The following is a 53,006-nucleotide window of genomic DNA, read 5'->3' as shown; positions in this document are numbered from 1 at the left end:
CGCGCTGAAAGCCCGACTTTAGAAACTGCCTTTGAGGGGGTATTCGATGATCAGGTAGAGGCGGTCGATGTCATCGCCGCCCTGGGCCTGGTTGGCACGGTGGCTAACGTGGGAGAACGACAGGCTCAGGTCCTTGGCGGCACCGGACTGCACCACGTATTTCAGGTCTATGTCGCGCTCCCAGTGCTTGCCGCCGTTGCCGTACTGGTTCACATAACCCCCGTTTGCCGGGGCATGGCTGCCATCGATGTCGCGGCCACTGACGTAACGGCCCATCAGGCTCAGGCCGGGCACGCCCAGGGTAGCGAAGTCTAGGTCGTAGCGCAGTTGCCACGAGCGCTCGCCAGGGCCGTTGAAGTCGGCGTACTTGATCGAATTGGCCAGGTAGATGGAGTCGCCACCGACGAAGTCGAACGGAGTGTCGCCCTCGACCTTCTGATAGGCCAGGCTCAGCGCCTGGGCACCGAAACGGTACTTGGCCAGCAGGCTGTAGGCGAGCGTGTCGATTGCACCGGCGCTGGCGCTACCGGTGTCACGGGTGTGGTATAGGTTGCCGTCCAGGCGCCAGTTGCCTTCGGCCAGGTTCAGGTTGAGGTAGGCCTGGCGCCAAGTGTCCTGAAGTTGCCCCGCATACAGCGCGCCGCCGAACGGGCCAGCAGGTGCGAACGTGGCGCCTGCCAGGCTGATGGCGCGGTTGTGGGTGGTGGCGCCGTAGCCGCTGAAATCGTCGTGGGTCGAACTGTTGTCCTGGTTGTTGAAGGCGGTGAAACGCCCGGCCTGCAGCCGCCAGTCGGGCAAATCGGTGTTCTCGACCAACCAGCCGGTGGCGTATTCGGGGTGCAAGCGTTTGTCGCCGGTGTCGAATACCGGGGTTTCCACCATCATTTCCCCGTAGCGCAGCTGGGTGTTGCCCAGGCGCAGCTTTAGCGCGGCGCCGGCGCTGGAGTAGTCGGATTCGGCGCGCCCATCGCTGTCGCGCGGCAGCAGGCCGGTGCCGGCATGGCCGCGACCGCCGTCTAGCTTGAAACCGAGAAAGCCATTGGCGTCGATGCCGACGCCAAGCGTGCCTTCGGTGAAGCCGGAGCGGACCTCGCCGATGAAGCCCTGGGCCCATTCCTGGCGGTAGTTCTGGCCACTGCCGGAAGGTGAGCGAAAGCCGCTGTGCAGGACGTAATTGCGGCTGAGCAGCGACCAGCCGGGTTCAGCGGCCTGGCTGAGTGCCGGGCACAGGGCGAGGGTGGCGAGCAGGGCGCGGCCTGGCCCGTGAGTGGCGCGGATCATGGGGGCTCCGGAGTGGATGATCCGGGAGTGTGGGTGAAGGATAGGCCTGGGGTCTTGTAAGCGTGTGCTGGGGGATTTGGTTTACCTGTACCGGCCTCTTCGCGGGCACGCCCGCTCCCACAGGGTCTGAGCCCTGTGCGGTACCTGTGGGAGCGGGCATGCCCGCGAAGAAGCCAGCTCAGTACTCAAGCCATGTCGCTGATCGCAAACTCCTCAGCCAGATGATCGATCAACGCCCGCACCGAAGGCAGCAATCCGCGCCGCGATGGGAAGATCGCATGCACGATGCCACAGCGCGGGTGCCAGTCCGGGATCAGTTCCACCAACCGCCCCGCCGCCAGGTCCTCGCGCACAGCCACCCGCGGCAAGTGCGCAATGCCGACCCCGGCCACCACGAAATGACGCAGGGCAAACAGGTCGTCGGTCACCATGCGTGGTTTGTGCGGGATGACGATGCTGCGGCTGCTGTCTTCACCCCGAAACAGCTCCCACTGATACTCGCGCTGGGCGCTGCCCCAGTGCAGGCTGGGCAGCGTGCTGAGCAACTGTGGGTCGAAACCTTTGGGCAGCTGCTCCAGGTATTGAGGTTGGCCGACCAGGCACTGGGTGCTGTTGCTTAGCACCTTCATCACCATGTCGGTGTTTTCCAACGGCGGAAAGCGCACCCGCAAAGCGATGTCGAAGCCCTCATGCAGCAGGTCGACGCGGCGGTTGGTACTTTCGATGAACAGCTCCACCTGCGGGTACTTGAGCATGTAGCGGGTCAGCATCGGCCCGACCCAGGAGTTGAGCAGGGTGGTCGGGCAACTGATGCGCACCAGCCCGCGCGGTTCGCTGCGGTTGCGCTCGATGATCTCCGCCGCACCCTCGGCCTCCACGCGCATGGCCAGGCAGCGGTTGTAGTAGGCCTGGCCGATCTCGGTGAGCGAGCAATGGCGGCTGGTGCGGTGCAGCAGGCGCACGCCCAGGCGCTCCTCCAGGTCGGCAATGCGCCGGCTGAGCTTCGACTTGGGCATGTCCAGCGCCCGGCCTGCCGGGGCGAAACCACCGTGCTCGACTACCTGGGTGAAGTAGTAGAGGGAGTTGAGGTCTTCCAATGATCGGTCTCCGGGTTTTGGCTTGCAGGCAGCCCCTACACAGCCATCGTTCACGAAACGGAACGCTAAAGCCAGATTCTGCTGACTACCGCCACAAAGGTGATGATTTTAATCTGTGCCCATCAACTCGAAACACCCCGAACAGCTGAAAAATTCATAAACCTTTGGAGCACCGACCATGAGCAAATTCACCTACAACCGCCTGAACAAAGAGGACGCCGCTGTACTGCTGGTAGACCACCAGGCTGGCCTGCTGTCGCTGGTGCGTGACATCGAACCGGACAAGTTCAAGAACAACGTGCTGGCGCTGGCCGACCTGGCGAAGTTCTTCAACCTGCCTACCATCCTCACCACCAGCTTCGAGCAAGGCCCCAACGGCCCGCTGGTACCGGAGCTGAAGGAGCTGTTCCCGGACGCGCCGTACATCGCTCGCCCCGGCCAGATCAACGCCTGGGACAACGAAGACTTCGTCAAGGCGGTGAAGGCGACTGGCAAGAAGCAGCTGATCATTGCGGGTGTGGTGACCGAGGTGTGCGTGGCGTTCCCGGCACTGTCGGCGCTGGAAGAGGCGTTTGAAGTGTTCGTGGTGACTGATGCTTCCGGCACCTTCAACGAAATGACCCGCGATGCGGCGCATGACCGCATGAGCCAGGCTGGTGCGCAGATGATGACCTGGTTTGGCGTGGCCTGTGAGCTGCACCGTGACTGGCGCAATGATGTGGAAGGGCTGGCGGCGCTGTGCTCCAACCACATTCCGGATTATCGGAATCTGATGACCAGCTATAACGCGTTGACTGCGGGTAAGTAACAGCCAGTAACTTGGTGGGAGGGCTCCACTGAGCGCCATCGTTGACTTGATATAGAAGTGTTTGTTAGCGTTTCAGTTGAGCGCGAAACCAGCTGCCATTCAGCGGCAACAGTTGGCGTAGGAACCCCGCCGATGGCTGAATCATCAGCGTCGGGTGAGACCTCCACACCCTGGCTTGAGGGTGTGCATATGAATATCAAGCACGCTTGCAGGGCCACTGGCGACAGTGGCCCTTTTCTTTGCCTGACAGGAATGTGTACCGCTTGTACAGCAGCTTGCCGTGGCGATGTTTGTTCAGCGCTTTCGCATCGCATTGCATGAAATTCCACAGCATTTTGCCTTTGTTGAGGACTACGACCACCAGCATCTGCCGCTTGGTTTCATACACGCCTATGAAGGCCAGTCTGTTTGTGTCATTGGTATATGCCACCTGCCACACTTCAAATGGTCCGATCAGGGTATCGAGGGCGACTTTGACATAGCGCTCCCGGGCATCCTGTCGCTTCTCGACGATGTGATGGATGCAGCTACGCTGAATCAGGATGTCACCCATCGGGCTCCTGATGACTACCCGGCTGCGATAGGTGCCGCTGACGCGGTGACGGCGAAGTGAGCCTAGAGAGAAGGGTTGCGGCGAACAATCAGACGCGGGGTGACGCGCCGTGTAGGGTGTTTCCTTTATTGAGGCTGAGCAGGCCAGGCACCTTGGCCTGCTCATGGCGGCTGTGATGCCCTTCAACTTGCGGGCTGCGACTCGATACCTCCCAGCAATGCTTTCAACTAACCCTCCTGCCATTTCAACTGCGTTCAGGTTGCCCCAGAACAGGCTCTTGCCGGTTTCGCCCAGGTGTTCCAGGGCTTTGTAGCCACAGCCGTAAGCGCCCGCAGGTACCGGCCCTTTCGCGGGCTCGCCCGCTCCCACAGGTGTCGCGCAAGCTTCAAACCCAGTGCAGAACCTGTGGGAGCGGGCATGCCCGCGAAGAGGCCGGCACAGGCAATATCAATTCACGGGCTGTGACTCAATCCCCTCAAGCCATGCGCTCAAAGGCCGTCAGTCCGCATCCGAATCAAACAACCGCTCCAACTCAACCCGCGCCTCCTTGGCCGTTTGCATCACCTTGGCCCGGTCATCGCGGACCTGCCCCTGGGCCACCAGCACTTCTTCGTCATGCTGGGTGAACCGTGCAATCCGGTCCGCCGCCTGCTCATCGCTCAAACCCAGCCCCACCAGCGCGCGGCGGGTCATTTCCAGGCTGGAATAGAACGTCTCGCGGATTGGCTCGGCACCGACATCCGCCAACTTGTGCACATGCTGGCGGTTGCGCGCACGGGCCAGCACTTTCAGGTGCGGGTACAGGCGCTTCACCCGCTCAGCTGTGTGAATGGCAGCTTCAGGGTCATCAATGGTGATGATGAAGTACTCCGCTTCACCCACCTTGGCGGCATGCAGCACTTCCGGGCGCAGCGGGTCGCCGTAGAACACCGGCACCTGCTCGAACATACGGGTCATCTCGATGGCATCGACCGAGGTTTCCAGGGCAATGAACGGGATCTTCTGCGCGCGCAGGATGCGTGCAACGATCTGCCCCATACGCCCCATGCCGACGATTACCGCCCGAGGCGTATCCGCCTGTATCTGCTTGTATTGCTCAGGCACTTCACGCGCAGGTTGCGGCCGCTTGAGGGCGCGGGCGCAGGCAATCATCAGCAGCGGGGTAATGGCCATCGACAGGGTGATGGTCATCAGCAGCAGGTCGTAGGTCTGGGTGTCGAACAGGCCCTGGTCCTTGCCCAGCTTGAACACCACGAAAGCGAACTCGCCGCCGGCCGCCAGCACCATGCCCAGGCGTAGCGCGTTGGCGCCGCTCAGGCCACCGGCCAGGCGGCCAACGCCAACCAGCAGCACCAGCTTAACTGCCACCAGCAGCAGGGTCAGGCCTAGCACCACCAGCGGCATTTCCAGCAGCAGCCGCAGGTTGGCACCCATGCCGACACTGATGAAGAACAACCCCAGCAGCAGGCCCTTGAAGGGTTCGATCTGAGATTCCAGCTCGTGGCGGTACTCCGAGTCCGCCAGCAGCAAGCCGGCGAGGAAGGCACCCAGCGCCATGGAAATGCCGGCTTCCTCCATCAACCATGCGGTACCGATCACTACCAGCAGCGCAGTGGCGGTAGACACCTCTGGCAGGCCGGTGCGGGCCACCGTGCGGAACACCGGGCGCAGCAGGTAGCGGCCGCCGACGATCACCACGGCGATGCTGGCGAAAACCTGCAAGCCGTGTTGCAGGCTGTCGCCGTGGCTGGTGTCCGGCCCGCTGGCGGCCAGCAGCGGCACCAGGGCGATCAGCGGTATGGCGGCGATGTCCTGGAACAGCAGGATGGCGAAGGCCAGGCGGCCGTGCGGGGCATTGAGTTGCTTGCTTTCGGCCAGGCTTTGCAGGCCGAGGGCGGTGGATGACAGCGCCAGGCCAAGGCCGAGCACGATGGCCGCAGGTAGCGCCTGACCGAAACCGAACAGGGCAATGGCGCCGATCAGCACGCCGGTCAGCACCACTTGGGCGGTACCGACGCCGAACACGGCCTTGCGCATCAGCCACAGGCGTTTGGGTGACAATTCCAGGCCGATGATGAACAACAGCAGCACCACGCCCAGCTCGGAAATGTGCGCCACGCTTTCGGTATCGCGGATCAAACCCAATGCCTGCGGGCCAATGACCACACCGGCCAGCAGGTAGCCAAGCACGGCACCCAGTTGCAGGCGCTTGGCCAAGGGCACGGCAAGGACGGCAGCGAGCAGAAAGATCACCGCGGTTTGTAGAAGGCTGCCTTCATGTGGCATGGGCTCGTACTCCATGAGCTGCCGGGGCAGCGTTCGAACAGGTTGGCGGACAATTCTGAGGGCCGGGGTGGCGTTAGACAATCTGCCATCGGGGAGAAAGATTGTCCTGAAAAATGAGACAACCTGTGCAGCCCCTGTGGGCGCGGGTTTCCCCGCGAAGCGGCCCGCTCAGGAAACACACTGACTCAGGCCCCACCAAACTGTGCCCGATACTGCGCCGGCGTCATGCCAATCCGTTCGCAGAACACCTTGCGCATGTGCCGGTCACTGCCAAACCCGCACTGCGCCGCCACCACCTTCAGTGGCAGGTCGCCGCATTCGAGCAACTGGCGGGCGCGGTCGATGCGCGCATTCTGCAGGTATTGCAGTGGCGTAATCCCCACCTCGCGCTGAAACGTGCGGGCAAAGTTGCGCCCGCTCATGGCCACCAGGTCGGCCATTTTCTGCACGGTGAAGGCCTGCTCGATATGATCGACGATGTATGCCTGCACCCTCGCCACTGGCGAGTCGTCGCGTGGCACTGCCGCCAGCAGCGGCCCATACGGCGTTTGCCCTCCCTGCCGGTGGCGCGCCACCAGCAGCACCTTGGCCACTTCCAGGGCCAGTGCCTTGCCGTGGTCTTCGGCGATAACCGCCAGTGCCAGGTCAATGCCCGCCGTGATGCCGCCAGACGTGATCAGGCAGCGGTCGATGACATAGATCTGCTCGGTTTCCACCTTGGCCGCGGGAAACGCCTGCGCCAGGCGCTCTACGTAGTTCCAGTGGGTGGTGCAACGGTAGCCGTCCAGCAGCCCGGCCCGGCCCAGCAAGAATACCCCGGTACAAATCGCCCCGAACCGCTTCGCACTGCGCACGGCCTGGGGTAGCCAACGCTCGAGCACTGGCAGCGCGATGTCGTAGGCGCCAGGGCCACCGGGCACCAGTAGCAGATCCACGGCGGCAGGCAGGTCTTCCAGGCGTAGGTCGGCCACCACCTTCAGCCCGCACGAGCCACGCACCGCCGCCTGCCCCTCGGCCAGGGTGAGCAACTGGTAGCGCCGCTCGGCCGGCAGGAAACGGTTGGCGATGGCGAATGCATCCATAGGCCCCGTCACGTCCAGCAACAGCACATCGTTGAACAGCACCATGGCGACGGTGCGGTGGGCGGTTTTTTGCTGCATTGCTTTTCTACCTTGAACCTGGTGCCGCTGACGGCCTGTAACTGAATATGAAACGCATCTTATGGTAGCGGCAAACCCGCCAGGGCCAGCACCGCACAATTAAGAACAATTCAGCTTTGGCTCAGGACTTTGTCATGTGCCGGGGGTGAGACTTTCCCTACTGAACAGGAGAGTCGCCATGCACGACGGGACGCCTCAAATGCCGCTGCAACCCCCTGGGGCCCTGACGCCTGCGCGCTTGCGCCGGGCCAAGGAACTGATGCTGCGCAGCTCGCTGTCGATCATCGAGATCGCCGGCCTGTGCAACCTCACACGCAGCCATTTCTCCCGAGCTTTCAAGGTCAATACCGGGCTTTCGCCCCAGGCCTGGCGCCTGCTGGCACGCATGGAAAAGGCCAAGCGCCTGCTTGCCACCGAGGCGCCCATTACCCACGTGAGCCTGGAATGCGGGTTCTGCGACCAAGCCCACTTCACCCGTGCCTTCAGCCGCCTGGTCGGCCAGCCGCCGAACGCGTGGCGCCAGGCCCAGGCCTGTTCTTAAGCCGGAGCTATTCACCGGTATAGCCCCCTGCGGGTAGTACCGCGCCGCTTTTCCAACCGAGGAGTCACCCCCCATGAGCCAACCCGATTACAAGCGCCTGAACAAAGACGACGCCGTGGTACTGCTGGTGGACCACCAGACCGGCCTGATCTCGCTGGTGCAGGACTTCGCCCCCAACGAGTTCAAGAACAACGTGCTGGCCCTGGGTGACCTGGCCAAGTTCTTCGGCCTGCCCACCATCCTCACCACCAGTTTCGAGCAAGGCCCGAACGGCCCGCTGGTGCCGGAGCTCAAGGCGATGTTCCCGGACGCGCCCTACATTGCCCGCCCAGGCCAGATCAATGCCTGGGACAACGAGGATTTCGTCAAGGCGATCAAGGCGACCGGGCGCAAGCAATTGATCATTGCCGGCGTGGTCACCGATGTGTGCGTGGCCTTCCCGACCCTGTCGGCGCTGGCGGAAGGTTTCGAGGTGTTCGTGGTCACCGATGCCTCGGGCACTTTCAACCCCACCGTGCAGCAGGCAGCATGGGTGCGCATGACCCAGGCGGGCGCGCAGATGATGAACTGGTTCTCGGTGGCCTGTGAGCTGCACCGCGACTGGCGCAACGACATCGAAGGGCTGGGCAATTTGTTGTCGCAGCGCATACCCAACTATCGCAACCTGATGAACAGCTATGCGGCGCTGACGTCGCGCTGATTCAGCCTTGAACCGGCCTTGCAGCGGGTACACCCGTTCCTGCAGCGTGGTATGCGCAGGCGCGGGGTGCACCGTGAACAGGCCGGCATAGGCTAGAGGTCACTGGCCGGCAGGGTGAAGCGAATCCGGCAGCCTCCAAGCTCCGACACCAGCGCCTGCAACTGGCCGCCGTGGGCCTGTACCACCGAATTGCAGATTGCCAGGCCCATGCCCATACCGCTGCCCTTGGTGGTGTAGAACGCATCGAACACGCGCTCGCGTTCTTCAACCGCAATGCCCGGCCCGTTGTCCTCCACACAGATCTCTACCTGCCCCGCAACTACCGCCGAGGCAATGCGCAGCACGCCATCGGCGCGGTACCCCGCCAGCGCCTCCAGGCCATTGGTGATCAGGTTGAACATCAGCTGTTGCAACTGCACCGGGTCGGCCATCACGCTGCCCCCCGCGTGCAAGTGGGTTTGCACCTGCACTGCACCCTTGGCGGCATCGGTCGAGGTCAGGCGCACCACCTCGCGGATCACCGCGTCCGGCTTCACCGCCTGGCGCTGCAGCGGTGCCTGTTTGGCCAGCGAGCGCAACGCCCGCAGGATGTTGGCAGCACGCTCGCTGTCATTGCGGATGTCTTCCAGCCCGGCCATCGCTTCTTCGAGGTCGGGCTTTGCGCGCTTCAGCCAGCGCAGGCTGGCGGCGGCATTGGCAGCGATACCCAGCAACGGCTGGCTGATTTCGTGGGCAATCGAGGCCGACAGTTCGTTCATGACTTGCAGGTGGGCAGTGCGCGCAAGCTCTGCGCGAGAATGACGCCGTTCCGCCTCTATCTGCGCCCGGCTCTGGTTGTCTTCGGCCAGGCGCGTGTAGAACTTGGCCGTCTGCAGTGACACCGCGGCCTGCGCCGCCAGGATCTCCAGCATGGCCAGGCGCTGGCTGCCGAACAGGCCGGGTACCAGGCGGTTTTCCAGGTACACCAGGCCGATCAGCACCCCCTGGATCACCAGGGGCAGGCACAGTACCGAGCGGGCGCCACGTGCCTGCAGGTCCTGGCGAAAGGCTTCTGGACAATCGCTTTGCGCATCGCTCAGCACCAGCGGCTTGCGCGTACGCATGGTGGTGTTGATGACCGACAACGGCGCCTGGGTCATGAATTTCTGGCAATTGTCCATGTTCACGTGCAGCCCGGCATCGTCGATGTAGGCGAGGGCGGCCATCTGGAATTCGGCACCGCTGACGATCAGCAGTGCACCGTGGTCGGCGCCGGAATGCTCGGTCAGGTGGCCCATCAGGGTTTCGATCAGGCCCTCCAGCAGCACCTCCTCGGACAGCGCTCGCGCCGCTTCGATACCGGCCTCAAGGTCCAGCCTGGCCTGCTGCGTGGCACGCTGGGTTTCCTGGATCGGCTGGGTGCGCAGGAACGGATGCAGGGTCTCGAGTTGGTGCACCTTGCCGGTTGCGCCCCAGATGTGGAAACAATCGCGAGCGACGCGCAGGTGCAGGTTGGCGCCGGAAATCAGGCCGCTGGGGATGCACACTTCCGCCAGTTGCTCATGGGCCAGCGCCTGTTCGTGGACGAAGCCGGCAGCGGTGGCGGCGATCTGGGCCTGGTCGAAGAAACGAATGGCGGCCAGCCCGTCGCCCTCCAGCTTGGCGATCACCCCTTCGATCAGCAGCAATTTATTGCGGAACGTGGCCGGGTTGAAGCCTGCCCAGTGAGCGAAGCGCTCACGCAATGCCTGTAGTGCGTGCAGCTTGTCGGCAAGGCTGCCGGGGGCCTCCGGGCTGCCCAGGAGCAAGCCACGGAACAGGTGGTAGTCGGCCAGGTTGATGTGGGCCGGCGCGGCCCAGGCGTAGTCGCCGGCCCGCGCCAGGCTGGCCATGGCCTGCGTATGGTTGCCCAGGTAGAAGGCGCTCATGCCGGCGAACAGGTACTCGAAGAACCGTGTGATGGGCGAGTTCGAGGGTGCGGTTGCGGTCGTGCCGGTGGTGCCGCTGAGGGCGGCGACGAACGCTTGCTGGGCCAGCAGGGTCTGCGCCACCTCCAGGTAGCCATGCCGGCGCGCAGTGGCCAGGCCCTGGGCGACTTCCTCGGCCACTTCCGGCAGGTAGCGGCCCATGATCAGCGAGTCGGAAACCAAGTGGTTGCAGGCATGGCAGCTCATGGCCAGGTCGCCGCTCAGGTGCGCCGAATCGACGGCCTCCACGGCGGTGCGGCGGGCCAGCTCCATGGGCGACGTCCAGGCACTGAGCTGGTCCAGAGCGAGCAGCGCGCTGCTCAGGTCGGCCTCCAGGCCGTGGCGCTCGATCAGCTTGAGCGCTGCCAGGCAGCAGCTATGGCCATCGTGATAGGCACCAAAACGCTCGGCGCACATCACCCCGTACCAGGCCAGGCCGTAGGTGCTCCCTGGCGCCACGCCATGCAGCAACGCCAGCTCCATGAGCTTGGCCAGGTGCAGGAAACACAGGTCGTCCGGCACCAGGAACGATGACGACAGGGTCGCCAGCAAACCCACTGCCAGTGCGACCTCTTGCGAGTCGGTGCGTGGCAGCGACTCCAGGCAGTGAAGGCCTTTCTGCTCGATCAGGCTTTGCACACGGGCATGGCTGGCTTGCACCTGGTGTGGGTCAAGGCCTGGCGCGAGTTCGATACCCAGCATCCGCAGGCCGCCAAGCGCGCTGGCGATGGCAGCCTGGCAGTTACCCTGCAAGGTCTCCAGGCGTGCCTGCAACTGGCACACCCTGGCCCGCTCCAGCGTCGAGCCGGCACGCTGGCGGCATTCAGCCAGGCGGGCCTGGGCGGCGACCGTGCGCGACAGTTGCAAGTCGCACTCCGTTGCCATGCTGGCAATCGCAAAGCCAAGCGTGGCGCGGCCTTCCAGCGTACTGCCGGCTTCGAGCAGCTGTTGTGCCGTGTGCAGGTAGCCGGCGGCCTGCTCATAGGCGCGGCTGTCACGCGCCCGCTGTGCCGCCTCGTACGTAAGTTGCAGGAACGTTGCACAGTCATTTGCGGCAAACCCGCACGGGCTGGCGCGTTGCAGCTGATGGGCAATCTCGAACAGCAGCGCCTGCAAGCGGTCTGGCCAAGCCCCGAGCATGGCCACGGCAATGCGCGCATGCAGCGCTTCGCGCTCGTGCCCTGGCGTCAGTTGATACGCCGCTTCCTGCACGCGGTCATGCACGAAGCCCAGGCCGCTCTGGCTCGACAGCAGGAAGCCCGCGGCAATCAGGACCTGCACCGCAGTGCCTGGCGCCCGCCCCAGCACCCGCTGCAATACGCCATTGTCGCAGCGGCTGCCTGCGGCGCTGGCGATGCGCAGTACGTCGCGCTGTGGCGCGGGCAGGCGCGCCAGGCGGTGGATCATCAGCTCGGCGACATTGTCGGCGTAACGGTGCCGGGCCACGGCCTGTGGGCACCACGACCAACGCATGGCCTGGGTATCGAAGAAGAACAACTGGTCTTCGACCATGGCGCGCAGGATCTGGTGGATGAAGAACGGGTTGCCTGCGGTCTTCTCATGTACCTGTGCAGCCAGTGCCAAGGCGGCTTCGGCATCCACGTGGTAGCGCTCGGCGATCAACTCTGCCACCGCGCCAACGGCCAGCGGTCGCAGGTTCAGGGTGGTACTGCGCAGTGAGTGGGGGACACTGACCGGGCCTTGGGTAGTGCCGGTGTCGCTGCGTTGGGCAAAGATCAGCAGCAGGTTGCCGGGCGCGTTTGCCAGCAGTTGCGCCAGGAGCTGGCGCGAGGCCTCATCGACCCACTGGATGTCGTCGATGAACAGCACCAGTGGCAGGCCGGGGCGGCTGAATACTGCAAGGAATTCGACCACGGCCCGCAGCTCCTTCTGCAGCGCCATGGGGGTAAGTTTGCCTGGCAGTGGCGGCAACGCGCCGAGCACTAGCTGCAGGTCTGGCGCCAGCTTGCCCAGCAGCCGGCCGTGGCCTTGGATGCGGCGCAGAATGTCGTGGCGCAGGGCGTCGAGTTCGTGGCTGTCCTTGGCCAGCAACTGGGTGGTCAGGGCGCCGAGGATTTCCACCCAGGGCGCGTAGGGCGCAGCCTGCGACACGCTGTTGCACTTGCCGACCGCCCAGTACCCTTGAGCATTGGCCTTGAGTGCAGCGGCCACCAGGCTCGACTTGCCCATGCCTGCGGCGCCTTGAATATGCAGCACTTGCGGCGTGCTGTCGCGGCGCAACCCCTTGAGCAGCAGCGCAATGGCCTGCTGTTCGGCATCGCGGCCATACAGGCGGCTGCCATGGGCGGCGACCGGGTCGGCGCAACCTGGTTCAAAGGCCGCCATGTGTTTGCTGGCAGCCCATTGCCGCTGGCAGTAGCCCAGGTCCACGGCCAGGGCGTGTGCGCTCTGGTAGCGTGCGTCCGGTTCCTTGGCCAGGGCCTTGGCCAGCACGCTGCTCAGCGGCTGCGGCACGCGGTTGTCGACTTCGCAGGCGGTCTTGGGTTGTACCCCGGCATGCAGCTGACGCCAGTGCTGGGTATCGCGCCCGGTCAGCGGCAATTCACCGAGCAGTAGCTGGTACAGGATCGCCCCCAGGGCATAGATGTCACTGCGCAGGTCGTTGTTGCTGCCGTGCGGGCAGACTTGCTCGGGCGCCAGGTAGGTCCAGTTGCCGAGCGGCATGCCTTGCTCGCCGAGCGGATGCGCAGGTGTTGCACGGAACCCGCCCAGCCGCACCTGCAAGTTGTCCTGCACATGCACATGGGCTGGCTGCAGGGCGCCGTGCAGTACATTGCTTTGGTGGGCCTGGGCCAAGGCAGTGGCGGCGTTCAGCGCAATCTCCAGGAACGGCTCCAGCGCCAGCCGGCCTTCGCTGAGCAGGTCGGCGATGGAGTGACCGGCCGGGTACACCAGCAGTGGGCCTTCGGGGGAACGCACGAACGCGCACGGCACCACTGCCCACTGTGGGTCCAGTTTCAGCCGGTAGTCGCGCTCCAGGCGCTGACAGGCGGCGGGCGCTTCGAGCGGTGCGCGCATGGCGAGCCAGGCTTGCCCGCTGGTGGGGTCGCACAGGCGGAAGCAACTAAGCTCGCCATCCTGGCCCAACGCTGTGATGTCGCAGTTGTTGAGCCAGCTTCCGTCGACTGTCTGGTCGTAATCGATGGGCCTGTGAGCAAGGCGTTCATCGCGCATGAAACACCCCCCTGCTGGCGACATCCCGAGACGTGAGTATACGCAGCCAGCCCAAGGGGAATGCGGGTTGCAGCCCGCTTGGCAGGAACGGGCACGCTGTTGTCCGTTATCGTCCCCTGGCCTTTTCCGGGCGCTTGTATAGTGCCTTGAACACCCTATCCCTCGGGATAATTGTTCCACTGCATCCGCTGGCCTAGGCTGTTCGTGGCTGCGCGAATGCCCGTGCCCGTGCGAGGAAGCCATGATCCGAATAGGCAATGCCCTGGTGTCCCTGGAGCGCCGCGAAGTGTTGCGCGACGGTAAGCCCATGCTGCTGGGCGGGCGCGCGTTCGAGGTGCTGGCCACACTGATCAGGGCCAAAGGCCGGGTGGTCGACAAGGAAGACTTGTTCAGCCAGGTGTGGGCCGGCACGGTGGTCGAGGACAACAATCTGCAGGTCCAGGTGTCGTTGCTGCGCAAGGCATTTGGCGACCGTGGGCTGATTCAGACCGTACCTCGGCGTGGCTACCGGTTGGCGGCCGAGATCAGCTTCGCGGCCCCTGCCCGGGCATTGGAGCTTTTGCCGTTGTGCGAAGGCGCCGACACCCTGGAGCCATCCGGCGAAAGTACGGATGTGCCAGTGCTGGTGGTTGATGACGACCCATCGGTACGTACGGCGCTCGGCCGGCTGCTGCGCTCGCAGGGAATACCCCATCATCTGTTCGCCAGTGCCGAGGCGCTGTTCGAAGCCCGGCTGGAAACCCCCTACGCCTGCCTGTTGCTCGACATGCACCTGCCCGATACCACCGGGTTGCAAGTGCAGGAAACGCTGCGCCAGCTGGCGCTGCCCTGGCCGATCGTGTTCATGACCGGCTTTGGCACCATTGCGATGACCGTGCAGGCGATGCGCGCAGGTGCTGTGGAGTTCCTTACCAAGCCCTTTGACGAGGAGCAGTTGCTGGCCCTGTTGGGTACGCTGCGGGTGCGGGCCGTGGCCGAAGGGCGCAAGTGGCGCCATGCCCGGCTCGTGGTGGAAAAGTACCAGCGCCTGACCCCGCGTGAGCGCCAGGTGTTCTCGCTGGTGGTCGACGGCCTGTCGCACAAGCAGATCGCCAGGCAGATCGGCACCAGTGAGGTGACCACCAAGGTGCACAAGAAGAGCATCATGAACAAGATGCAGTCCCGCTCATTGGTGGAGTTGGTCGCCATGCACAACGTGCTCGGCATACAGCAGGAGGGCATGGGCGGCGCATGAGCAGATGGGTATGCATCGTCGATGACGACGCTTCGGTGCGCAAGAGCCTGGCCAACCTGCTGCGTTCAGCCGGGTTCGAGACCCTGACCTTCGCCGACGGTGCCACGTTCCTGGCGTCTGAACCGGCAGGCCAGGCCGGTTGCGTGCTGCTCGATCTGAAGATGCCCGGCATGAGCGGGCTGCACGTGCAGCGGGAGCTGGCGCTGAGGCAATGGGCGGTAGGGGTGATCTGCATGTCGGCGCATTGGGATGATGCCGCTATGCAGGCGGCGAGGCGGCTGGGGGCGCTGGAGTGCCTGGGCAAGCCGTTTTCTGAAGAGGTATTGCTGGCGGTGGTTGAACAGGCGTTGGCTGGCCGCCAGTAAATCAGTGGCGGTGCTGGCCCTTGGCTGCACGGCCACTGGCAACCTAACTGCTCCCCGGCCGATACTGCAGGGCCTCGGCCAGATGCGCCCGGCCAATGGCCTCGCACCCCTCCAAATCCGCCAGCGTACGCGCCACCTTCAACAACCGATGTGCCGCGCGCAGCGACAGCGTCAGCCGCTCGCAGGCATTTTCCAGCCAGACCTGGTCGGCGGCGTTCAGGGCACAATGCCGGCGTAAACCCTCGAGATCGAGGAAAGCATTCGCGCAGGCCTGACGCCCGTATTGCAGCGCCCGGGCCTGTGCCACTTTCACAGCCACAGCGGCACTGGTTTCACCGCTAGGCTGGTTGTTCAGCGTGGTGCTTTCGCGGGCCACGGTCAGGTGCAGGTCGATGCGGTCCAGCAGTGGCCCGGACAGTTTGTTGCGATAGCGGGCGATCTGCTCGGTGCTGCAGCGGCAACGGCCGGTCGGGTCGCCGAGGTAGCCGCAAGGGCAGGGGTTCATGGCCGCCACCAACTGAAAGCGCGCGGGAAAGCGTACCTTGTCGCGGGCCCGGGCAATCACGATTTCACCGGACTCCAGGGGCTCGCGTAGCACCTCCAGCACGCGGCGCTCGAATTCCGGCAGCTCGTCGAGGAACAGCACGCCGTGGTGAGCAAGGGTGATTTCGCCAGGTTGCGGCCGGCTGCTGCCCCCAACCAGTGCCGGGCCGGAGGCGGAGTGGTGGGGGTGGCGAAAGGGGCGCTGCGGCCAGCTGCTCAGCGGTGCATGGCCGCTGACGGACTGGATCGCCGCCACTTCCAGCGCCTCGTGCTCGTCCAGCGGCGGCAGCAGCCCGGGCAGCCGGCTGGCGAGCAAGGTCTTGCCGGTGCCGGGCGGGCCGGTGAACAGCAGGTTATGCGCCCCGGCTGCTGCCAGCAGCAAGGCGCGCTTGGCTGCCAGTTGCCCTTGCACCTCGCTCAGGTCCGGGTACGGCCGTTGCTGCAGGACCAAACCGTTGGCTGCATAGGGCGCCAGAGGTATCTGGCCGTTGAGGTGGGCAACCAGCTCCAGTAAATGGCCCACGGCGTACACCGCCAGGCCGCCGGCCAGGCTGGCCTCCTCGGCGTTTTCCCGTGGCACCACCAGCGCCCGGCCTGCTTCGCGGGCCGCCAGTGCCGCCGGCAATACCCCCTGCACCGGGCGCAACGTGCCCGACAGTGCCAGTTCGCCCAGGCATTCGAGCTCGGCAAGGGCCGCGGTTGGCAGTTGACCGTCGGCGGCGAGGATGCCCAAGGCAATCGCCAGGTCGTAGCGCCCGCCATCCTTGGGCAGGTCGGCGGGGGCAAGGTTCTGGGTGATGCGCCGTTGTGGGTAGTTCAGCCCGGAATTGACGATGGCGCTGCGCACCCGGTCTTTGCTTTCCTTGACGGTGGTTTCCGGTAGGCCAACCAGGGTGAGGTGCGGCAACCCATTGGTCAGGTGCGTTTCGACGCTGACCGCCGGTGCCTGTACGCCCACCTGGGCGCGGCTATGGACGAGGGCTAGGGACATGGACGCTCCGTTGTCGCTGCTAAAGGCCGCTTCCTGCGGTAGCGCACAGGATAGCCAGCGCTCCCAAGGCTGGCGCAAGAAGTGTGCGTCGTGGTTTTTCAGGGCAGGGATTTTTCGGGTATTTTCACGTCACTGAGCAAAAGATGGATCCAATATTTTTTGCGTAGGGGCTGGGTATGGCTTAGTGTTGTTGGGCAACCGCAGTTGCCATGGAATGGCACTGTCCCTTCTTCCAAATGGACTTGAGGAATTGCCCCGTGCAAACGCTCACTCACACTCACCAGGTAATTCGTGAACTGGTGCAGGCCCGCGCATTCGTTGAGCTCACCCGTTTTTTCGATCGCCTCGAGGCGCAGTGGTATCAGGCGCCGCCCGGTGAGTTTCCGGCCTACCTGGCGGCCCTGGAAGGCCACATGTTCGCCGACCTCGACAACCAGGGCGACAAAGCCCCGACCCAGGTGCTCAAGGCCTGGGTCGATGCCTGCCCCAAGGCTTACCACCCGCACGTGGTAATGGGCATGCACTGCTTCCACCGCGCTTGCCGGGTACAGGCTGATGGCCAACCCAACGCTGCGCGTGTGCTGGCCGTAGGGCAGATATGCGAAACCGCGACTGCGCACCTGCTGCAGGCCCTGGAGCATTCGGCGCAACCGCTGGCAGCGGCCATCGGCATGCTGCGCGTCAGTGCGCAGTTGCGCGAGCCAGGCTGGTTGGGCGAGTTGTTCAATGGGCGGCCTGCGCGCTATCGGCCCAGTGCCCATGCCGACGTGGAGGTGCAGGAAGCCGCCGCGCCGCTGTTGGTCAGGCATGGGGTGCAACCGCTGGCGGAACTGCCAAGCAGCTTGCCCGCGTGCCTGGCCAAGCGGACCTACCAGGACGTTCAGGACCCGCGTTACTACTGGCTCCGCCACGCACTGGCCCTGCGCCCCGGTTGCTTTGAAGCCATCCAGGCCCTGGCTATCTACCTGTTACCGCGGTCGGGCGCCGATGCCGATGCGCTTGAACTGTTGGCCAGCGGCCCGTTGTGCGCCGGTTGGGACGAGCGCCTGCGTAACGCCTTGCGCTGGATTGCCGTTGAAGAGCAGCTACTTCTGCCGGCTGCCGACCAGTTGCAGGCCGTGGCCGTTTGGCAGCAGTTGTTCGACGCCTGGGCACAGCGCCCGCTGAGGCCACGGGAGCGCGCAGTACTGCTGGCTTGGCGGGGGGCGTTGCGCTGTACTGCATTGCACGATCAGGCCGGCGCGATGGGCGACTTTGCCGCGAGCCTGGCGTGCAATGCCGATCATGGCGCCATCGGGGCCATGGGCGAGCCTTTCCGTTGCCTGGCCGAGCTGATACTGCGCGACGGCCTGGCGGATGAGCAGCAGTTGTTGCGCCGCGCCCTCGAGCGCCTGTGCGACGGGCGCTGCCATGCGGGCGCCTGTGCCTTGCGCGCCGCAGGGCACTGCTTTGGTCTGTGGGGGCTGCCACGCTCCGCCGAGCTGGCCCAGGCATGGTCGCAGCGGGCGGTGAAACGCCAGCTGGCAGGCCATGCGCCGGGGTTCACGGTGCTAGCGGCGGCGCGCCTGCTATTGGCTGCCAACCGCCATGAAGTGGCCGTCTACCTGTACGAGCGTTGTGCCGAACTGAACCTGCCGGGGGCAGCCCTCGGCTTGCATGATTTGTACTGTGGTAGCCAGGCTAATACGCCGCAAGAGTACATTGATCGCCAGGCCGCTGAACATTGGCTGCGGCGCGCAGTGAAAGCGGGCAGCCGCCGGGCCAAATACAAGCTGGCGTGCCTGCGCATGAAGGGTGATGAGGACCTCAGCGAGCGAAGCGCCATGCTGGCCGTGAGGCACCTGCTGGTCGACGCGCTGGGCGATGCCCAGACCAATGCCCGCGCGCGTTTGCATCTGGGTATCCTGTTGCGCCAGTTCGGCAACTCTCGGGAGCGGGCCGAGGCTGTGGCGTACCTGTTGAGTCTGGTCGAGCACCCCGACCTGGGAATTGCCGCACGGGCCAGTGCCGAGCTGGGGCTGGCCTGGATGCAGGGGCGCGGCACTCGCAAGCAAAGCCGCTTTGCCGCCATCGAGTGGGCTAACCGTGCGGCCAGCTTGCAGCCAACAGACCCCGCCATCGCGCGTATCCAGGCCGAGATTCTCAACTCGCACAACCGGGTGAAAACAGTGTTCACCCAATGTGGTGCAGCGCTGTTGCGCGGCACCCTGCATGCCAGTGAGCTACCGCCCAAGCCGGCCGAGCTGAACGCCCTGCGGGTTTCCGCCTGACGCGAGGCAGCGGCAGGGCTGGTTCAGTCCTGCTGGGCAGTAGGGGCCAGCCGCGCTTCCAGCTCTGCCACCTGTTGTTCCAGCGCCTCGAGGCGTGCACGGGTGCGCGCCAGCACGACCATCTGGCTGTCGAATTCGTCACGGCTGACCAGGTCCAGTTTGCTGAACGCCCCTTGCATCAGCACTTTGAACTGGCTTTCCAGTTCAGCGCGAGGCTGTGCGGTATCGCTGCTGAACAGGCGCGAGGCTTGGTCGCTCAGGGCATCGAGAAGGGCTTTGGGCGCGAGCATGGGGCTTTCCATCGAAACTGAGAAATGGTCAGCAGTGTAGCACGCACGCCCATGGGCCTTTCTTTCACAAGCGCCCGCCCGCTATTGCACATTTTTCGAGCAGTCGCTCCCGCCTGCGCGCACCGAAACTGTGCATGATCAGCATGCTGGCGACTGGCCAATCCTGACTAAATTGCATAACTCGCTGTTTTTAGTGGCTTTGGCGGAACTGGCAAGGTTTCTGCAAAGACCAGTGCGAGCCATGCACTGATGCAGTTCCTTGTGACCAGGCAGTGCGCACGCGGAGCCGGATGCCGACGACGCGTTACAAAGCCAACCGCTGCGCTTAGACTTGAGACGGGTTTGTTTTCCTGGGGCAAGTCCACCAAATCGGGAGAGAGTTTCATGAAGCTAGTCACAGCCATCATCAAGCCGTTCAAGCTGGACGACGTGCGCGAGTCACTGTCGGAAATCGGCGTGCAGGGTATCACCGTCACCGAAGTCAAAGGTTTCGGTCGCCAGAAGGGCCACACCGAGCTGTACCGCGGTGCTGAGTATGTGGTCGATTTCCTGCCCAAGGTGAAGATCGATGTTGCCATCGATGACAAGGACCTTGATCGGGTAATCGAAGCCATCACCAAGGCAGCCAACACCGGCAAGATCGGTGACGGCAAGATTTTCGTGGTGAATCTGGAGCAGGCGATCCGTATCCGTACCGGCGAAACCGATACCGACGCGATCTAAGCAACAACAAAGCCTCACCAAACCCAAAGCCCCAGGAGAAAACAACATGACTCTGCGTAAGATCGCAGGGCTAGGAGCCCTATTGTCCCTCGTAACCCCCGGGCTCGCCCTGGCAGAGGAAGCTGCCCCAGCGCTGAACACCGGCGACACCGCCTGGATGCTGACCGCGACGGCGCTGGTGCTGTTCATGACCATTCCGGGCCTGGCCCTGTTCTATGGCGGCATGGTGCGTTCCAAAAACGTGCTGTCGGTGATGATGCAGTGCTTTGCAATCACCGGCCTGATGAGCATTCTCTGGGTCGTCTACGGCTACAGCATGGCCTTCGATACCGCCGGTATGGAAAAAGGCGTACTCAATTTCAATTCGTTCGTTGGGGGGTTCTCCAAGGCCTTCCTCAGCGGTGTCACGCCCGAGAGCCTGACCTCGGCCACCGCGCTGTTCCCTGAAGCGGTGTTCATCACCTTCCAGATGACCTTCGCCATCATCACCCCGGCGCTGATCGTCGGTGCCTTCGCCGAACGCATGAAGTTCTCCGCGATGCTGGTGTTCATGGGGATCTGGTTCACCTTGGTATACGCGCCAATCGCGCACATGGTGTGGAGCGGTGACGGTGCACTGATGTGGGACTGGGGCGTACTGGACTTCGCTGGCGGCACCGTGGTGCACATCAACGCAGGTATCGCCGGCCTGGTCTGCTGCCTGGTACTGGGCAAGCGCAAAGGTTACCCGACCACCCCGATGGCACCCCACAATCTGGGCTACACCCTGATGGGCGCTGCCATGCTGTGGATCGGCTGGTTCGGCTTCAACGCAGGCTCTGCTGCAGCGGCCAACGGCACCGCCGGCATGGCCATGCTGGTGACCCAGATCGCCACCGCCGCTGCGGCACTGGGCTGGATGTTCGCCGAGTGGATCGGCCACGGCAAGCCGAGCGCCCTGGGCATCGCTTCGGGTGTGGTTGCCGGCCTGGTCGCCATCACTCCGGCCGCGGGTACCGTGGGCCCCATGGGTGCCCTGGTGATCGGCCTGGCTTCGGGTGTGATCTGCTACTTCTGCGCCACCACCCTCAAGCGCAAGCTGGGCTATGACGACTCGCTGGACGCCTTCGGTGTTCACGGTGTGGGCGGCATCATCGGCGCCATCCTCACCGGCGTGTTCGCAGCCCCGGCACTGGGCGGCTTCGGCACTGTCACCGATATCGGCATGCAGGTCTGGGTACAGGCCAAAGGCGTGATCTTTACCGTGGTCTACACCGCCATCGTCACCTACGTGATTCTCAAGGTGCTGGACCTGGTGATGGGCCTGCGGGTCAACGAAGAAGAAGAGTCGGTCGGTCTCGACCTGGCTCAGCACAACGAGCGCGGCTACAACCTGTGACTGCGACGCGGTAAAAACTTGCCCGGCTTGCCGGGCATTTTTTTGCCAGATTTTTAACATTTCCCGCTCGGCAAACGGTTTATTCGGCACGTTCGCGACGTAGGCAAAAAACTTACAAGTCGTGGGGCATTTATGGTGCTTTGCTTTTTCTACCGGCGCGCTAGAATGCGCGCCGAAGGGTGTTTGACGAGCAGTCCGCGCACTTCAACCAGCCTTTGCTAGGCTTGCCAATAGCGAGTGGCCAGCAGGGGCTAATGGATTTGTCAGGTTCTGCCAGGAGCAGGGCCTGCTGGGTACCGCCTCCCATCAGGAGCGCCGACCCCAAGGGCAGTGGCCTAACCCACGGCCAGTTGAATTTTCACTGGTAGCTGCCGGTCTACGGCTGCACTGGTCTATAACTAACCTGCTTTTCGCAAGTCATGAGGTAGAACATGAGCGACGACGATCTGGAAAATGATGACCTCGAAGTAGGTGACGAAGACGAGGGCGATGAAGGCCTCGAAGCGGCGGCTGATGACGGCGTCGAAGACGCTGGCGATGACGACAGCAGCCCGGCACCCGCTGCCAAGGGCAAATCCAAGGCGGCAGTCTCGGTAGACGAGATGCCGAGCATGGAAGCCAAGCAGAAAGAGCGTGATGCACTGGCCAAGGCGATGGAAGAATTTCTGTCGCGCGGTGGCAAGGTGCAGGAAGTCGAGGCCAATGTGGTCGCCGACCCGCCCAAGAAGCCGGACAACAAGTACGGCAGCCGCCCTATCTGAGTGGCTGATCGTAAAGAAGCCCGCCGTCGCTGCGGGCTTTTTTGTGCCTGTGGGTTTTGTGATGCCTGTGCCGGCCTCTTCGCGGGCAAGCCCGCTCCCACAGGTTCACCACAGGTCTTGGGACCTGCACGGTCCCTGTGGGAGCGGGCGTGCCCGCGAATGGGCCGCAAAGCGGCCCCTGTCAGCGCCAGCGCGCAAGCACGTCGGGCAGCTGCGACAGGCGCTGAATCTCGGCATCCGGGGCCTGCTCACCCGCCCAGGCCTTGCCCTGCGGGTTGAACCACACCGCACGCAACCCGGCGCGCTGGGCACCGGCAATGTCATCCGCCGGGTGATCACCAATGTGCACCGCCGCACCGGCGTCCACCTCACCACGCCGCAAGGCCTCCAAAAACGGCGCCGGGTCCGGCTTGCCAATGCCCAGGTCCTCGGCACACAGGGCAAAGCGGAAGTAATCCGCCAGCCCCAGCCGGCTGACGTCGGCATTGCCATTGGTGACAACGCCCAGGGTGTACTGATGCCGCAGGATCTCCAGCACTGGCTGCACCTCGGGGAAGATCTGCACCTGGTGGCGAGCATGCAGGAATACCTCGAAGCCTTCATTGGCCAGGTCCTGTGCGCGCTTCTCGCTGTAGCCGACTTCTTCCAGGGCATGGAACAGTACCCGCCGGCGCAGGGCACTGATGCGGTGTTTCAGGCCGGGCTCGGCCTGCACCAGGCGCTCGCGGATGGCGAACAGGTGTTCCACCGGCACCCCGCCCAGGATGGGGGCGTTGGCTTCAAGCCAGTCGCGCAGCACGACCTCCGCACTGGCAATCACTGGCGCGGTGTCCCACAGGGTGTCGTCGAGGTCGAAGGTGATCAGCTTGATGCTCATGAGTCTGTGCCTTTGCTGCGTTTGGCCCGGGGGTGGGCGCTGTCGTACACCGCCGCCAGGTGCTGGAAGTCCAGATGGGTGTAGATTTGCGTGGTGCTGATGTCGGCATGGCCGAGCATCTCTTGCACTGCGCGCAGGTCCTGGGACGATTCCAGCACATGGCTGGCGAAGGAATGGCGGAGCATGTGCGGGTGCAGGTGTTGGCCCAGTTCACGTTCACCCACGGCCTTGACCCGCTGCTGTACGGTACGGGGGCTGATGCGGTTGCCCTGGCGGGTGATGAACACGGCGCGGTCGCGCGGGTTGCCGATGCCGCGCAGGCGGTACCATTCCTTCAGCGCTTCGCGGGCCTTGCGGCCGACCGGTAGCACCCGCGCCTTGCCGCCTTTGCCCAGTACCTGCACCAGGCCGGCGGCAAGGTCCAGGTGATCCAGGTCCAGGTTGGTCAGCTCAGACAGGCGCAGGCCCGAGGAATAGAACAGCTCCAGCATGGCCTGGTCACGGCGGGCAATGAAGTCGTCGTCCACGCCGCCATCGAGTAGCTGCAAGGCACGGTCGGTGTCCAGCACCTTGGGCAGCTTGCGCTCGCCCTTGGGGGCGCTCAAACCGGCGGCAGGGTCGTGCTGGCACAGGCCTTCGCGGTTCAGGTAACGGTACAGGCCGCGTACAGCAGACAGCAGCCGCGCCAGGCTGCGCGAGGCCTGGCCATGGTGATGCAGGCGGGCGACCAACTGACGCAACTGCTGAATCTGCAGCGCTTGCCAGTCGGCAATACCGTGCTCCTTGCAATAGGCAATGACCTTGTCCAGATCGCGACGGTAGCCCAGCAAGGTATGCTCCGACACCTGGCGCTCACTGCGCAGGTGTGCGCAATAAGCCTCCAGCTGGCGTTCCATCAGCGTACCGAACGCAGGGTCTGGGTCACCCGTGGCACGACACGGCCGAGCACTTCGGCGATGTAGCCGAGGAACAGCGTGCCGACGCTGCTCTTGTAGTGTTGCGGGTCTCGGCTACCGATTGCCAGCACCCCATGCAACCCCTGGTACTCCAGCGCGGCCACGGCGCTGGAGCCGACCTCGCGGCGCTGTTCCTCGCCGAAGAGGAAGGCCAGTTCATGTTCGCGCAGGTTGCCGCTAACCGTCTTGCCACCGCCCAACAGGGCACCGATGGCCTGTTGGGCCTCGGCATTGCTGACCCAGCGCCCCACGGGGGCAACGTTGTCACCGAACAGGATCAGGCTGACAAATGGCACCTGAAACTCCTGGCGCAGGCTGTCTTCGACGGCCATGACCACTTCTTCCAGGCTACCGGCATCAAGCAGGTCGAGGATCAGCCGGCGCGTCTTGTCGAATAGCCGGTCGTTGTCGCGGGCCACGTCCATCAGTTGCGACAGGCGGTGGCGCATCTCGATGTTGCGGTCGCGCAGCAGCTTGAGCTGGCGCTCGACCAGCGACACGCTGTCGCCACGCTGGTGCGGAATGCGCTGTTCGATCAGCAACTCGTCGTGCTCGCTGAAGAAGGTAGGGTGGGCGCGCAGGTAGGCGACCACCGCCTCGGCATCGAGCTCGGCGGACTGCTGGGGTACAACCTTGGGCTGATCGGTCATGGCGGTTACTCGCTTAGAGACGAACCTGTCCTTCGTAGACGCGTACGGCCGGGCCGGTCATCACCACGGGCTTGCCGGGGCCAGCCCATTCGATGTGCAGGCGGCCACCTGGCAGGTCAAGGGATACCGGGGAGTCCATCCAGCCCTGGCTGATCGCCGCCACGGCGGCGGCGCAGGCGCCGGTGCCGCAGGCCTGGGTTTCGCCCGCACCGCGCTCCCACACGCGCAGGTTGGCCCGGTGGCGGTCGATGACCTGGAGGAAGCCGGCATTCACCCGCTGCGGGAAGCGTGGGTGGTTTTCGATCTTCGGGCCCAGCTCATGCACGGGGGCAGTACGCACGTCGTCGACACGCAGCACGGCATGCGGGTTACCCATGGACACGGCGGCAATCGAATGCAGTTGGCCGTCGACTTCCAGTGGGTAGTTCAACGCCTGCGCGTCGGCGACGAAGGGGATTTCGGCAGGGGTGAAGCGCGGCGGGCCCATGTCGACACTCACCTGGCCGTCGTTCTGCACGTCCAGCACGATGATGCCGCTCTTGGTTTCCACGCGGATGCGTTTTTTCGCGGTCAGGCGCTTGTCCAGCACGAAACGGGCGAAGCAGCGCGCACCGTTGCCGCACTGCTCCACTTCAGAGCCGTCGGCATTGAAGATACGGTAGCGGAAGTCCACTTCCGGGTTGTTCGGCGCCTCGACGATCAGCAACTGGTCGAAGCCGATGCCGGTGTGGCGGTCACCCCATTGCTTGGCGTGCTTGGGCTGGATGTGGGCGTGCTGGCTGACCAGGTCCAGGACCATGAAGTCGTTGCCCAGCCCATGCATCTTGGTAAAACGCAGTAGCATGGGCTTACTCCGGCAGCAGGCTTTCGCCAGCGTACAGTTCGGCGATGGTCTCGCGGCGGCGTACTTCGAACGCCTGGTCACCGTCGACCAGGATTTCGGCGCATCTTCCACGGGTGTTGTAGTTGGAGCTCATGACAAAACCATAGGCGCCCGCCGACTCGACAGCCAGCAAATCACCTTCGGCCAGGTCGAGGACACGGTCCTTGCCGAGGAAGTCGCCGGTCTCGCAGATCGGCCCGACCAGGTCATAGGCACGGCCTTCACCGCCACGCGGCTGGACCGCACTGACGCCCATCCAGGCCTGGTACAAGGCCGGGCGGATCAGGTCGTTCATCGCCGCATCGATGATGGCGAAGTCCTTGTGTTCGGTGTGCTTGAGGTATTCCACGCGGGTCAGCAACACGCCGGCATTGGCCACGATGTAGCGGCCAGGCTCGAACACCAGGGCCAGGTCGCGGTCGCCAACGCGCTCGCGGATGGCCTTGATGTAGTCGGCCACCAACGGCGGCTCTTCGTCACGGTAGCGCACCCCGACACCGCCGCCCAGGTCCAGGTGGCGCAGGTGAATGCCGCACTCGGCCAGGCGGTCGACCAGCACCAGTAAGCGGTCGAGCGCGTCGAGGAACGGGTCGATGGTGGTCAGCTGGGAGCCGATGTGGCAGTCGACACCGACCACTTCAAGGTTCGGCAACTGCGCCGCACGCACGTAGATGGCTTCGGCGTCGGCAATGGCGATGCCGAACTTGTTTTCTTTAAGGCCAGTGGAGATGTAAGGGTGGGTACCGGCGTCCACGTCCGGGTTGACCCGCAGCGATACCGGGGCAACCTTGCCCATTTCGGCGGCCACCACCTGCAGGCGCTCCAGCTCGTCAGTGGACTCCACGTTGAAGCAGTGCACACCCACTTGCAGGGCGCGGCGCATGTCTTCGCGGGTTTTTCCCACGCCGGAGAACACCACGCGGTCAGCGCGGCCACCGGCCGCCAGCACACGCTCCAGCTCGCCGCCGGAGACGATGTCGAAACCTGCACCCAGGCGTGCCAGCACGTTCAGCACGCCGAGGTTGGAGTTGGCCTTGACCGCAAAGCACACCAGGTGCTCGGCGCCTTGCAGGGCGTCGGTGTAGCTGCGGTACTGGGCTTCGATGTGAGCGCGCGAGTACACGTAGGTAGGCGTGCCATGGCGTTCGGCGATGGCCGACAGGGCTACACCCTCCGCGAACAGTTCTCCGTCGCGGTAGTTGAAAGCGTTCATCTGGTTTCCTTTACTGCGCAGGCGACTGCTCGGGCTCGGACTCGGGCGCTGGCGGCTGCTCCTGGACCGCGGTCGGCTTGGCTTTCGACGAGTGCTGGTGCGACTTGTGCGCTTTACCGTTATCGCCGTCGTCCGGCAGATACAGCGGGCCTTTCTGGCCGCAGGCCGAAACGAGGCAGGCAACAGCGACCAGCGCCGCGAAGGAGGAAATCAGGCGCTTCATGGGTGAAATCCTTAGAAAATGCAGTATTGCGCCCGAGTATACCGAGCGACCGGCGGCTTGCCTATGCGAGGGCCGGTCCGCCGGGCGGGCAGCAGACGCGGCGAGCCTCAAGCTTCAAGCGGCAAGAAAAAGCGATCGGGTGTAGGCTGGGCTTTTTCTTGCGGCTTGTAGCTAGCCGCTTGCGGCTGGCGCGTTGCGCCCGTATCTTCCCCGGCTTGCCTGTAATGCCGCCAATTTCGAGGTTCCTGCAATGAGTTTGAGTGAAGCGCGTTTCCACGATCTGGTCGACGCGACCCAACAGGCCCTGGAAGACCTGTTCGACGAGAGCGGCCTGGACCTGGACATGGAGAATTCCGCTGGCGTGCTCACCGTCAAGTTCGAAGGCGGCGCCCAGCTGATCTTCAGCCGTCAGGAGCCGCTGCGCCAATTGTGGCTGGCTGACCGTTCCGGTGGTTTCCACTTCGACTACGACGAAGAGAGTAAAAAGTGGGTCTGCGAAAAGAGCGAAGAGCTGCTGGGCGAAATGCTCGAGCGCATTGTCTGGGAGCGGGCTGGCGAGAAGCTGGACTTCGACGAGATCTGACATGAGCAGCGCACAGCCACGGCCACCCAAGCCGTTGTACAGCAACGTCAGCCCCGCGGTGCCATCACCCTGCATCAGCGTCTGCCGGCTCGACGAGCAGCGTGTCTGCACCGGTTGCCACCGGCATGTCGAGCATATTCGCGAGTGGCGCTCGGCCGATGACGAACGGCGCCGGCAGATCTGCCGCGAGGCACAGGTCCTGCGTGCGCAGGCAAAGGCACACTGACCGCAGGGGCTTGAGTATTTGCCCGTCTGTGGTAGTGTCGGGTTCTGCGTCGATGACGCCAAAGCCTTTTCAAACCCCGCCCTTGGGCGGGGTTTTGCTTTATCTGTGCATTGAAAATTGCCTGTTCAAAGGAGTCTGACTGGATCATGAGCACCAAGCCTTCCCTTATCCTCACCCGATTGGACGTACAGCGTCTGGAGCGTCTGATCGACAGCCTCGACGAGAGTACGCCGGGTGTGCTCGCCCTGCAGGAGGAGCTGGACCGTGCCGCACAGGTCGTCGGTCATGAGGAAGTACCCGCAGGCGTGGTGACCATGAACTCGCGCGTGCACTGCCGTGAGGAAGCCAGCGGCAAGGACTACCACCTGACCCTGGTGTACCCGAAGGATGCCGGGGCGGAAGGCAAGGTTTCGGTGCTGGCGCCAATTGGCTGCGCTTTGCTGGGGTTATCGGTGGGTGAACAGATCGACTGGCCGGCGCCGGGGGGCAAAACCCTCAAGCTGAAACTGCTGGAAGTCGAGTACCAGCCTGAAGCGGCGGGTGATTTCGACCTCTGAGGCCTGGGCCGCCATGCGGCCCATGTTGGAGCAGCCCGGTCATTGGCACAGCACCTGCTCCAACCCCTCGTTCAATGCCTGCTCCAGCACCCGCTTGTAGCTCAGGTAAACCTGCGTTGCCCCCAGCCGGTCATCCAGCAGCTCGGACAAATCCAAGTCGGTGATATAGCACCGGTACTTCCCGGCCCCGCGCCGCTGGCCGATGATCTGCCGCGCCACTACCGCATACAGCTGCGGCCCATGCTCCAGCTCGGAAAACTCCTGCTGGTCGCAGTACAGTGTCACATGCGCAGCACCCCCTACACCGGCCTGGATGATGGCCTGCACTTCATAGTAAGGCTGGTCACTGCCCTCCTGCGGCGCCACGCGCGGTTCGATGCTGCGGGCCTTGCCCGGGCCACCAGGCAGTAGCTGCGCGTACTGGATATCCAGCGCCGCCTGCCCAAGGTCATCCAGCGGCAGGCGGGCCTCGCGGCGCATCACCACCGAGCGCAAAAAGCGCTGCAGCGGCAACAGCAGGTGAGCCTCGTCATGCAGCGGCAGGCGTTGTTGCCATAACGCGTTGCATTCATCCAGCACATACAGCTCGGCCCATTCGTCCTGCAGGCGGTAGAACACCTGGATGCACGCCGGTCGACCCTGTTCCAGGACCAGGCGCAGGTCGTAGTCCTGCAGGGCATTGGCGTCCAGGTACAACGGGCTGTAGACGCTGCGTTCTTCGCCCAGGTAGGCCAGCAGGGCATCGTGGTCGGCCAGGGTGCTCAGGCTGACATGCCCCGGTTGCAGCTCCAGCACATGGGTGTGCCGGGCGACCTGTAACAGGTAGCGGTGCGGTAGGCCTTGGGCCTGCAGCAGCTGCACGGTGTCGAAGATCTCTTCCACCCGTTGGCTGATGGCCTGTGCGCGGCTCGGGCAGAAGCAACGCACCCGTACCCGCGGCCGGTGGCCATGCGCCAACGGGCTGTTGAGGAAGTCACGCAGGCAGCGCACCAGCGCGTGTTCGCCGTCAAAACGCTGAACCAGCACTTCGTTCCAGCTGTTCAGGGTGACTTGGTCCAAGGTCAGCACCAGGTTCTCACGCACCCCGGCATAGCTCAGTGAGTCGGTGCGCTCGGTGGTCATCAGGATGTTGAGGTCGCGGTGGTGGCGCAGTGGGTCGATGGCCACGTTGACCAGTAGCAGCACTTCATCGGCAACGCTGGGTTGCAGAAGGCGCACCTCACTCACGGTCGGCAAGGGCAGGGGGATGCATTGCTGCAGGCAACCGAGCAGGTTGACCAGCTCGAACTCGCTCAGGTCACTGACACCTGGGTGCAGCGCCAAGCGCGTGCCGCTGTCGATGACCCCGTTGCGATGGGCCCAGGCCAGCAGCTCCAGCAGCTCGCGGCAGCGTTTTATCGGGTTGAAGTACTCGACGTCGTGAGAGTTCAGGTTGCCGCTGTACAGCTCCCAGTGGTAGTTACCTGGTTCCTTGCGGTTAGGTAACTGAACCAGGGTGAGGGTGTCTTCGGCGAGGTCCGGAGCGATACCCGGGTTGATCACCTCGACCTTGCCGGCACGGCGCTCGAAGGCCGCATACAGGCGCCTGCCCAGTACGTTGAGCTCGCGTTGGTCGGCACGGCTGCTGGCGTTCCGGGTGCGTGCGAACTGGCCAAGGAAGCGATAGCTGTGGTTCAGCTCGGCCACCAGTTCGCGGCGCTCCACGGCAACCTGCTGGACTTTCCATTGGCTGCGGCTGTCCAGTATCGCCAGCTGGCGCTCATCCCACCCCCACTCGTCAGCCAGGCGCTGAAGCAAACGGCGCTGCCAGCCATTGCTACGGTTCTGATCGCTGAGCTTCTTGTTCACTTTCAGGTACAGGCTGCGCCGTACCCGTTCCAGGCGTACAGGCTCGCCCCTTTGCAGCAGGTAGCGTTCGATGCGCCGGTAGACCATGACATACGGGTCCAGGTCGTCCAGGTCCAGCTGGTTGGCGAACACTGCCTGCTTGTAGTCCAGGCTCAGGCAGCGCACGCCAGGGTATTCACTAGCGTAGGCCTCGGTCAGCAGCAGTTTGAGTAGCGACTTGTAGGGTGAGTCGATGCCTTTGAACAGTTGCCACAGGCCGGCACCAATGAACTCGCCGGGCGGAACGTGCGCCAGGTTGCCTAGGTCGAGCACATCCTGGCTGCGGATAAAGCGCTTGGCCAGCAGGGTCTGGGTATAGGCCTGGTAATTGCCTTCTTCGTAGACCGGCACCAGCCACCACAGCGGCGTACGCCCGGCCAGCCACACGGTGGTGCGGTAGAACTCGTCCAGCAGCAGGTAATGCTGGGTAGTCCCGCAATTGTCTGAGCCAAGCTGACCATCACGCTGGCCTTGGGCAAACCCTTGGGTGTCGATCAGGAAAAAGTGTGCCTCCGTGCCCAGGCTGGCCGCCCAGGTTTCCAGCAGTTGGCACTTGCGGCGCAGCTCTTCGAGCAGCGGCTCGGGCAAGCCGGGGGCGTGGCATACCCACACGTCCATGTCGCTGTGCTCGGCCTGCGCCAGCGACCCCAGGCTGCCCATTAGGAACAGGCCGTGAATCGGCCGTGGCGGGTGGCCATGCTGGGCCTTGTAGGTGAATGAGCGGGCCAGGCGCTGGGCTTCTGCGACCAGCTCGCTACCGGGCTCGTAGCCCGAGACGCCTGCGGGGGTGCTGCCCGAGACGTAACCCGGCAATAGCGGGTGGTTCACGTGAAACAGCAAGGGCAACAACAGCAGCACTTGTTGCTGACGTGTCGACAGGCCCTCCATTGCCCGCTGCAGCCGGGCTTGGTTCAGGTGCAGGAAACGCGCGCGCAGTGTCGCCAGGACTTTGCGGTCGATGCCTTGGTCCAGGTCGGGGCGGATTTCGTGGGGGTGGTTCATTGCGCGCTCGGGCCGGCCAGTGAAGCTGTGGCGAGTTTAGCCTGAGTAACAGGGGCGGATAAGCGCTAATTGGAATATTGGCGCCATTTTTCCAGCGCGCCGGCCGGTTCCGGCTTTTGCCGTGCATGAGGCATCATGAGCACATTGAGCTGATGAAGAGATTATCCGATGCGTGTATGGATCGATGCCGATGCCTGCCCCAAGGCAGCCAAGGATCTGATCGTCAAGTTCGCCCTCAAGCGCAAGTTCGAGGTGGTGATGGTGGCGGGCCAGGCAGTGGCCAAGCCTGCGTTTGCGATCGTGCGGTTGATCGTGGTGCCCAGTGGCATGGATGCGGCCGACGATTATCTGGTCGAGCATGCCGTGCCAGGCGAGCTGGTGATCTGTAGCGATGTGCCGTTGGCCGACCGCCTGGTCAAGAAGGGCGTGGCAGTGCTGGACCCGCGCGGGCGCGAGTTCGACGAGCGCAACATGGGTGATCGGCTGGCCGCGCGCAACCTGTTCACCGATTTGCGCGAGCAGGGCCAGGTCGGGGGAGGGCAGGCGGCTTATGGGGAGCGCGACAAGCAGGCGTTCGCCAATGCGCTGGACCGGATCATTTCGCGACTATCGCGGGCCTGAAGTGTAACGCGGCCCTTTTGTGGGAGCGGCCTTGTGTCGCGAAAGGGCCGCGCAGCGGCCCCGACAATCTTCGACGCGAAGCTGAAATCCTGGGGCCGCTTCGCGGCCCTTTCGCGACACAAGGCCGCTCCTACAAAGGATCGCGCCGGATTCTGGGCTCGCGTAGGCGGGCCTTACTCGTGGGTCAGCTCCAGCACCCGGTCCACCAGCTTGTAGATACCGCCAGCCGCCTCGCTGATCGACTTGGCCTCCATGTAAGCCGGGGTCGTCACCAGCTTGCGTTGGGTATCTTCGACAATGTCGTGCACGTCGCATTCTTCATGGGTGCCGCCCATCTTCACCACTGCCGCCGCAGTATCCGCATCGCTACCAATGGTGCAGACTACCCCCGGCCCGTAGATCTTCGCCGCCAGTGCCGGCGAAATGCAGATCAGGCCAACCGGCTTGCAGGCAGCGGCAAAGGCTTCGGCCAGGGTCAGTACGTCTGGGTTGACGCTGCAGTTTGCGCCTTCCACGGCGAAGTTGGAGAGGTTCTTCGCCGCCCCAAAGCCACCCGGCACGATCAGCGCATCGAAGTCTTCGGCCTTGGCCTCGCGGATGTCCTTGACCTCGCCCCGGGCAATGCGCGCCGATTCCACCAGCACATTGCGCGACTCGGGCATCTCCTCGCCGGTCAGGTGGTTGATCACATGCATCTGCGCAATGTTCGGCGCGAAGCACTGCACTTGCGCGCCGCGCTGGTCCAGGCGCAGCAGGGTGATCACGCTTTCGTGAATTTCGGCGCCGTCGTACACGCCACAGCCGGAAAGAACCACCGCTACTTTTTTAGTCATCTTTGAAGCTCCAGTATTGTGTCGCGCCTGGGAGATCGAGCGCTGCCTGCGCGGCGCATCGCGAGCTGGCGCTCGCCGGGTTTGTTTTCAGGGCCAGTCATGCTTGTGACAGGCGCACGGCTGCCTTGTTCGTCCGGCAACCCCGACAAGCTGTAGTGCAACCCGATGCGCCGCACTGGCGCCTCGGGGTCACTGCTGGTCGCGCTGTTCGCCCGCCGCCTGGGCAGCGGCCTTGCGCTCTGCGCGCAGGGCACGGAAGCGACGGCGCAGCCACAACAGCACGCCCAGCCCCAGCAGGGCGGCCAACACCCATAGCTCGTACCGCTTGACGTTGCCCAGCAGGCCTTCGAGGATGGCGCCGAAGTGATAGGCCGCCGCACCCAGGGCAATGGCCCAGATCGCCGCGCCAATGCCGTTGAGCAGCAGGTAGCGGCGTGGCGGATAACCCGACAGGCCAATGGCCACGGGCATGACCGTGCGCAGGCCGTAGACGAAGCGGAAACTCAGTACCCAGATGTCGGGATGGCGGCGAATGTGGGCCAGCGCCCGGTCGCCCATCGCCTGCCAGCGCGGCTTGCGGGCCAGAATCTTGCGGCCGTGGCGCCGGCCCATGAAATACCACAACTGGTCGCCGGCATAGCTGCCGAAGAACGCCACCAGGCACACCAGGTTGATGTCCATGTAACCGCGGAATGCAAGGAATCCTGCAAGCACCAGGATGGTCTCGCCTTCAAAGAAGGTGCCTAGAAAAAGGGCAAAGTAGCCGAAATCCTGCAGGAATTGTTGAAGCATTTTCTGAGGTGCTGGCGAAATGAACGCGCAGCCTACCCCTTCGCGGGCATTCGGGAAAGTGTCCAAATGTGTCTCCACGTGAACAATTCCTACACCACATTGCCATAGGCCACGCGTCATGGCTTGCCCTGCCATGTCACACAGGCGTCATAATGGGCGCTTATCTTGCCGCTCAATTGATGATAGGGCGTTAACGTCCTCAGGAACGTCAGATGAATAATGAAGTGCTTAGCCCTGTCGCGATCAAGGATGCCCAGGAGCTCCCCGAAGAGATGCTGCAGACCCCGCCAGACCTGCCGCCGGCCACCGCGCCGGAAGCCGGACAGGCGGCCGAGCCTGCCGCCCCGGTGCCTGCGCCGCCGCCGGCCCCGGCAATCGTGGTGCCTGGCTTGGACGACAGCAGCCTGTATATTCATCGCGAACTCTCGCAGTTGCAGTTCAATATTCGTGTGCTGGAGCAGGCACTGGACGAGAGCTACCCGCTACTGGAGCGGCTCAAGTTCCTGCTGATCTTCTCCAGCAACCTTGACGAGTTCTTCGAAATCCGGGTGGCCGGCCTCAAGAAGCAGATCAATTTTGCCCGCGAACTGGCCGGCGCCGACGGCTTGCAGCCGCACCAGGCACTGGCGCGCATCAGCGAACTGGTGCACCTGGAGGTCGACCGGCAATATGCCATTCTCAACGACGTGCTGTTGCCGGAGCTGGAAAAACACCAGATCCGCTTCATTCGCCGCCGTTACTGGACACCCAAGCTCAAGACCTGGGTGCGCCGCTACTTCCGCGACGAAATCGCCCCGATCATCACCCCCATCGGCCTCGACCCGACCCACCCGTTCCCGCTGCTGGTGAACAAAAGCCTGAACTTCATCGTCGAGCTGGAGGGGGTGGACGCTTTCGGTCGTGATTCGGGCCTGGCGATCATCCCTGCCCCACGCCTGCTGCCGCGGGTGATTCGCGTGCCGGAAGAAGTCGGTGGCCCGGGTGCCAACTATGTATTCCTGTCGTCGATGATCCACGCGCATGCCGACGACCTGTTCCAGGGCATGAAGGTCAAGGGTTGCTACCAGTTCCGCCTGACCCGTAACGCTGACCTGGCACTGGACTCCGAAGAGGTTGACGACCTGGCCCGCGCCTTGCGTGGCGAGCTGTTCTCGCGCCGCTACGGCGATGCCGTGCGCCTGGAGGTCGCCGACACGTGCCCGAAACACCTGTCGGACTACCTGCTCAAGCAGTTCAGCCTCAGCGAAAGCGAGCTGTACCAGGTCAATGGCCCGGTCAACCTCACGCGCCTGTTCAGCATCACCGGCCTGGACAGCCACCCGGAGCTGCAATACACGCCGTTCACGCCGGCGATTCCCAAGCTGCTGCAGAACGCCGACAACATCTTCAGCGTGATCGGCAAGCAGGACATCCTGCTGATGCACCCCTTCGAGTCCTTCACCCCGGTGATCGACCTGCTGCGCCAGGCCGCCAAGGACCCCCACGTGCTCGCCGTGCGCCAGACCCTTTACCGCTCCGGGGCCAACTCGGAAATCGTCGATGCCCTGGTGGATGCAGCGCGAAACGGCAAAGAGGTCACCGCGGTGATCGAATTGCGTGCGCGGTTCGACGAAGAGTCCAACCTGCAGATGGCCAGCCGCCTGCAAGCGGCGGGTGCGGTGGTGATCTACGGCGTGGTCGGTTTCAAGACCCACGCCAAGATGATGCTGATCCTGCGCCGCGAGCAGGGCGAGATCGTGCGCTACGCGCACCTGGGTACCGGCAACTACCACGCCGGTAACGCCCGCCTGTACACCGACTACAGCCTGCTGACCTCAGACGACGCCCTCACCGAGGACGTTGGCAAGCTGTTCAGCCAGCTGATCGGCATGGGCAAGACCCTGCGCATGAAAAAGCTGCTGCACGCGCCGTTTACCCTGAAGAAGGGCATGCTCGACATGATCGCGCGGGAAACCCAGTTTGCCCTCGACGGCAAGCCGGCGCACATCATCGCCAAGTTCAACTCGCTGACCGACGCCAAGGTGATCAAGGCGCTGTACAAGGCCAGCCAGTCTGGCGTGAAGATCGACCTGGTGGTGCGTGGCATGTGCTGCCTGCGCCCAGGTATTCCGGGGGTTTCGCACAATATCCAGGTGCGGTCGATCATTGGTCGCTTCCTGGAGCACACGCGGGTGTTCTACTTCCTCAATGGCGGCGAAGAGCAGATCTACCTGTCCAGCGCCGACTGGATGGAGCGCAACCTCGACAAGCGTGTCGAGACCTGCTTCCCGGTTGAAGGCAAGAAGCTATTGCTGCGGGTGAAGAAAGAGCTGGAAGGCTACCTGACCGACAACACCCATGCCTGGACCTTGCAGCCCGACGGGCGCTACGTGCGCAGCACCCCAACCGGCAACCAGAACCCGCGCAGCGTTCAGGCGACCCTGCTGGAGCGCCTGAGCAACCCGGTCCTCAACGTACGCTGAGGACGAAGCCGACCCGGGTCAGCCACTCCGCCTCGTTGGCGAAGTCGGCCTGGGTCAGCTGGTTCTGTTCCAGCCAGCCTTCAGGGAAAGCGATGTCGAGGCTTTCACCGGCAGCCTTGAGCTGGACCTTCGGCATCTGCTGGTTGCCACGGATGTGGTGGAACAGGATGGCGAAGCGCAGCAGCACGCACAGGCGCAGCAGTTTCACGCCTTCCTCGCCCAGTTCGGCAAACTTGTCCTTGGGAATGTTGCGGCGGTGGCCCCGTACCAGCAAGGCCATCATCTGCTGGTCTTCGCGCGAGAAGCCCGCCAGGTCGGAGTGCTCGATCAGGTAGGCGCCATGCTTGTGATAGTGGTAGTGGGCGATATCCAGGCCGATTTCATGCACTTTGGCTGCCCAGCCGAGCAGATCGCGCCAATTTCCATCCTTCAACCCCCAGGCGTCCGCGACCTGGTCGAAGGCGTGCAACGCCTTGCGCTCCACACGCGCTGCCTGGCCCTGGTCGACGTGGTAACGCTCCATCAGTGAGTTCAGGGTGCGTTCGCGCACATCTTCATGGTGGTGGCGGCCCAGCAGGTCGAACAGCACGCCTTCGCGCAGCGCGCCGTCGCAATGGTCCATGCGCTGCAGTTCCAGGGCATCGAAGATGGCTTCCAGGATCGCCAGGCCGGCGGGGAAGATGGTACGGCGGTCCGGCTTGATGCCTTCGAAGTCGATCTTGTCGACGTCGCCCAGCTTGAACAGCTTGCGCTTGACCCAGGCCAGGCCCTCGGCGTTGACCTCGCCGTTGCCCAGGCCGCCGTCCTTGATGGCGGCAGCGATGGCACGGATGGTTCCGGACGAGCCGATGGCCTCGTCCCAGGTCAGGCGGTGCAGGGCGTTTTCGATGCTCATCAGCTCCAGGCGCGCGGCGGTGTAGGCCTGGGCGTAGCGGGCCGGGGTGATCTTGCCGTCGCGGAAGTAGCGCTGGGTGAAGCTGACACAACCCATTTGCAGGCTTTCGCGCAGCAGCGGCTCGAAGCGCTGGCCAATGATGAACTCGGTGCTGCCGCCGCCGATGTCGGCGACCAGGCGTTTGCCGGGCGTGTCGGCCAAGGTGTGGGACACACCCAGGTAGATCAGGCGCGCCTCTTCGCGACCGGAGATGACCTCGACCGGGTGCCCGAGGATGGCTTCGGCACGCTGGATGAATTCGTTGCGGTTGCGCGCTTCGCGCAGGGCATTGGTACCGACGATGCGCACCGAGCCAGCCGGCATGCCGTGGATCAGTTGGGAAAAGCGCTTGAGGCAGTCCAGGCCCCGCTCCATCGCCTCTTCACTGAGCTTGCGCTCTTCGTCGATGCCGGCGGCAAGCTGAACCTTCTCGCCGAGCCGCTCGAGGATGCGGATTTCGGTATGGTGGGCCTTGGCCACGACCATGTGGAAACTGTTGGAGCCAAGGTCGATGGCGGCGATCAGAGACAGGTTCTTCGCGATGTTGTGCGGCATGCTGTGTGTTCTCGGTCGTTAACCCGGCAATCGTGCCACGATAGCAGGCTGTCGCCAACGCGTGCCACGCCAGGCCTTGATGCAAGGCAATGTGCCATTCGATGCTATGACACGCAGATGACAGTTTCGATTCGTGGCGTCTTGCCCAACTATAGTTACACTCAATCGACCGCAGCTTCCTGTCGAGCGTGGGTGCGGCTATCATGGGCCACGTTTTTTTTGCTTACGACCCTGGAGATATCCATGAGCAGCGATCTGATCAAACATGTCACCGACGCCTCCTTCGAAGCCGATGTCCTGAAGGCCGAAGGCGCGGTACTGGTCGACTACTGGGCTGAATGGTGCGGTCCATGCAAGATGATCGCTCCGGTTCTGGACGACATCGCTTCCACCTACGCGGGCAAACTGACCGTCGCCAAGCTGAACATCGACGAGAACCAAGAAACCCCGGCCAAGCATGGCGTGCGTGGCATCCCAACGCTGATGCTGTTCAAGAACGGCAACGTCGAAGCCACCAAGGTGGGCGCGCTGTCCAAATCTCAGCTGGCCGCGTTCCTCGACGCCCACCTGTGATATGAAAAGGCCCCGCGAATGCGGGGCTTTTCTTTTTCAGAGCACTAGACGCAGAAAAAAGCAAGTGTTACATTCGGCCTCGCACTGCTTCTCCAGTGCCCTCTACATGCCGTCGCCGAAGCATCCCCAATTCGAATCAGTACGCGATCCTGTCGCCATCTAGCGGCGCGGCTTCATTAAGCCAAAGCTTAATTCTCCCTTCTTACATGATTACGTCATTCCCCTTATGAACCTGACTGAACTCAAGCAAAAGCCGATTACCGATCTTTTGGAAATGGCCGAACAGATGGGCATCGAAAACATGGCCCGTTCGCGCAAACAGGACGTGATTTTCGCCCTGCTGAAAAAGCACGCGAAAAGCGGCGAAGAGATCTCCGGTGATGGCGTGCTGGAGATTCTCCAGGATGGTTTCGGTTTTCTGCGTTCGGCTGATGCGTCCTACCTGGCCGGCCCTGACGATATCTACGTCTCGCCCAGCCAGATCCGCCGTTTCAACCTGCGCACCGGCGACACCATCGTCGGCAAGATCCGCCCACCGAAAGAAGGGGAGCGTTACTTCGCGCTGCTGAAGGTCGACACCATCAACTTCGACCGTCCGGAAAACGCCAAGAACAAGATCCTGTTCGAAAACCTGACGCCGCTGTTTCCGAACAAGCGCCTGAAGATGGAAGCCGGCAACGGTTCCACCGAGGATTTGACCGGCCGCGTCATCGACCTGTGCGCACCGATCGGCAAGGGCCAGCGCGGCCTGATCGTTGCTCCGCCGAAAGCGGGCAAGACGATCATGCTGCAGAACATCGCGGCGAACATCACCCGTAACAACCCCGAGTGCCACCTGATCGTCCTGCTGATCGACGAGCGCCCGGAAGAAGTGACCGAAATGCAGCGTACCGTGCGCGGCGAAGTGGTTGCCTCTACCTTCGACGAGCCGCCAGCGCGCCACGTGCAGGTTGCCGAAATGGTGATCGAGAAGGCCAAGCGCCTGGTCGAGCACAAGAAAGACGTGGTGATCCTGCTGGACTCCATCACCCGCCTGGCGCGTGCCTACAACACCGTGATCCCGAGCTCTGGCAAGGTACTGACCGGTGGTGTCGACGCCCACGCCCTGGAAAAGCCGAAGCGCTTCTTCGGTGCGGCACGTAACATCGAGGAAGGCGGTTCGCTGACCATTATCGCCACCGCGCTGGTCGAAACCGGCTCGAAGATGGACGAAGTGATCTACGAAGAGTTCAAGGGCACCGGCAACATGGAGCTGCCGCTGGACCGCCGCATCGCCGAGAAGCGCGTGTTCCCGGCCATCAACATCAACCGCTCCGGTACCCGCCGCGAAGAGCTGCTGACCGCCGACGACGAATTGCAGCGCATGTGGATCCTGCGCAAGCTGCTGCACCCGATGGATGAAATCGCCGCCATCGAGTTCCTGGTCGACAAGCTCAAGCAGACCAAGACCAACGACGAGTTCTTCCTGTCGATGAAGCGCAAGTAAGCGTTTCCAGACCGGAACGGATTGGGGCTGCTTCGCGCCCCTTCGCGGGCACGCCCGCTCCCACAAGGATCACACTGAACCTGTGGCAGCGGGCGTGCCCGCGAAGGGGCGCGAAGCGGCCCCACTGCATTTTTGCCCCCAAACAAATCCCGAACGGCGCTACACTCTGCACCCCCGACCGATACGGCCAATACGAGGCTCCCGCATGCAGTATCGCGACTTGCGCGACTTCATCCGTGGCCTGGAACAGCGCGGCGAGCTCAAGCGCATCCAGGTTCCGATCTCCCCCGTCCTGGAAATGACCGAGGTCTGCGACCGCACCCTGCGTGCCAAAGGCCCGGCGTTACTGTTCGAAAACCCCACAGGCTTCGACATCCCGGTGCTCGGCAACCTGTTTGGCACCCCACAGCGCGTGGCCATGGGCATGGGCGCCGAGTCGGTCGATGAACTGCGGGAAATCGGCAAATTGCTGGCGTTTCTCAAGGAACCCGAGCCGCCGAAGGGCCTGAAGGACGCCTGGTCGAAGCTGCCGATCTTCAAGAAAGTCGTGTCGATGGCGCCGAAAGTGGTCAAGGACGCGGTCTGCCAGGAAGTGCTGGTCGAGGGTGACGATGTCGACCTCGGCGCGCTGCCTATCCAGCACTGTTGGCCTGGCGACGTGGCGCCGCTGATCACCTGGGGCCTTACCGTGACCCGCGGGCCGAACAAGGACCGCCAGAACCTGGGTATCTACCGGCAGCAGGTGATCGGCCGCAACAAGGTCATCATGCGTTGGCTTAGCCACCGGGGCGGTGCGCTCGACTATCGCGAATGGTGCGAGAAGAACCCGGGCCAGCCTTTCCCGGTTGCGGTCGCCCTGGGCGCAGACCCGGCAACCATCCTGGGCGCCGTGACGCCGGTACCGGACACCCTCTCCGAATATGCCTTTGCCGGCCTGCTGCGCGGCAACCGCACCGAACTGGTGAAGTGCCGTGGCAGTAACCTGCAGGTGCCGGCCACCGCCGAAATCATCCTGGAAGGCGTGATTCACCCTGGCGAAATGGCCCCCGAGGGCCCGTATGGTGACCATACCGGCTACTACAACGAAGTGGACAGCTTCCCGGTGTTCACCGTCGAGCGCATCACCCACCGGCTCAAGCCGATCTACCACAGCACCTACACCGGTCGCCCGCCTGATGAGCCGGCCATTCTCGGTGTGGCGCTGAACGAAGTGTTCGTGCCCATCCTGCAGAAGCAGTTCCCAGAGATCACCGACTTCTACCTGCCGCCGGAAGGTTGCTCGTACCGCATGGCGGTGGTGACCATGAAAAAGCAGTACCCCGGCCATGCGAAGCGCGTGATGTTGGGTGTATGGTCGTTCCTGCGACAGTTCATGTACACCAAGTTCGTTATTGTCACCGATGACGATATCAACGCCCGGGACTGGAACGATGTGATCTGGGCAATCACCACACGCATGGACCCCAAGCGTGATACGGTGATGATCGACAACACCCCGATCGACTACCTGGACTTCGCGTCGCCGGTGTCGGGGCTGGGGTCGAAGATGGGCCTGGATGCCACGCACAAGTGGCCAGGCGAGACTACACGCGAATGGGGGCGGGTCATCGTCAAGGACGAAGCCGTCACCCGGCGTATCGATGAGCTGTGGGATCAGTTGGGAATAGATTGATGCAGGTAACGTTGCAGCCGTCCGGGGCGGTGCTGGCGCTCGAACCCGGGGAACGGATCCTGGATGGAGCGCGGCGGCTGGGCTATGACTGCCCGAACAGCTGCCGCAATGGCAATTGCCATGTCTGCGCCGCGTTGTTGGTCGAGGGTCGGGTACGTCAGGACGGCGAAATCCGCGACCATGGCGAGTTGTTCACCTGCATTGCCGAACCGCTGGAGGACTGCGTGTTGCTCTGGGACGGTGTGCTCGCCCTGGGCGAGTTGCCTGTGCGCAAGCTGGCGTGCAGCGTGAGTGAATGCGTTGACGTCGGTGGCGACGTGTGGCGGGTGCGCTTGCGTGCACCGGCGGGCAAACCCCCGCGTTACCACGCCGGGCAGTACCTGATGATCGAGCGTGAGGGCGGCAAGCAGGCGGCCTTCTCGCTGGCGTCTGCGCCGCACGGCGGGCGTGAACTGGAGCTGCACGTACTGGCGCGCGAGCCCAGTGCCCAGCAACTGATCGAGCAGCTTAGGCGCGACGGCCTGGCGCGTATCGAAATGCCGTTTGGCGACACCCACCTGGCCGAGTTGCCCGAGGGCCCGTTGGTATTGATTGCCGCCGGCACCGGCATGGGCCAGATGCACAGCCTGGTCGAGCATTGCCGCGCCAAGGGTTTCCAGTACCCGGTGCACCTGTACTGGGGGGTGCGTCGGCCTGAAGATTTTTACCAGATCGAGCATTGGGACGAATGGCAGCGCCTGCCCAACCTGTACCTGCACCAGGTGGTCAGCGATCTGTGCGGCTGGGAAGGGCGGTGCGGCATGTTGCATGAAGCCGTTTGCGAGGACATTGCCGACCTCAATACTGTGCATGTGTATGCCAGTGGCTCGCCAAACATGATCTACGCCACACTCGACGCCCTGGTCGAAGCCGGCATGGATGCGCACCGTATGCGTGCCGATGTATTTGCCTATGCCCCGCGTGGCTAATAACCCAAGTTGGCAAGTCAGGTTATAAGGCGGTAACTGTTACCGCCTTGATTAATAACTTTCCCTGTTGTTGAAACAATCATTTCCAGTCGTCGGCTGCGCGTATGAAACCTGGCTACGAGGGCTTGAGTATTCCTGCGGTTCTGACCTATGGTTAGTGCAAGCGCCTTGGTATAGAGGCCTTGGCGCTTAACCTCATAGAATTTCGCTACATCCGTAGTTCACAGGAAACCTGGCGGCAGCTTATGTCGGCACTTGAAAGCATGTCGTGGAAAGTTTCATATCCACCGACACTCGACTTTGGTCAGCAACATACGCACGAACAGTTGTTCAACTCCATGAAGACCACCATGTCTCGGCACCCGGGTGGGCCGGTGTGGCTGTTTGCCTATGGCTCGTTGATCTGGCGCCCCGAGTGCAATTCGGTGGAGCGCCAGCGCGCACGCGTACATGGTTATCACCGGGGGCTCTACTTGTGGTCGCATGAGCATCGCGGCACCCCGGAAACCCCCGGGCTGGTATTCGGCCTGGACCGTGGCGGGTCCTGCAGTGGCTTTGCCTACCGGCTGGATGAAAGCAACCTGGACGACTCGCTCATGGCCCTGTGGCAACGTGAGATGCCTTACCCGGCCTATCGGCCGCATTGGCTCAACTGCCGGCTGGGCGATGGCACCAAGGTGCAGGCGCTGGGCTTTGTGCTGGAGCGGCATTTACCCTGCTATGCCGGTGATCTGCCGGATACCTTGCTCAGCCATATCCTGGCCAGCGCCAAAGGGCGCTATGGCACCACCCGCGACTATGTCGAACAGACTTTGCAGGCCCTGCGCAGCCACCAGATGCCTGATCGCAACCTGGAGGCGCGGTTCCGCCGTTGCCATAACCCGCGCGAGGTTTGATCAGCCTGTGCCGGCCTCTTCGCGGGCACGCCCGCTCCTACAGGAATCCATACTTTTTGAACCTGTGGGAGCGGGCGCGCCCGCGAAGAGGCCGGAACGGCAGATGAAGATCTAAAGCCTTACCTGGCCAGCACCACCAACTTACCCACAGCCTGCCGCTGCCCCAGTTTCTCAATGGCAGCCCCGGCCTCGGCCAGTGGATAAGTCTGCGACACCAGCGGCTTCAACTTGCCTTGGGCATGCCAGGCAAACAGCTGCTGGAAGTTGGTCGCATTGTCCTGCGGCTGACGCTGGGCAAACGCACCCCAGAACACCCCAAGCACCGCCGCGCCCTTGAGCAGCACCAGGTTGGCTGCCAGCTGTGGAATGGTGCCACTGGCGAACCCCACCACCAGCAACCGGCCATTCCAGGCCAGCCCGCGTACCGCCTGCTCGAACAGCTCGCCACCGACCGGGTCGTAGATCACGTCCACCCCCTGGCCGTTGGTCAGGCGCTTGATTTCCTCGCGCAGGCTGGCCTGGCTGTAGTCAATCAGTTCATCTGCCCCGGCTGCCTTGGCCACTGCCAGCTTGTCGGCATTGCTGGCAGCCGCGATGACGCGGGCACCCATGGCTTTGCCAATCTCCACCGCTGCCAGGCCGACGCCACCCGACGCGCCCAGTACCAGCAAGGTCTCACCCGCTTGCAGCTGGCCACGCTGGCGCAAGGCATGCATCGAGGTGCCATAGGTCATGCCAAACGCCGCTGCCGTGGTGAAGTCCATGCTCGCCGGGATCGGCAGCACGTTGTAGAACGGCACTGCCACCTGCTCGGCAAACGCCCCCCAGCCGGTCAGCGCCATGACCCGGTCACCGACCTTGAAGGCGCCGGCCTTTTCCCCGACCGCGGCTACCACACCGGCTGCCTCGCCACCGGGGGAGAACGGCAGCGGTGGCTGAAACTGGTACTTGCCTTCAATGATCAGCGTGTCAGGAAAGTTGACCCCTGCAGCCTGCACGTCCAACAGGATTTCGTTGTTCTTCGGCAGCGGGCTGGCGACTTCTTCCAGCACCAGGTTGCCCGCCGGGCCAAGGGTTTTGCACAACACAGCTTTCATTGGGGCTATTCCTTTGCGGGTCGTGGCCGATAAGTGTAGGAGGGCGGCATGCCGGGTCAACGAGCATGGCCCGCCCTGATGGGCAGGCATAAGCGGCGGCGTGAGCCTGGGCTTGGGTTTGCGCGCAGTGCTGGGTAAGCTGGCGCCAATTGGAATGAGGAGCGAATTCGTGAAAGCGTGGATCTTGATGGTACTGGCGCTGTTGCTGCCAACTGCGGCCATGGCCGAAGAAGCCAAGGAGGGTGCCCCCAAGGTTGCCTACATCACCCTGAGCCCGCCTTTTGTCGGCAACTATGCCCTTGATGGCGGCCCCCGCCTGCGGGTGTACAAGGCCGATGTGGCCCTGCGTGTGACCGGTGATGAGGCCGCCAAGGCCGTTCAGCACCACGAGCCGCTGATCCGTAACCAGCTGGTGGCGCTGTTCACCCAACAGTCTGTCGACAGCATGAGCAATGTCGAGGCCAAGGAGCACCTGCGCCAGGAGGCGCTGAAACAGGTGCAGCAGGTGATGGAAGCCGAAGAGGGCAAGCCGATCGTTGAGGACCTGCTGTTCAATAACCTGATCGTGCAGTAAACGGCGCCGCTGGCGCGCGGTTTCAGCGCAATGCGACAATCACCGCCCATTGCTCGTCGGTTACCGGCATGACCGACAGGCGGCTGCCCTTCTGCACCAGCGGCAGTTCGGCCAGGCCGGCCTGCTGCTTCAGCTGGCCCAGCTCCAGCACCCGTGGCAGGGTTTGCACATGTGCCACATCCACCGCGCTCCACGGGTTCTTCTCGGCTGTGGCCTTGGCATCATGGTAAGGGCTTTGCGGGTCCAGGGCAGTCGGGTCGGGGTAAGCCGCACGAATGATTTCGCCAATACCGGCAATGCCAGGTTGTGGGCAGCTGGAATGATAGAAAAAGAACCTGTCACCCTCGCTCATGGCCCGCAGGAAATTACGCGCCTGGTAATTGCGCACGCCGTCCCAGCGCGCTTCACCCAGGCGCCCCAGCGCTTCGATGGAGAGTTCGTCGGGTTCGGATTTCATCAGCCAGTAGGCCATGCGTGTCGCTCCTGAAAAGGTTTGAAATAACCTGGTGCACGAAACCGACAGCCGGTTGGCGTCAAGGTTTGCTTGCAGACGCAGGTTGTCGGAAAATGCGCCCCGTTTAATGCGCGATGCTCCGGCGACACTCAGAAAGCCGCCGAGCCTGAACAGTTTGCCTTGGGGGGCAATCTTCCATGTATCAACGTAAAAAACCGGATCTGCTGTGGGTCCTGGTGTTCATTTTTGGCCTGGGTGTGGTCACTACCGGTTATGCGCAAGGGTTATGGGAGCGCAAGCTGGACAACGCCTACGAAACGTCGGCAGACGCCAGCCAACCGCAACGTTGATGCCCCCTGCTGGCGCCGGTTACCGCGGCGCCAGGTACCAGCCACGGTCCGAGACCGTGCCCTGCAACGGTACGTCCCAACTGGCCTGCGCCAGCCGCTCGACCTTCTGGCACTCATGCGCCAAGCCCAGCAGTAATGGTTTTTTCCAGCTTTGCCGGCGCCCCTGGTAGGCCAGGCTGCGGTCATAGAAGCCGCCGCCCATGCCCAGGCGCCCGCCCACCTCATCAAAGCCGACCAGCGGCAACAGAATCAGGTCCAGTGCCCAGATGGGCCGTTGGCGTTTGCGCTCGATAACCGGTTCAGGGATACGGAAACGGTTGGGTCGCAGTTTTTCCCCTGGCTCGAAACGCTGGAACACCATGCGCGTGCGCGGCCAGGCATGCAGCACCGGCAGGTAGGTGCGCTTGCCGCGGCGCTGGGCTTCACGCAATAACAGGCGCGGGTCTATTTCGCCGTCGTTGGGCAGGTACAGGGCAATGTGCCTGGCGCGGCGGAACAGGGGGTGCTGGGCCAATTGCCGATACAGCCCAAGGGCCGCCTGGCGCTGCTGGGCGGGGGTGAGGGCGCGGCGGGCATTGCGCAGCAAACGGCGAAGCTGAGGGCGGGTAAGCGGCGCGGTGTCGGTCATGGCACAGGCGATCCCAGGCGTGCTGGCCGCCAGACGCGGCACAAACGAATTGCCCGCCACAGGGGGCGGGCAAGGAATTCAGGCTCCCCGATAAGACCGCTATCGGTGTAGCCCTTGAACCCGAAAGTTCAAGGTGGAGATTGCAGGGGGCGTTAAGGCTTTCCGTCGGGCGGACATGCACACCGGCCCCAGCGTGCAACCCCCGTGGTTGTGCGTATCGGCTCAGGGACATAACCGACTGGCGCATCCCCCAGGGAGTGGCGCCAGTATACCAATCTCAGCCGATTTTGGTATCCGTGTCGTCGGACAAAGCCTTGTCCACCCGATCCAGCAGGTCGCGCACCTGTTCGCGGTTGGTGCCGCTGACCGGCGCTGCGCTGCGGTCTTCCTGGCGGTGCAGCATCTCGTGGGTGATGTTCAACGCGGCCATGACGGCAATGCGGTCGGCGCCGATCACCTTGCCGCTGCTGCGGATCTCGCGCATCTTGCTGTCCAGGTAGCGGGCTGCGCTAACCAGGTTGTTGCGCTCTTCCGGCGGGCAGATGATCGAGTAGTCCTTGTCGAGGATCTGCACGGTGACGCTATTGCTTGAACTCATGAGTCTTGCTCCAGAGCCTTGAGGCGTAAAATCATCGACTCGACCTTGCGCTTGGCTATCTCGTTTTTTTCGATGAGGTGGGCGCGCTCTTCGCGCCAGGACTTTTCCTGAGCTACTAGGAGTGCATTTTGCCGTTTTAGTTGCTCGACACGTTCGATCAGCAGCTCGAAACGGCTCATCAGTGCCTGCAGGTCGTTCTCTTGCGTGGGTTGCACTCGATTCGCTCCGTCGTTCGGTCACCTGGCGATGATGCCTCTCCCTGGGTGGCGACGGCCAGTGCCGATGGTCTTGGCGCGCCTGCCGGTGCTAGGATACAAGGCCTCATTCTAGTCATTTGCGCCGTCTGGCGCCTAGCTGCCCATGCCCAATACCCAATCGCCCTACATCGCTTTCGCCATGCTGCTGTCCAGCAATGGCCACCCTGTCACCCCGGCCGAACTGCACGGCCTGCTGATTGGCCGCAGCTGCGCCGGTGCCGGCTTCGATGCCGACGGCTGGCTGGCCGACGCGGCCCAACTGCTGGAAACCGAGCCCGGTGACACCGTGCGCAACGCCCTGGTTGGCCTGCAGGAAATGGTTAAGGGCGAGCTCACCAGCGACGACATGGCCATCGTTCTGCTGCTGCCTTCCGACGATGCCGCGCTGACCGACCGCGCCACCGCGCTGGGGCAGTGGTGCCAGGGCTTCATCACCGGCTTCGGCCTGAACGCCGGCGGCAAGGACTTGTCCGACGAGGCCAAGGAAGTGCTGCAGGACCTGGTGGCCATTTCCCAAGTGCAGGAAGCCCTCGAAGAATCCGATGATGGCGAGAGCGACTACATGGAAGTCATGGAGTACCTGCGCGTTGCGCCGCTGCTGCTGTTCTCCGAGCTGGCCAAGCCTTCCGCACCCGCGCCCAAGCCATCGCTGCACTGATCAACCAGGGGTAGTCTGCCCATGAGCCACATTCCCAAGGCCGAGTATGCCCGGCGGCGCAAGGCGCTGATGGCGCAGATGGTCCCCAACAGCATCGCCATCCTGCCCGCCGCCGCGGTTGCCATCCGCAACCGTGACGTCGAGCACGTGTACCGCCAGGACAGCGACTTCCAGTACCTCAGCGGCTTCCCCGAGCCAGAGGCGGTCATTGCCCTGATCCCCGGGCGCGAGCACGGTGAGTACGTGCTGTTCTGCCGTGAGCGCAACCCTGAGCGGGAGCTGTGGGATGGCTTGCGCGCCGGCCAGGAAGGCGCAGTGAGTGATTTTGGCGCCGACGATGCATTCCCCATCGCTGACATCGACGAAATCCTGCCTGGCCTGATCGAAGGCCGCGAGCGGGTGTACAGCGCCATGGGCAGCAACCCTGAATTCGACCGCCGGTTGATGGACTGGATCAACGTGATCCGCTCCAAGGCCCGGCTGGGTGCCCAGCCACCGAACGAGTTCGTTGCGCTGGATCATCTGCTGCATGACATGCGCCTGTATAAATCGGCAGCGGAAGTGAAAGTCATGCGGGCGGCTGCAGACATTTCTGCGCGTGCCCATGTGCGGGCCATGCAGGCCTGCCGGGCCGGGTTGTACGAATACAGCCTGGAAGCCGAACTGGACTACGAGTTCCGCAAGGGCGGGGCGAAGATGCCGGCCTACGGCTCCATCGTTGCCGCTGGGCGCAATGGCTGCATCCTGCACTACCAGCAGAATGACGCGCCGCTCAGGGAGGGCGACCTGGTGCTGATCGACGCCGGCTGCGAAATCGACTGCTACGCCAGTGACATCACCCGCACCTTCCCGGTCAGCGGGCGCTTTTCACCCGAGCAGAAGGCTATCTACGAGCTGGTGCTCAAGGCGCAGGCCGCAGCGTTCGCCGAAATCGCCCCCGGCAAGCACTGGAACCATGCCCATGAGGCGACCGTGCGGGTCATCACCACCGGGCTGGTGGAGCTGGGCCTGCTGGAGGGCGATGTGCAGGCGCTGATCGACAGCGAAGCCTACCGCGCCTTCTACATGCACCGTGCCGGCCACTGGCTGGGCATGGATGTACACGATGTGGGCGAGTACAAGGTGGGCGGTGAATGGCGGGTGCTGGAACCGGGTATGGCGCTGACCGTCGAACCGGGTATCTACATTGGTGCCGACAATCAGGCCGTGGCCAAGAAGTGGCGCGGCATTGGGGTAAGGATCGAGGACGACGTGGTGGTGACCAGGCAAGGTTGTGAAATCCTCACTTCGGGCGTGCCACGCACGGTCGCCGAGATCGAGGCGCTGATGCAGGCTGCACGCAAGGACGCCGCATGAACCGGGTAAACCTGGCAATCATTGGTGGCGGCCTGGTGGGTGCCAGCCTGGCGTTGGCCTTGCAGGCCGGGGCCAAGGCCAGAGGCTGGAAGATCCTGCTGATCGAGCCGTTCGCCCCTGGCGACAGTTACCAGCCCAGCTACGATGCCCGCTCTTCGGCCTTGTCGTTCGGCACCCAGCAGATCTACCAGCAACTGGGCCTGTGGCAGGCCATTGGCCACCGAGCCGAGCCGATCCGGCAGATTCACGTCTCCGACCGTGGCCGCTTTGGCGCCACCCGCCTGGATGCCCAGGAAGAAGGCGTGCCGGCGCTGGGTTACGTGGTGGAGAACGCCTGGCTGGGCCAGTGCCTGTGGCAAGGCCTGGACCGCGAGGTGGTCAGCTGGCGCTGCCCGGCAGAAGTGACCGCGCTGCAGGCGGTCGACGGTGGCTACCAACTGCGCTTGAACGACGACACCCAGCTGCACTGCGACCTGGCAGTGCTGGCCGACGGCGGCCGTTCTGGTTTGCGCGAGCAACTGGGCATCCAGGTACGCCATACGCCCTACCAGCAGAGCGCCCTGATCGCCAACATCAGCCCTGGCGAGGCCCATCGCGGCCAGGCCTTCGAGCGCTTCACCGAAGACGGCCCCATGGCCCTGCTGCCATTGCCGGATAACCGCTGCGCGCTGGTATGGACCCGCCAGGGCATGGACGCCAAACGGCTGGCCGCCATCGACGAGCGCAGTTTCCTGCGCGAGTTGCAGGGGGTGTTCGGCTACCGGCTGGGTGCGCTGCGCCAGGTCGGTGCGCGGCATCTGTACCCGCTGTCGTTGATCGAAGCCCAGGAGCAGGTGCGGCCACAGTTGGTGGTGCTCGGCAACGCTGCGCACAGCTTGCACCCGATTGCCGGCCAGGGGTTCAACTTGTCGTTGCGTGACGTGCAAGCGTTGGCCGAGGCGTTGCTTGCCGGCCCGCCGCGCCCGGGCGACCTGGCCACGCTGCAGGCCTATCACCAGCGCCAGCGCCTGGACCAGGCCATGACCATTGGCTTCTCCGACCAGGTCACCCGCCTGTTCGGCAGCCAGCAGCCGTTGCTGGCCGCCGGGCGTAACCTGGGCCTGCTCGGGCTTGACCTGCTGCCACCGGCCAAAAGTTGGTTCGCTCGCCAGGCCATGGGCCTGGGCACCCGCCCCGACCGGCAGGGCCTGGCATGAGCAACCCCCGTAAACGCGCACGCCGGGCGCGCATGCTGCGCTGGCTGTTGAACCTTTACCCGCCTTACTTGGGGGCAGGTATTCGCGTGCAGCACATCAGCCCGGACCTGCGCAGCGTGAAGGTGGCAATGAAGCTGACGCGCTGGAACCGCAATTACGTCGGTACCCAGTTTGGCGGCAGCCTGTATGCCATGGTCGACCCGTTCTACATGCTGTTGCTGATCGAGCAGTTGGGGCGCGACTACATTGTCTGGGACAAGGCCGCCAGCATCGATTTCATCGCGCCGGGCAAAGGCCCGGTGTTCGCCGAATTCCACGTCGATGACGCGCTGCTGAACGACATTCGTCAGCAGACCGCTACCGGCAAGAAGTGCCTGCCGCGTGTGCAGGTCGATATCCGCGATGGCGCCGGCGAACTGGTGGCGCGGGTCGATAAAACCCTATATGTGCGGCTCAAGCCGCAAGCGAGGCAGGCGTAGGCATGGAAATGCGCGCAGATCTGTTGATTGTCGGTGCCGGTATGGTCGGCAGCGCCCTGGCCCTGGCGTTACGCCACAGTGGCTTGCAAATCCTCTTGCTCGACGGCGGCCCGCTGACGGTCAAGCCGTTCGATGCCCAGGCTCCGTTCGAACCGCGGGTCAGCGCATTGTCGGCCGCCAGCCAGCGCATTCTCGAACGCCTCGGTGCCTGGGAAGGCATTGCCCAGCGGCGTGCCACACCGTACTCCGACATGCATGTGTGGGACGGGAGCGGCACCGGGCAGATTCACTTTTCGGCGGCCAGCGTGCATGCCCAGGTGCTCGGCCATATCGTCGAGAACCGGGTGGTGCAGGACAGCCTGCTGGAGCGCCTGCACGACAGCGATGTCGGCCTGCTGGCCAACGCGCGGCTGGAACAACTGCGCCGCTCTGGCGATGACTGGCTGCTGACCCTGGCCGATGGCCGGCGCTTGCGCGCGCCGCTGGTGGTCGCGGCCGATGGCGCCCATTCGGCCGTGCGGCGGCTGGCCGGTTGCGACACCCGCGAATGGGATTACCTGCACCACGCCATCGTGACCAGCGTGCGTTGCAGCGCCGGGCACCAGGCCACAGCCTGGCAGCGCTTCACCGATGAGGGGCCGCTGGCTTTCCTGCCGTTGACCCGAGGTGGCCAGCAAGACTGGTGCTCGATCGTCTGGTCGACCACGCCGGAGCAGGCCGAGCGGTTGATGGCGCTGGATGACGCTGCCTTCGTGCAGGCCCTGGAGCGGGCCTTCGAGGGGCGCCTGGGGAGCGTGCTGCAGGCCGACCCACGGGTGTGTGTACCGCTGCGTCAGCGCCACGCCAAGCGCTACGTGGAGCACGGCCTGGCGTTGGTGGGTGATGCGGCCCACACCATCCACCCCTTGGCCGGGCAGGGCGTCAACCTGGGGTTTCTGGATGCGGCGGTGCTGGCCGACGTACTGGGCAAGGCCTGCGAGCGTGGCGAACGGCTGGCGGACGTGAAGGTATTGAGCCGTTACGAGCGCCGGCGCATGCCGCATAACCTGGCGCTGATGGCGGCGATGGAAGGGTTCGAGCGGTTGTTCCAGGCCAACCCGCTGCCGTTGCGCTGGTTGCGCAACAGTGGGCTGAAGCTGGTGCAGCAGCTGCCCGAAGCCAAGGCGATGTTCGTGCGCCAGGCGTTGGGGCTGTCCGGGGATTTGCCGGAATTGGCCAAGGCTTGAGATGGCGGGGGCCGCTTTGCGCCCCCTCTGCAACATCCGGTAACGGCTCAAAGGATGAGCCAGAAAATGGGATTCACTACCATTTGCGCCTCTCATACCTTCCGAGGAGCGCTTTCCATGTTGCCACGCAAGCCCCTACTGGCCGCCCTGGCCCTGACTTTGTTCGGCGGCACCGCCCAGGCAGCGGAAGAAGTGGTGGTGTACTCCTCGCGCATCGATGAGCTGATCAAGCCGGTGTTCGATGCCTATACCGCCAAAACCGGCGTCAAGGTCAAGTTCATCACCGACAAGGAAGCGCCGCTGATGCAGCGCATCAAGGCCGAGGGCGACAATGGCGTGGCCGACCTGCTGCTGACCGTCGATGCCGGCAACCTGTGGCAGGCCGAGCAAATGGGCATCCTGCAGCCGATCAAGTCCGCCACCATCGACCAGAACATTCCGCCGCAGTACCGCGCCTCGTCCCATGATTGGACCGGCCTCAGCTTGCGCGCGCGCACCATCGTCTACTCCAGCGAGCGGGTCAAACCGGCAGAGTTGAGCACCTACGAGGCCCTGGCCGACAAGCAGTGGGAAGGCCGCCTGTGCCTGCGCACGGCGAAAAAGGTCTACAACCAGTCGTTGACCGCCACCCTGATCGAAACCCATGGCGAGGCGAAGACCGAGCAAATCGTCAAAGGCTGGGTCAACAACCTGTCCACCGATGTGTTCTCCGACGACAACGCGGTGATCCAGGCCATTGCGGCCGGCCAGTGCGACGTGGGCATCGTCAACACCTACTACTACGGCCGCCTGCACAAGCAGAACCCGCAGTTGCCGGTGAAGCTCTTCTGGCCCAACCAGGGCGACCGTGGCGTGCACGTGAACCTGTCGGGCATTGGCCTTAGCAAACATGCACCGCACCCCGAGGCAGCGACCAAGCTGGTGGAATGGATGACGGGTGAAGAAGCGCAGAAACTGTTCGCCGACATCAACCAGGAATTCCCGGCCAACCCGAAGGTCAGGCCATCGGAAGAAGTGGCAGCGTGGGGCAGCTTCAAGGCCGACAGCATTCCGGTGGAAATTGCCGGCAAACGCCAGGCTGAAGCCATTCGCCTGATGGATCGGGCTGGCTGGAATTAAGCGCCGGGCTTTATCCTCTCGGGGCCTGAAAGGGCCTTTTCGC

General features: G+C 63.6%; 50 protein-coding genes and 1 other RNA gene. 27 read left to right on the top strand and 24 right to left on the bottom strand.

The window, feature by feature from the left end; translation table 11 throughout:
• Window positions 1–18: 18 nt before the first annotated feature.
• Both ACF8SD_RS13305 and ACF8SD_RS13300 read right to left on the bottom strand, forming a co-directional pair.
• On the bottom strand, window positions 19–1,281 hold the full coding sequence (locus ACF8SD_RS13305) for an OprD family porin (protein ID WP_392484210.1): 1,263 nt from the start codon (window positions 1,279–1,281) through the stop codon (window positions 19–21).
• A gap of 185 nt (window positions 1,282–1,466) precedes the next feature.
• Window positions 1,467–2,378, bottom strand: a complete 912-nt coding sequence (locus tag ACF8SD_RS13300; protein WP_054881724.1) for a LysR substrate-binding domain-containing protein — start codon at window positions 2,376–2,378, stop codon at window positions 1,467–1,469.
• Window positions 2,379–2,556: 178 nt separating this feature from the next.
• On the opposite strand from ACF8SD_RS13300, the gene ycaC (ACF8SD_RS13295) reads away from it, so the two are divergent.
• Window positions 2,557–3,186: an isochorismate family cysteine hydrolase YcaC gene (gene ycaC / locus ACF8SD_RS13295; RefSeq protein ID WP_392484212.1), complete on the top strand. Its 630-nt coding sequence runs from the start codon at window positions 2,557–2,559 to the stop codon at window positions 3,184–3,186.
• Between the two features lie 196 nt (window positions 3,187–3,382).
• Here ycaC (ACF8SD_RS13295) and ACF8SD_RS13290 read toward each other — a convergent pair whose 3' ends face one another.
• From ACF8SD_RS13290 to ACF8SD_RS13280, 3 genes are all read right to left on the bottom strand, one after another.
• Window positions 3,383–3,904: a PBECR2 nuclease fold domain-containing protein gene (locus ACF8SD_RS13290; RefSeq protein ID WP_283246113.1), complete on the bottom strand. Its 522-nt coding sequence runs from the start codon at window positions 3,902–3,904 to the stop codon at window positions 3,383–3,385.
• A 333-nt stretch (window positions 3,905–4,237) separates the two neighbouring features.
• Complete coding sequence (locus ACF8SD_RS13285; protein WP_173891532.1) at window positions 4,238–6,025, bottom strand: monovalent cation:proton antiporter-2 (CPA2) family protein; 1,788 nt, start codon at window positions 6,023–6,025, stop codon at window positions 4,238–4,240.
• A 185-nt stretch (window positions 6,026–6,210) separates the two neighbouring features.
• Complete coding sequence (locus ACF8SD_RS13280) at window positions 6,211–7,185, bottom strand: GlxA family transcriptional regulator (protein ID WP_173891531.1); 975 nt, start codon at window positions 7,183–7,185, stop codon at window positions 6,211–6,213.
• A gap of 178 nt (window positions 7,186–7,363) precedes the next feature.
• Here ACF8SD_RS13280 and ACF8SD_RS13275 point away from each other — a divergent pair, with 178 nt between their 5' ends.
• Together ACF8SD_RS13275 and ycaC (ACF8SD_RS13270) are read left to right on the top strand one after the other, a co-directional pair.
• Window positions 7,364–7,726: an AraC family transcriptional regulator gene (locus ACF8SD_RS13275; RefSeq protein WP_173891530.1), complete on the top strand. Its 363-nt coding sequence runs from the start codon at window positions 7,364–7,366 to the stop codon at window positions 7,724–7,726.
• Between the two features lie 73 nt (window positions 7,727–7,799).
• Window positions 7,800–8,426, top strand: a complete 627-nt coding sequence (ycaC, locus tag ACF8SD_RS13270) for an isochorismate family cysteine hydrolase YcaC (RefSeq protein ID WP_009681634.1) — start codon at window positions 7,800–7,802, stop codon at window positions 8,424–8,426.
• A gap of 92 nt (window positions 8,427–8,518) precedes the next feature.
• On the opposite strand, the gene ACF8SD_RS13265 is transcribed toward ycaC (ACF8SD_RS13270), so the two are convergent.
• Window positions 8,519–13,567 (bottom strand): AAA family ATPase, encoded by a 5,049-nt coding sequence (locus tag ACF8SD_RS13265; protein ID WP_392484896.1) that lies wholly within the window; start codon window positions 13,565–13,567, stop codon window positions 8,519–8,521.
• A gap of 241 nt (window positions 13,568–13,808) precedes the next feature.
• Here ACF8SD_RS13265 and ACF8SD_RS13260 point away from each other — a divergent pair, with 241 nt between their 5' ends.
• Together ACF8SD_RS13260 and ACF8SD_RS13255 are read left to right on the top strand one after the other, a co-directional pair.
• Window positions 13,809–14,801, top strand: a complete 993-nt coding sequence (locus tag ACF8SD_RS13260; RefSeq protein WP_392484894.1) for a response regulator — start codon at window positions 13,809–13,811, stop codon at window positions 14,799–14,801.
• The gene (locus ACF8SD_RS13255; protein ID WP_173891527.1) at window positions 14,798–15,166 is read left to right on the top strand and encodes a response regulator; all 369 of its coding nucleotides are present in this window, start codon (window positions 14,798–14,800) and stop codon (window positions 15,164–15,166) included. The genes ACF8SD_RS13260 and ACF8SD_RS13255 overlap by 4 nt, the downstream gene beginning before the upstream one ends.
• 43 nt (window positions 15,167–15,209) lie before the next feature.
• Here the strand turns inward: ACF8SD_RS13255 and ACF8SD_RS13250 are convergent, their stop codons facing one another.
• Complete coding sequence (locus ACF8SD_RS13250) at window positions 15,210–16,700, bottom strand: YifB family Mg chelatase-like AAA ATPase (protein WP_392484892.1); 1,491 nt, start codon at window positions 16,698–16,700, stop codon at window positions 15,210–15,212.
• 257 nt (window positions 16,701–16,957) lie between these two features.
• Between ACF8SD_RS13250 and ACF8SD_RS13245 the strand changes: the two genes are divergently transcribed.
• The gene (locus ACF8SD_RS13245) at window positions 16,958–18,970 is read left to right on the top strand and encodes a DUF4034 domain-containing protein (protein ID WP_173891525.1); all 2,013 of its coding nucleotides are present in this window, start codon (window positions 16,958–16,960) and stop codon (window positions 18,968–18,970) included.
• A gap of 23 nt (window positions 18,971–18,993) precedes the next feature.
• On the opposite strand, the gene ACF8SD_RS13240 is transcribed toward ACF8SD_RS13245, so the two are convergent.
• Window positions 18,994–19,260, bottom strand: coding sequence for an accessory factor UbiK family protein (locus ACF8SD_RS13240; protein ID WP_009681642.1), 267 nt, complete (start codon window positions 19,258–19,260; stop codon window positions 18,994–18,996).
• Between the two features lie 384 nt (window positions 19,261–19,644).
• On the opposite strand from ACF8SD_RS13240, the gene glnK reads away from it, so the two are divergent.
• From glnK to sutA, 3 genes are all read left to right on the top strand, one after another.
• Window positions 19,645–19,983, top strand: a complete 339-nt coding sequence (gene glnK / locus ACF8SD_RS13235; protein ID WP_002555808.1) for a P-II family nitrogen regulator — start codon at window positions 19,645–19,647, stop codon at window positions 19,981–19,983.
• A gap of 46 nt (window positions 19,984–20,029) precedes the next feature.
• Entirely contained in the window at window positions 20,030–21,361 is a 1,332-nt protein-coding gene (locus ACF8SD_RS13230) for an ammonium transporter (RefSeq protein ID WP_392484889.1), read from the top strand.
• A 431-nt stretch (window positions 21,362–21,792) separates the two neighbouring features.
• Complete coding sequence (sutA, locus tag ACF8SD_RS13225; RefSeq protein WP_009681644.1) at window positions 21,793–22,122, top strand: transcriptional regulator SutA; 330 nt, start codon at window positions 21,793–21,795, stop codon at window positions 22,120–22,122.
• A gap of 181 nt (window positions 22,123–22,303) precedes the next feature.
• On the opposite strand, the gene ACF8SD_RS13220 is transcribed toward sutA, so the two are convergent.
• Genes ACF8SD_RS13220 through ACF8SD_RS13195 form a run of 6 tightly spaced genes read right to left on the bottom strand, consistent with a single transcriptional unit; the run spans window position 22,304 to window position 26,924 of the window.
• Window positions 22,304–22,999, bottom strand: coding sequence for an HAD family hydrolase (locus ACF8SD_RS13220; RefSeq protein WP_392484886.1), 696 nt, complete (start codon window positions 22,997–22,999; stop codon window positions 22,304–22,306).
• Window positions 22,996–23,895: a tyrosine recombinase XerC gene (gene xerC / locus ACF8SD_RS13215; RefSeq protein WP_054905171.1), complete on the bottom strand. Its 900-nt coding sequence runs from the start codon at window positions 23,893–23,895 to the stop codon at window positions 22,996–22,998. Before xerC ends, ACF8SD_RS13220 begins: the two co-directional genes overlap by 4 nt.
• On the bottom strand, window positions 23,895–24,605 hold the full coding sequence (locus tag ACF8SD_RS13210; RefSeq protein ID WP_009681647.1) for a DUF484 family protein: 711 nt from the start codon (window positions 24,603–24,605) through the stop codon (window positions 23,895–23,897). The genes xerC and ACF8SD_RS13210 overlap by 1 nt, the downstream gene beginning before the upstream one ends.
• A gap of 13 nt (window positions 24,606–24,618) precedes the next feature.
• Entirely contained in the window at window positions 24,619–25,449 is an 831-nt protein-coding gene (gene dapF / locus ACF8SD_RS13205) for a diaminopimelate epimerase (protein WP_009681648.1), read from the bottom strand.
• A 4-nt stretch (window positions 25,450–25,453) separates the two neighbouring features.
• Window positions 25,454–26,701, bottom strand: coding sequence for a diaminopimelate decarboxylase (gene lysA / locus ACF8SD_RS13200; RefSeq protein ID WP_173891522.1), 1,248 nt, complete (start codon window positions 26,699–26,701; stop codon window positions 25,454–25,456).
• A gap of 10 nt (window positions 26,702–26,711) precedes the next feature.
• Window positions 26,712–26,924: a lipoprotein gene (locus ACF8SD_RS13195; RefSeq protein WP_054911895.1), complete on the bottom strand. Its 213-nt coding sequence runs from the start codon at window positions 26,922–26,924 to the stop codon at window positions 26,712–26,714.
• Between the two features lie 250 nt (window positions 26,925–27,174).
• On the opposite strand from ACF8SD_RS13195, the gene cyaY reads away from it, so the two are divergent.
• The 3 genes from cyaY to rnk all read left to right on the top strand — a co-directional run bounded on the left by cyaY (window position 27,175) and on the right by rnk (window position 28,290).
• Window positions 27,175–27,507 (top strand): iron donor protein CyaY, encoded by a 333-nt coding sequence (gene cyaY, locus ACF8SD_RS13190; RefSeq protein ID WP_016712632.1) that lies wholly within the window; start codon window positions 27,175–27,177, stop codon window positions 27,505–27,507.
• Window position 27,508: 1 nt separating this feature from the next.
• The gene (locus tag ACF8SD_RS13185; RefSeq protein ID WP_009681652.1) at window positions 27,509–27,733 is read left to right on the top strand and encodes a DUF1289 domain-containing protein; all 225 of its coding nucleotides are present in this window, start codon (window positions 27,509–27,511) and stop codon (window positions 27,731–27,733) included.
• Between the two features lie 146 nt (window positions 27,734–27,879).
• Window positions 27,880–28,290 carry a nucleoside diphosphate kinase regulator gene (rnk, locus tag ACF8SD_RS13180; RefSeq protein ID WP_236166550.1) on the top strand — a complete coding sequence of 137 codons (411 nt, stop codon included), beginning with the start codon at window positions 27,880–27,882 and terminating at the stop codon, window positions 28,288–28,290.
• Window positions 28,291–28,329: 39 nt separating this feature from the next.
• Here rnk and ACF8SD_RS13175 read toward each other — a convergent pair whose 3' ends face one another.
• Entirely contained in the window at window positions 28,330–31,179 is a 2,850-nt protein-coding gene (locus ACF8SD_RS13175) for a class I adenylate cyclase (RefSeq protein ID WP_392484884.1), read from the bottom strand.
• A 168-nt stretch (window positions 31,180–31,347) separates the two neighbouring features.
• On the opposite strand from ACF8SD_RS13175, the gene ACF8SD_RS13170 reads away from it, so the two are divergent.
• A complete protein-coding gene (locus ACF8SD_RS13170; RefSeq protein WP_173891519.1) occupies window positions 31,348–31,800 on the top strand; it encodes a YaiI/YqxD family protein in 453 nt (150 codons plus the stop codon).
• Between the two features lie 173 nt (window positions 31,801–31,973).
• Here the strand turns inward: ACF8SD_RS13170 and elbB are convergent, their stop codons facing one another.
• Together elbB and ACF8SD_RS13160 are read right to left on the bottom strand one after the other, a co-directional pair.
• The gene (gene elbB / locus ACF8SD_RS13165; RefSeq protein WP_173891518.1) at window positions 31,974–32,633 is read right to left on the bottom strand and encodes an isoprenoid biosynthesis glyoxalase ElbB; all 660 of its coding nucleotides are present in this window, start codon (window positions 32,631–32,633) and stop codon (window positions 31,974–31,976) included.
• Between the two features lie 189 nt (window positions 32,634–32,822).
• Window positions 32,823–33,425, bottom strand: a complete 603-nt coding sequence (locus tag ACF8SD_RS13160; protein ID WP_009681657.1) for a DedA family protein — start codon at window positions 33,423–33,425, stop codon at window positions 32,823–32,825.
• A 212-nt stretch (window positions 33,426–33,637) separates the two neighbouring features.
• Between ACF8SD_RS13160 and ppk1 the strand changes: the two genes are divergently transcribed.
• The gene (gene ppk1 / locus ACF8SD_RS13155; protein ID WP_392484882.1) at window positions 33,638–35,887 is read left to right on the top strand and encodes a polyphosphate kinase 1; all 2,250 of its coding nucleotides are present in this window, start codon (window positions 33,638–33,640) and stop codon (window positions 35,885–35,887) included.
• Here ppk1 and ppx read toward each other — a convergent pair.
• A complete protein-coding gene (gene ppx / locus ACF8SD_RS13150; protein ID WP_029886228.1) occupies window positions 35,874–37,376 on the bottom strand; it encodes an exopolyphosphatase in 1,503 nt (500 codons plus the stop codon). The two genes, ppk1 and ppx, sit on opposite strands and share 14 nt — an antisense overlap.
• 243 nt (window positions 37,377–37,619) lie before the next feature.
• Here ppx and trxA point away from each other — a divergent pair, with 243 nt between their 5' ends.
• The 5 genes from trxA to ACF8SD_RS13125 all read left to right on the top strand — a co-directional run bounded on the left by trxA (window position 37,620) and on the right by ACF8SD_RS13125 (window position 42,971).
• On the top strand, window positions 37,620–37,949 hold the full coding sequence (gene trxA / locus ACF8SD_RS13145) for a thioredoxin TrxA (protein WP_021783523.1): 330 nt from the start codon (window positions 37,620–37,622) through the stop codon (window positions 37,947–37,949).
• 226 nt (window positions 37,950–38,175) lie between these two features.
• Window positions 38,176–39,435 carry a transcription termination factor Rho gene (rho, locus tag ACF8SD_RS13140; RefSeq protein ID WP_029886229.1) on the top strand — a complete coding sequence of 420 codons (1,260 nt, stop codon included), beginning with the start codon at window positions 38,176–38,178 and terminating at the stop codon, window positions 39,433–39,435.
• Window positions 39,436–39,640: 205 nt separating this feature from the next.
• A complete protein-coding gene (gene ubiD, locus ACF8SD_RS13135) occupies window positions 39,641–41,107 on the top strand; it encodes a 4-hydroxy-3-polyprenylbenzoate decarboxylase (RefSeq protein ID WP_173891515.1) in 1,467 nt (488 codons plus the stop codon).
• Window positions 41,107–42,075 (top strand): CDP-6-deoxy-delta-3,4-glucoseen reductase, encoded by a 969-nt coding sequence (locus tag ACF8SD_RS13130; RefSeq protein WP_009684149.1) that lies wholly within the window; start codon window positions 41,107–41,109, stop codon window positions 42,073–42,075. Before ubiD ends, ACF8SD_RS13130 begins: the two co-directional genes overlap by 1 nt.
• A gap of 245 nt (window positions 42,076–42,320) precedes the next feature.
• Window positions 42,321–42,971: a gamma-glutamylcyclotransferase gene (locus ACF8SD_RS13125; RefSeq protein ID WP_009684148.1), complete on the top strand. Its 651-nt coding sequence runs from the start codon at window positions 42,321–42,323 to the stop codon at window positions 42,969–42,971.
• A gap of 119 nt (window positions 42,972–43,090) precedes the next feature.
• On the opposite strand, the gene ACF8SD_RS13120 is transcribed toward ACF8SD_RS13125, so the two are convergent.
• On the bottom strand, window positions 43,091–44,068 hold the full coding sequence (locus ACF8SD_RS13120; RefSeq protein WP_392484879.1) for an NADPH:quinone oxidoreductase family protein: 978 nt from the start codon (window positions 44,066–44,068) through the stop codon (window positions 43,091–43,093).
• A gap of 169 nt (window positions 44,069–44,237) precedes the next feature.
• On the opposite strand from ACF8SD_RS13120, the gene ACF8SD_RS13115 reads away from it, so the two are divergent.
• Window positions 44,238–44,642 (top strand): flagellar basal body-associated protein FliL, encoded by a 405-nt coding sequence (locus tag ACF8SD_RS13115; protein ID WP_173891512.1) that lies wholly within the window; start codon window positions 44,238–44,240, stop codon window positions 44,640–44,642.
• A 22-nt stretch (window positions 44,643–44,664) separates the two neighbouring features.
• On the opposite strand, the gene ACF8SD_RS13110 is transcribed toward ACF8SD_RS13115, so the two are convergent.
• A complete protein-coding gene (locus ACF8SD_RS13110) occupies window positions 44,665–45,114 on the bottom strand; it encodes an EVE domain-containing protein (RefSeq protein WP_173891511.1) in 450 nt (149 codons plus the stop codon).
• A 179-nt stretch (window positions 45,115–45,293) separates the two neighbouring features.
• Between ACF8SD_RS13110 and ACF8SD_RS13105 the strand changes: the two genes are divergently transcribed.
• The gene (locus ACF8SD_RS13105; RefSeq protein ID WP_173891510.1) at window positions 45,294–45,446 is read left to right on the top strand and encodes a hypothetical protein; all 153 of its coding nucleotides are present in this window, start codon (window positions 45,294–45,296) and stop codon (window positions 45,444–45,446) included.
• A 19-nt stretch (window positions 45,447–45,465) separates the two neighbouring features.
• Here ACF8SD_RS13105 and ACF8SD_RS13100 read toward each other — a convergent pair whose 3' ends face one another.
• The 4 genes from ACF8SD_RS13100 to ACF8SD_RS13085 form a co-directional block, all read right to left on the bottom strand.
• Window positions 45,466–46,074 (bottom strand): 5-formyltetrahydrofolate cyclo-ligase, encoded by a 609-nt coding sequence (locus ACF8SD_RS13100; protein WP_173891509.1) that lies wholly within the window; start codon window positions 46,072–46,074, stop codon window positions 45,466–45,468.
• A gap of 80 nt (window positions 46,075–46,154) precedes the next feature.
• A non-coding RNA gene (ssrS, locus tag ACF8SD_RS13095) (6S RNA) lies at window positions 46,155–46,334 on the bottom strand.
• A gap of 17 nt (window positions 46,335–46,351) precedes the next feature.
• Window positions 46,352–46,672: a cell division protein ZapA gene (locus ACF8SD_RS13090; protein WP_009684142.1), complete on the bottom strand. Its 321-nt coding sequence runs from the start codon at window positions 46,670–46,672 to the stop codon at window positions 46,352–46,354.
• Entirely contained in the window at window positions 46,669–46,851 is a 183-nt protein-coding gene (locus ACF8SD_RS13085; protein WP_029886233.1) for a TIGR02449 family protein, read from the bottom strand. Before ACF8SD_RS13085 ends, ACF8SD_RS13090 begins: the two co-directional genes overlap by 4 nt.
• 181 nt (window positions 46,852–47,032) lie before the next feature.
• On the opposite strand from ACF8SD_RS13085, the gene ACF8SD_RS13080 reads away from it, so the two are divergent.
• The 6 genes from ACF8SD_RS13080 (at window position 47,033) to ACF8SD_RS13055 (ending at window position 52,963) form a co-directional block, all read left to right on the top strand.
• Window positions 47,033–47,587: a YecA family protein gene (locus ACF8SD_RS13080; protein WP_392484875.1), complete on the top strand. Its 555-nt coding sequence runs from the start codon at window positions 47,033–47,035 to the stop codon at window positions 47,585–47,587.
• Window positions 47,588–47,608: 21 nt separating this feature from the next.
• Window positions 47,609–48,943 carry a Xaa-Pro aminopeptidase gene (gene pepP, locus ACF8SD_RS13075; RefSeq protein WP_054911886.1) on the top strand — a complete coding sequence of 445 codons (1,335 nt, stop codon included), beginning with the start codon at window positions 47,609–47,611 and terminating at the stop codon, window positions 48,941–48,943.
• Window positions 48,940–50,139 carry a 2-octaprenyl-6-methoxyphenyl hydroxylase gene (gene ubiH, locus ACF8SD_RS13070; protein ID WP_392484873.1) on the top strand — a complete coding sequence of 400 codons (1,200 nt, stop codon included), beginning with the start codon at window positions 48,940–48,942 and terminating at the stop codon, window positions 50,137–50,139. Before pepP ends, ubiH begins: the two co-directional genes overlap by 4 nt.
• Window positions 50,136–50,618 (top strand): DUF4442 domain-containing protein, encoded by a 483-nt coding sequence (locus tag ACF8SD_RS13065; protein WP_392484871.1) that lies wholly within the window; start codon window positions 50,136–50,138, stop codon window positions 50,616–50,618. Before ubiH ends, ACF8SD_RS13065 begins: the two co-directional genes overlap by 4 nt.
• 8 nt (window positions 50,619–50,626) lie before the next feature.
• Window positions 50,627–51,844: a 2-octaprenyl-3-methyl-6-methoxy-1,4-benzoquinol hydroxylase gene (locus ACF8SD_RS13060; protein ID WP_173891763.1), complete on the top strand. Its 1,218-nt coding sequence runs from the start codon at window positions 50,627–50,629 to the stop codon at window positions 51,842–51,844.
• Window positions 51,845–51,961: 117 nt separating this feature from the next.
• On the top strand, window positions 51,962–52,963 hold the full coding sequence (locus tag ACF8SD_RS13055; protein WP_173891505.1) for an extracellular solute-binding protein: 1,002 nt from the start codon (window positions 51,962–51,964) through the stop codon (window positions 52,961–52,963).
• The last annotated feature ends 43 nt before the right edge of the window (window positions 52,964–53,006 follow it).

It is taken from the genome of Pseudomonas sp. CJQ_9 (assembly GCF_043106615.1).
Taxonomy (GTDB): domain Bacteria; phylum Pseudomonadota; class Gammaproteobacteria; order Pseudomonadales; family Pseudomonadaceae; genus Aquipseudomonas; species Aquipseudomonas juntendi.
The sequence above is the reverse complement of the archived record's forward strand: the minus strand, read 5'-3'. Positions and strand labels throughout refer to the sequence as shown.

What these genes read in the sequence shown, in the direction of transcription:
- ACF8SD_RS13305 (WP_392484210.1), bottom strand. Translation starts at nt 1,281, where the DNA reads ATGATCCGCGCCACTCACGGGCCAGGCCGCGCCCTGCTCGCCACCCTC.
- ycaC (WP_392484212.1), top strand. Translation starts at nt 2,557, where the DNA reads ATGAGCAAATTCACCTACAACCGCCTGAACAAAGAGGACGCCGCTGTA.
- ACF8SD_RS13290 (WP_283246113.1), bottom strand. Translation starts at nt 3,904, where the DNA reads ATGAGCAGGCCAAGGTGCCTGGCCTGCTCAGCCTCAATAAAGGAAACA.
- ACF8SD_RS13285 (WP_173891532.1), bottom strand. Translation starts at nt 6,025, where the DNA reads ATGCCACATGAAGGCAGCCTTCTACAAACCGCGGTGATCTTTCTGCTC.
- ACF8SD_RS13280 (WP_173891531.1), bottom strand. Translation starts at nt 7,185, where the DNA reads ATGCAGCAAAAAACCGCCCACCGCACCGTCGCCATGGTGCTGTTCAAC.
- ACF8SD_RS13275 (WP_173891530.1), top strand. Translation starts at nt 7,364, where the DNA reads ATGCACGACGGGACGCCTCAAATGCCGCTGCAACCCCCTGGGGCCCTG.
- ycaC (WP_009681634.1), top strand. Translation starts at nt 7,800, where the DNA reads ATGAGCCAACCCGATTACAAGCGCCTGAACAAAGACGACGCCGTGGTA.
- ACF8SD_RS13265 (WP_392484896.1), bottom strand. Translation starts at nt 13,567, where the DNA reads ATGCGCGATGAACGCCTTGCTCACAGGCCCATCGATTACGACCAGACA.
- ACF8SD_RS13260 (WP_392484894.1), top strand. Translation starts at nt 13,809, where the DNA reads ATGATCCGAATAGGCAATGCCCTGGTGTCCCTGGAGCGCCGCGAAGTG.
- ACF8SD_RS13255 (WP_173891527.1), top strand. Translation starts at nt 14,798, where the DNA reads ATGAGCAGATGGGTATGCATCGTCGATGACGACGCTTCGGTGCGCAAG.
- ACF8SD_RS13250 (WP_392484892.1), bottom strand. Translation starts at nt 16,700, where the DNA reads ATGTCCCTAGCCCTCGTCCATAGCCGCGCCCAGGTGGGCGTACAGGCA.
- ACF8SD_RS13240 (WP_009681642.1), bottom strand. Translation starts at nt 19,260, where the DNA reads ATGCTCGCGCCCAAAGCCCTTCTCGATGCCCTGAGCGACCAAGCCTCG.
- glnK (WP_002555808.1), top strand. Translation starts at nt 19,645, where the DNA reads ATGAAGCTAGTCACAGCCATCATCAAGCCGTTCAAGCTGGACGACGTG.
- ACF8SD_RS13230 (WP_392484889.1), top strand. Translation starts at nt 20,030, where the DNA reads ATGACTCTGCGTAAGATCGCAGGGCTAGGAGCCCTATTGTCCCTCGTA.
- sutA (WP_009681644.1), top strand. Translation starts at nt 21,793, where the DNA reads ATGAGCGACGACGATCTGGAAAATGATGACCTCGAAGTAGGTGACGAA.
- ACF8SD_RS13220 (WP_392484886.1), bottom strand. Translation starts at nt 22,999, where the DNA reads ATGAGCATCAAGCTGATCACCTTCGACCTCGACGACACCCTGTGGGAC.
- xerC (WP_054905171.1), bottom strand. Translation starts at nt 23,895, where the DNA reads ATGGAACGCCAGCTGGAGGCTTATTGCGCACACCTGCGCAGTGAGCGC.
- ACF8SD_RS13210 (WP_009681647.1), bottom strand. Translation starts at nt 24,605, where the DNA reads ATGACCGATCAGCCCAAGGTTGTACCCCAGCAGTCCGCCGAGCTCGAT.
- dapF (WP_009681648.1), bottom strand. Translation starts at nt 25,449, where the DNA reads ATGCTACTGCGTTTTACCAAGATGCATGGGCTGGGCAACGACTTCATG.
- lysA (WP_173891522.1), bottom strand. Translation starts at nt 26,701, where the DNA reads ATGAACGCTTTCAACTACCGCGACGGAGAACTGTTCGCGGAGGGTGTA.
- ACF8SD_RS13195 (WP_054911895.1), bottom strand. Translation starts at nt 26,924, where the DNA reads ATGAAGCGCCTGATTTCCTCCTTCGCGGCGCTGGTCGCTGTTGCCTGC.
- cyaY (WP_016712632.1), top strand. Translation starts at nt 27,175, where the DNA reads ATGAGTTTGAGTGAAGCGCGTTTCCACGATCTGGTCGACGCGACCCAA.
- ACF8SD_RS13185 (WP_009681652.1), top strand. Translation starts at nt 27,509, where the DNA reads ATGAGCAGCGCACAGCCACGGCCACCCAAGCCGTTGTACAGCAACGTC.
- rnk (WP_236166550.1), top strand. Translation starts at nt 27,880, where the DNA reads ATGAGCACCAAGCCTTCCCTTATCCTCACCCGATTGGACGTACAGCGT.
- ACF8SD_RS13175 (WP_392484884.1), bottom strand. Translation starts at nt 31,179, where the DNA reads ATGAACCACCCCCACGAAATCCGCCCCGACCTGGACCAAGGCATCGAC.
- ACF8SD_RS13170 (WP_173891519.1), top strand. Translation starts at nt 31,348, where the DNA reads ATGCGTGTATGGATCGATGCCGATGCCTGCCCCAAGGCAGCCAAGGAT.
- elbB (WP_173891518.1), bottom strand. Translation starts at nt 32,633, where the DNA reads ATGACTAAAAAAGTAGCGGTGGTTCTTTCCGGCTGTGGCGTGTACGAC.
- ACF8SD_RS13160 (WP_009681657.1), bottom strand. Translation starts at nt 33,425, where the DNA reads ATGCTTCAACAATTCCTGCAGGATTTCGGCTACTTTGCCCTTTTTCTA.
- ppk1 (WP_392484882.1), top strand. Translation starts at nt 33,638, where the DNA reads ATGAATAATGAAGTGCTTAGCCCTGTCGCGATCAAGGATGCCCAGGAG.
- ppx (WP_029886228.1), bottom strand. Translation starts at nt 37,376, where the DNA reads ATGCCGCACAACATCGCGAAGAACCTGTCTCTGATCGCCGCCATCGAC.
- trxA (WP_021783523.1), top strand. Translation starts at nt 37,620, where the DNA reads ATGAGCAGCGATCTGATCAAACATGTCACCGACGCCTCCTTCGAAGCC.
- rho (WP_029886229.1), top strand. Translation starts at nt 38,176, where the DNA reads ATGAACCTGACTGAACTCAAGCAAAAGCCGATTACCGATCTTTTGGAA.
- ubiD (WP_173891515.1), top strand. Translation starts at nt 39,641, where the DNA reads ATGCAGTATCGCGACTTGCGCGACTTCATCCGTGGCCTGGAACAGCGC.
- ACF8SD_RS13130 (WP_009684149.1), top strand. Translation starts at nt 41,107, where the DNA reads ATGCAGGTAACGTTGCAGCCGTCCGGGGCGGTGCTGGCGCTCGAACCC.
- ACF8SD_RS13125 (WP_009684148.1), top strand. Translation starts at nt 42,321, where the DNA reads ATGTCGGCACTTGAAAGCATGTCGTGGAAAGTTTCATATCCACCGACA.
- ACF8SD_RS13120 (WP_392484879.1), bottom strand. Translation starts at nt 44,068, where the DNA reads ATGAAAGCTGTGTTGTGCAAAACCCTTGGCCCGGCGGGCAACCTGGTG.
- ACF8SD_RS13110 (WP_173891511.1), bottom strand. Translation starts at nt 45,114, where the DNA reads ATGGCCTACTGGCTGATGAAATCCGAACCCGACGAACTCTCCATCGAA.
- ACF8SD_RS13105 (WP_173891510.1), top strand. Translation starts at nt 45,294, where the DNA reads ATGTATCAACGTAAAAAACCGGATCTGCTGTGGGTCCTGGTGTTCATT.
- ACF8SD_RS13100 (WP_173891509.1), bottom strand. Translation starts at nt 46,074, where the DNA reads ATGACCGACACCGCGCCGCTTACCCGCCCTCAGCTTCGCCGTTTGCTG.
- ACF8SD_RS13090 (WP_009684142.1), bottom strand. Translation starts at nt 46,672, where the DNA reads ATGAGTTCAAGCAATAGCGTCACCGTGCAGATCCTCGACAAGGACTAC.
- ACF8SD_RS13085 (WP_029886233.1), bottom strand. Translation starts at nt 46,851, where the DNA reads ATGAGCCGTTTCGAGCTGCTGATCGAACGTGTCGAGCAACTAAAACGG.
- ACF8SD_RS13080 (WP_392484875.1), top strand. Translation starts at nt 47,033, where the DNA reads ATGCCCAATACCCAATCGCCCTACATCGCTTTCGCCATGCTGCTGTCC.
- pepP (WP_054911886.1), top strand. Translation starts at nt 47,609, where the DNA reads ATGAGCCACATTCCCAAGGCCGAGTATGCCCGGCGGCGCAAGGCGCTG.
- ubiH (WP_392484873.1), top strand. Translation starts at nt 48,940, where the DNA reads ATGAACCGGGTAAACCTGGCAATCATTGGTGGCGGCCTGGTGGGTGCC.
- ACF8SD_RS13065 (WP_392484871.1), top strand. Translation starts at nt 50,136, where the DNA reads ATGAGCAACCCCCGTAAACGCGCACGCCGGGCGCGCATGCTGCGCTGG.
- ACF8SD_RS13060 (WP_173891763.1), top strand. Translation starts at nt 50,627, where the DNA reads ATGCGCGCAGATCTGTTGATTGTCGGTGCCGGTATGGTCGGCAGCGCC.
- ACF8SD_RS13055 (WP_173891505.1), top strand. Translation starts at nt 51,962, where the DNA reads ATGTTGCCACGCAAGCCCCTACTGGCCGCCCTGGCCCTGACTTTGTTC.